The sequence below is a fragment of the Streptococcus sp. HMSC034E12 genome (genome assembly GCF_001835915.1).
Classification (GTDB): domain Bacteria; phylum Bacillota; class Bacilli; order Lactobacillales; family Streptococcaceae; genus Streptococcus; species Streptococcus vaginalis.
On the sequence record NZ_KV826449.1, the window covers coordinates 1 to 57,671 of the forward strand.

The 57,671-nt window shown below is 40.1% G+C and carries 50 protein-coding genes, 9 pseudogenes and 2 riboswitches (1 of these 61 running past the window's edge); of the genes and pseudogenes, 17 read left to right on the plus strand and 42 right to left on the minus strand.

Annotated features, from left to right (window positions below; all coding sequences use genetic code 11):
* From HMPREF2574_RS10920 to HMPREF2574_RS06560, 10 genes and pseudogenes are all read right to left on the minus strand, one after another.
* Positions 1–139, minus strand: a pseudogene (locus tag HMPREF2574_RS10920) (sigma-70 family RNA polymerase sigma factor); the annotation flags it as partial.
* Between the two features lie 216 nt (positions 140–355).
* Entirely contained in the window at positions 356–781 is a 426-nt protein-coding gene (nusB, locus tag HMPREF2574_RS06520; protein ID WP_003037723.1) for a transcription antitermination factor NusB, read from the minus strand.
* Complete coding sequence (locus tag HMPREF2574_RS06525) at positions 774–1,163, minus strand: Asp23/Gls24 family envelope stress response protein (RefSeq protein WP_003037725.1); 390 nt, start codon at positions 1,161–1,163, stop codon at positions 774–776. The genes nusB and HMPREF2574_RS06525 overlap by 8 nt, the downstream gene beginning before the upstream one ends.
* 109 nt (positions 1,164–1,272) lie before the next feature.
* Positions 1,273–1,833 (minus strand): elongation factor P, encoded by a 561-nt coding sequence (gene efp / locus HMPREF2574_RS06530; RefSeq protein WP_003026309.1) that lies wholly within the window; start codon positions 1,831–1,833, stop codon positions 1,273–1,275.
* Between the two features lie 58 nt (positions 1,834–1,891).
* Positions 1,892–2,953, minus strand: coding sequence for a M24 family metallopeptidase (locus tag HMPREF2574_RS06535; protein WP_024052417.1), 1,062 nt, complete (start codon positions 2,951–2,953; stop codon positions 1,892–1,894).
* A gap of 384 nt (positions 2,954–3,337) precedes the next feature.
* A complete protein-coding gene (gene hxlB, locus HMPREF2574_RS06540; RefSeq protein WP_070654278.1) occupies positions 3,338–3,877 on the minus strand; it encodes a 6-phospho-3-hexuloisomerase in 540 nt (179 codons plus the stop codon).
* Between the two features lie 17 nt (positions 3,878–3,894).
* On the minus strand, positions 3,895–4,347 hold the full coding sequence (locus tag HMPREF2574_RS06545; protein ID WP_070654279.1) for a PTS sugar transporter subunit IIA: 453 nt from the start codon (positions 4,345–4,347) through the stop codon (positions 3,895–3,897).
* A 9-nt stretch (positions 4,348–4,356) separates the two neighbouring features.
* Complete coding sequence (locus HMPREF2574_RS06550) at positions 4,357–4,647, minus strand: PTS sugar transporter subunit IIB (RefSeq protein WP_024052420.1); 291 nt, start codon at positions 4,645–4,647, stop codon at positions 4,357–4,359.
* A gap of 24 nt (positions 4,648–4,671) precedes the next feature.
* Positions 4,672–6,027, minus strand: a complete 1,356-nt coding sequence (locus tag HMPREF2574_RS06555; RefSeq protein ID WP_070584422.1) for a PTS galactitol transporter subunit IIC — start codon at positions 6,025–6,027, stop codon at positions 4,672–4,674.
* Positions 6,028–6,065: 38 nt separating this feature from the next.
* On the minus strand, positions 6,066–6,584 hold the full coding sequence (locus tag HMPREF2574_RS06560) for an RpiB/LacA/LacB family sugar-phosphate isomerase (RefSeq protein WP_024052422.1): 519 nt from the start codon (positions 6,582–6,584) through the stop codon (positions 6,066–6,068).
* 175 nt (positions 6,585–6,759) lie between these two features.
* Here HMPREF2574_RS06560 and HMPREF2574_RS06565 point away from each other — a divergent pair, with 175 nt between their 5' ends.
* Complete coding sequence (locus tag HMPREF2574_RS06565; protein WP_083313001.1) at positions 6,760–7,512, plus strand: DeoR/GlpR family DNA-binding transcription regulator; 753 nt, start codon at positions 6,760–6,762, stop codon at positions 7,510–7,512.
* A gap of 117 nt (positions 7,513–7,629) precedes the next feature.
* Here the strand turns inward: HMPREF2574_RS06565 and uvrA are convergent, their stop codons facing one another.
* Positions 7,630–10,455: an excinuclease ABC subunit UvrA gene (gene uvrA / locus HMPREF2574_RS06570; protein WP_070812330.1), complete on the minus strand. Its 2,826-nt coding sequence runs from the start codon at positions 10,453–10,455 to the stop codon at positions 7,630–7,632.
* A gap of 122 nt (positions 10,456–10,577) precedes the next feature.
* On the opposite strand from uvrA, the gene HMPREF2574_RS06575 reads away from it, so the two are divergent.
* Positions 10,578–11,522 (plus strand): magnesium transporter CorA family protein, encoded by a 945-nt coding sequence (locus tag HMPREF2574_RS06575; RefSeq protein ID WP_003030529.1) that lies wholly within the window; start codon positions 10,578–10,580, stop codon positions 11,520–11,522.
* Between the two features lie 15 nt (positions 11,523–11,537).
* Positions 11,538–12,215: a DUF1129 domain-containing protein gene (locus HMPREF2574_RS06580; RefSeq protein ID WP_024052425.1), complete on the plus strand. Its 678-nt coding sequence runs from the start codon at positions 11,538–11,540 to the stop codon at positions 12,213–12,215.
* A gap of 179 nt (positions 12,216–12,394) precedes the next feature.
* On the opposite strand, the gene rpsR is transcribed toward HMPREF2574_RS06580, so the two are convergent.
* From rpsR to rpsF, 3 genes are read right to left on the minus strand one after another with little or no spacing between them, the layout of a single operon-like run.
* On the minus strand, positions 12,395–12,634 hold the full coding sequence (rpsR, locus tag HMPREF2574_RS06585; RefSeq protein ID WP_000068664.1) for a 30S ribosomal protein S18: 240 nt from the start codon (positions 12,632–12,634) through the stop codon (positions 12,395–12,397).
* 36 nt (positions 12,635–12,670) lie between these two features.
* Positions 12,671–13,162, minus strand: coding sequence for a single-stranded DNA-binding protein (locus HMPREF2574_RS06590; protein ID WP_003026323.1), 492 nt, complete (start codon positions 13,160–13,162; stop codon positions 12,671–12,673).
* Between the two features lie 11 nt (positions 13,163–13,173).
* A complete protein-coding gene (gene rpsF / locus HMPREF2574_RS06595; RefSeq protein WP_003026325.1) occupies positions 13,174–13,464 on the minus strand; it encodes a 30S ribosomal protein S6 in 291 nt (96 codons plus the stop codon).
* Between the two features lie 267 nt (positions 13,465–13,731).
* Here rpsF and HMPREF2574_RS06600 point away from each other — a divergent pair.
* The 3 genes and pseudogenes from HMPREF2574_RS06600 (at position 13,732) to HMPREF2574_RS06610 (ending at position 16,070) form a co-directional block, all read left to right on the plus strand.
* A pseudogene (locus HMPREF2574_RS06600) lies at positions 13,732–14,774 on the plus strand (GtrA family protein).
* Complete coding sequence (locus HMPREF2574_RS06605) at positions 14,771–15,676, plus strand: phosphodiester glycosidase family protein (protein ID WP_024052428.1); 906 nt, start codon at positions 14,771–14,773, stop codon at positions 15,674–15,676. The pseudogene HMPREF2574_RS06600 and the gene HMPREF2574_RS06605 overlap by 4 nt, the downstream one beginning before the upstream one ends.
* A pseudogene (locus tag HMPREF2574_RS06610) lies at positions 15,651–16,070 on the plus strand (hypothetical protein). The gene HMPREF2574_RS06605 and the pseudogene HMPREF2574_RS06610 overlap by 26 nt, the downstream one beginning before the upstream one ends.
* Before the next feature lie 226 nt (positions 16,071–16,296).
* On the opposite strand, the gene HMPREF2574_RS06615 reads toward HMPREF2574_RS06610, so the two are convergent.
* The 7 genes and pseudogenes from HMPREF2574_RS06615 to metE all read right to left on the minus strand — a co-directional run.
* Entirely contained in the window at positions 16,297–16,899 is a 603-nt protein-coding gene (locus tag HMPREF2574_RS06615; protein ID WP_024052430.1) for a histidine phosphatase family protein, read from the minus strand.
* Positions 16,900–17,493: a histidine phosphatase family protein gene (locus HMPREF2574_RS06620; RefSeq protein ID WP_070812331.1), complete on the minus strand. Its 594-nt coding sequence runs from the start codon at positions 17,491–17,493 to the stop codon at positions 16,900–16,902. It abuts the gene before it with no gap.
* Between the two features lie 11 nt (positions 17,494–17,504).
* The gene (locus HMPREF2574_RS06625; RefSeq protein ID WP_070812332.1) at positions 17,505–18,347 is read right to left on the minus strand and encodes a Cof-type HAD-IIB family hydrolase; all 843 of its coding nucleotides are present in this window, start codon (positions 18,345–18,347) and stop codon (positions 17,505–17,507) included.
* A 12-nt stretch (positions 18,348–18,359) separates the two neighbouring features.
* Positions 18,360–18,536 (minus strand): family 1 glycosylhydrolase, encoded by a 177-nt coding sequence (locus HMPREF2574_RS11130; protein ID WP_117625225.1) that lies wholly within the window; start codon positions 18,534–18,536, stop codon positions 18,360–18,362.
* Positions 18,494–18,993 (minus strand): annotated as a pseudogene (locus HMPREF2574_RS06630) (family 1 glycosylhydrolase); the annotation flags it as partial. The pseudogene HMPREF2574_RS06630 and the gene HMPREF2574_RS11130, both read right to left, overlap by 43 nt.
* 307 nt (positions 18,994–19,300) lie before the next feature.
* Positions 19,301–20,167: a methylenetetrahydrofolate reductase [NAD(P)H] gene (gene metF / locus HMPREF2574_RS06635; protein ID WP_070812333.1), complete on the minus strand. Its 867-nt coding sequence runs from the start codon at positions 20,165–20,167 to the stop codon at positions 19,301–19,303.
* A gap of 228 nt (positions 20,168–20,395) precedes the next feature.
* Positions 20,396–22,492, minus strand: a pseudogene (gene metE / locus HMPREF2574_RS06640) (5-methyltetrahydropteroyltriglutamate--homocysteine S-methyltransferase); the annotation flags it as partial.
* 265 nt (positions 22,493–22,757) lie between these two features.
* Positions 22,758–22,845, plus strand: a riboswitch (TPP riboswitch).
* Positions 22,846–22,927: 82 nt separating this feature from the next.
* Between metE and HMPREF2574_RS06645 the strand changes: the two are divergent.
* From HMPREF2574_RS06645 to HMPREF2574_RS06655, 3 genes are read left to right on the plus strand one after another with little or no spacing between them, the layout of a single operon-like run.
* Positions 22,928–23,488, plus strand: coding sequence for an ECF transporter S component (locus HMPREF2574_RS06645; protein ID WP_024052436.1), 561 nt, complete (start codon positions 22,928–22,930; stop codon positions 23,486–23,488).
* A 1-nt stretch (position 23,489) separates the two neighbouring features.
* Positions 23,490–24,824: an ATP-binding cassette domain-containing protein gene (locus HMPREF2574_RS06650; RefSeq protein WP_070812334.1), complete on the plus strand. Its 1,335-nt coding sequence runs from the start codon at positions 23,490–23,492 to the stop codon at positions 24,822–24,824.
* Positions 24,821–25,474, plus strand: coding sequence for an energy-coupling factor transporter transmembrane component T (locus tag HMPREF2574_RS06655; protein WP_024052438.1), 654 nt, complete (start codon positions 24,821–24,823; stop codon positions 25,472–25,474). The genes HMPREF2574_RS06650 and HMPREF2574_RS06655 overlap by 4 nt, the downstream gene beginning before the upstream one ends.
* 68 nt (positions 25,475–25,542) lie before the next feature.
* Here the strand turns inward: HMPREF2574_RS06655 and dexB are convergent, their stop codons facing one another.
* Positions 25,543–27,150, minus strand: coding sequence for a glucan 1,6-alpha-glucosidase DexB (dexB, locus tag HMPREF2574_RS06660; RefSeq protein WP_024052439.1), 1,608 nt, complete (start codon positions 27,148–27,150; stop codon positions 25,543–25,545).
* Positions 27,151–27,372: 222 nt separating this feature from the next.
* On the opposite strand from dexB, the gene HMPREF2574_RS06665 reads away from it, so the two are divergent.
* Together HMPREF2574_RS06665 and HMPREF2574_RS06670 are read left to right on the plus strand one after the other, a co-directional pair.
* Positions 27,373–28,281 carry an ABC transporter ATP-binding protein gene (locus tag HMPREF2574_RS06665; protein WP_024052440.1) on the plus strand — a complete coding sequence of 303 codons (909 nt, stop codon included), beginning with the start codon at positions 27,373–27,375 and terminating at the stop codon, positions 28,279–28,281.
* 13 nt (positions 28,282–28,294) lie between these two features.
* Positions 28,295–29,053 (plus strand): ABC transporter permease, encoded by a 759-nt coding sequence (locus HMPREF2574_RS06670; RefSeq protein WP_024052441.1) that lies wholly within the window; start codon positions 28,295–28,297, stop codon positions 29,051–29,053.
* A gap of 50 nt (positions 29,054–29,103) precedes the next feature.
* On the opposite strand, the gene HMPREF2574_RS06675 is transcribed toward HMPREF2574_RS06670, so the two are convergent.
* The 6 genes and pseudogenes from HMPREF2574_RS06675 to HMPREF2574_RS06700 all read right to left on the minus strand — a co-directional run.
* Complete coding sequence (locus tag HMPREF2574_RS06675; protein WP_024052442.1) at positions 29,104–29,970, minus strand: sensor histidine kinase; 867 nt, start codon at positions 29,968–29,970, stop codon at positions 29,104–29,106.
* Positions 29,971–29,972: 2 nt separating this feature from the next.
* A complete protein-coding gene (locus HMPREF2574_RS06680; RefSeq protein ID WP_024052443.1) occupies positions 29,973–30,650 on the minus strand; it encodes a response regulator transcription factor in 678 nt (225 codons plus the stop codon).
* Between the two features lie 201 nt (positions 30,651–30,851).
* Positions 30,852–32,291: a 6-phospho-beta-glucosidase gene (locus HMPREF2574_RS06685; RefSeq protein ID WP_024052444.1), complete on the minus strand. Its 1,440-nt coding sequence runs from the start codon at positions 32,289–32,291 to the stop codon at positions 30,852–30,854.
* 254 nt (positions 32,292–32,545) lie between these two features.
* Positions 32,546–33,398 (minus strand): annotated as a pseudogene (locus HMPREF2574_RS06690) (alpha-hydroxy-acid oxidizing protein).
* Positions 33,399–33,653: 255 nt separating this feature from the next.
* A pseudogene (locus tag HMPREF2574_RS06695) lies at positions 33,654–34,787 on the minus strand (thiamine pyrophosphate-binding protein); the annotation flags it as partial.
* A gap of 1 nt (position 34,788) precedes the next feature.
* Positions 34,789–35,418, minus strand: a pseudogene (locus tag HMPREF2574_RS06700) (HAD-IIB family hydrolase); the annotation flags it as partial.
* A gap of 354 nt (positions 35,419–35,772) precedes the next feature.
* Here HMPREF2574_RS06700 and HMPREF2574_RS06705 point away from each other — a divergent pair.
* Complete coding sequence (locus HMPREF2574_RS06705; protein WP_024052449.1) at positions 35,773–36,918, plus strand: cobalamin-independent methionine synthase II family protein; 1,146 nt, start codon at positions 35,773–35,775, stop codon at positions 36,916–36,918.
* Positions 36,919–37,207: 289 nt separating this feature from the next.
* Here HMPREF2574_RS06705 and HMPREF2574_RS06710 read toward each other — a convergent pair.
* A pseudogene (locus tag HMPREF2574_RS06710) lies at positions 37,208–37,417 on the minus strand (VOC family protein); the annotation flags it as partial.
* Positions 37,407–38,846, minus strand: a complete 1,440-nt coding sequence (locus HMPREF2574_RS06715) for a glycoside hydrolase family 1 protein (RefSeq protein ID WP_024052450.1) — start codon at positions 38,844–38,846, stop codon at positions 37,407–37,409. The gene HMPREF2574_RS06715 and the pseudogene HMPREF2574_RS06710, both read right to left, overlap by 11 nt.
* Positions 38,847–38,957: 111 nt before the next feature.
* Between HMPREF2574_RS06715 and HMPREF2574_RS06720 the strand changes: the two genes are divergently transcribed.
* Together HMPREF2574_RS06720 and HMPREF2574_RS06725 are read left to right on the plus strand one after the other, a co-directional pair.
* The gene (locus tag HMPREF2574_RS06720; RefSeq protein ID WP_024052451.1) at positions 38,958–39,827 is read left to right on the plus strand and encodes an AraC family transcriptional regulator; all 870 of its coding nucleotides are present in this window, start codon (positions 38,958–38,960) and stop codon (positions 39,825–39,827) included.
* Positions 39,828–39,841: 14 nt separating this feature from the next.
* Positions 39,842–40,351: an HXXEE domain-containing protein gene (locus HMPREF2574_RS06725; RefSeq protein WP_070812335.1), complete on the plus strand. Its 510-nt coding sequence runs from the start codon at positions 39,842–39,844 to the stop codon at positions 40,349–40,351.
* Positions 40,352–40,430: 79 nt separating this feature from the next.
* Here the strand turns inward: HMPREF2574_RS06725 and HMPREF2574_RS06730 are convergent, their stop codons facing one another.
* The 6 genes from HMPREF2574_RS06730 to HMPREF2574_RS06755 all read right to left on the minus strand — a co-directional run bounded on the left by HMPREF2574_RS06730 (position 40,431) and on the right by HMPREF2574_RS06755 (position 46,958).
* Positions 40,431–41,690, minus strand: coding sequence for a CapA family protein (locus tag HMPREF2574_RS06730; protein ID WP_070812336.1), 1,260 nt, complete (start codon positions 41,688–41,690; stop codon positions 40,431–40,433).
* 159 nt (positions 41,691–41,849) lie between these two features.
* Complete coding sequence (locus tag HMPREF2574_RS06735; protein WP_070812337.1) at positions 41,850–43,772, minus strand: beta-glucoside-specific PTS transporter subunit IIABC; 1,923 nt, start codon at positions 43,770–43,772, stop codon at positions 41,850–41,852.
* 319 nt (positions 43,773–44,091) lie between these two features.
* The gene (locus HMPREF2574_RS06740) at positions 44,092–44,415 is read right to left on the minus strand and encodes a PTS sugar transporter subunit IIA (RefSeq protein ID WP_003070913.1); all 324 of its coding nucleotides are present in this window, start codon (positions 44,413–44,415) and stop codon (positions 44,092–44,094) included.
* 9 nt (positions 44,416–44,424) lie between these two features.
* On the minus strand, positions 44,425–44,745 hold the full coding sequence (locus HMPREF2574_RS06745; protein WP_021002125.1) for a PTS sugar transporter subunit IIB: 321 nt from the start codon (positions 44,743–44,745) through the stop codon (positions 44,425–44,427).
* 38 nt (positions 44,746–44,783) lie between these two features.
* Positions 44,784–45,680 (minus strand): DUF7916 family protein, encoded by an 897-nt coding sequence (locus HMPREF2574_RS06750; RefSeq protein ID WP_024052455.1) that lies wholly within the window; start codon positions 45,678–45,680, stop codon positions 44,784–44,786.
* 12 nt (positions 45,681–45,692) lie between these two features.
* Positions 45,693–46,958, minus strand: coding sequence for a PTS sugar transporter subunit IIC (locus tag HMPREF2574_RS06755; protein ID WP_024052456.1), 1,266 nt, complete (start codon positions 46,956–46,958; stop codon positions 45,693–45,695).
* 172 nt (positions 46,959–47,130) lie between these two features.
* On the opposite strand from HMPREF2574_RS06755, the gene HMPREF2574_RS06760 reads away from it, so the two are divergent.
* A complete protein-coding gene (locus tag HMPREF2574_RS06760) occupies positions 47,131–48,309 on the plus strand; it encodes an ROK family transcriptional regulator (protein ID WP_070812338.1) in 1,179 nt (392 codons plus the stop codon).
* A 186-nt stretch (positions 48,310–48,495) separates the two neighbouring features.
* Here HMPREF2574_RS06760 and HMPREF2574_RS06765 read toward each other — a convergent pair whose 3' ends face one another.
* From HMPREF2574_RS06765 to HMPREF2574_RS06775, 3 genes are all read right to left on the minus strand, one after another.
* Positions 48,496–49,761: a TRZ/ATZ family protein gene (locus HMPREF2574_RS06765; protein ID WP_070812339.1), complete on the minus strand. Its 1,266-nt coding sequence runs from the start codon at positions 49,759–49,761 to the stop codon at positions 48,496–48,498.
* A gap of 123 nt (positions 49,762–49,884) precedes the next feature.
* Positions 49,885–49,987, minus strand: a riboswitch (purine riboswitch).
* 227 nt (positions 49,988–50,214) lie between these two features.
* Positions 50,215–51,150, minus strand: a complete 936-nt coding sequence (msrB, locus tag HMPREF2574_RS06770) for a peptide-methionine (R)-S-oxide reductase MsrB (protein ID WP_024052459.1) — start codon at positions 51,148–51,150, stop codon at positions 50,215–50,217.
* A gap of 116 nt (positions 51,151–51,266) precedes the next feature.
* Positions 51,267–52,202, minus strand: a complete 936-nt coding sequence (locus tag HMPREF2574_RS06775; protein WP_024052460.1) for a dihydroorotate oxidase — start codon at positions 52,200–52,202, stop codon at positions 51,267–51,269.
* A 338-nt stretch (positions 52,203–52,540) separates the two neighbouring features.
* Here HMPREF2574_RS06775 and gdhA point away from each other — a divergent pair, with 338 nt between their 5' ends.
* A complete protein-coding gene (gene gdhA, locus HMPREF2574_RS06780; RefSeq protein WP_070812340.1) occupies positions 52,541–53,887 on the plus strand; it encodes an NADP-specific glutamate dehydrogenase in 1,347 nt (448 codons plus the stop codon).
* A gap of 71 nt (positions 53,888–53,958) precedes the next feature.
* Here the strand turns inward: gdhA and HMPREF2574_RS06785 are convergent, their stop codons facing one another.
* Both HMPREF2574_RS06785 and HMPREF2574_RS06790 read right to left on the minus strand, forming a co-directional pair.
* The gene (locus HMPREF2574_RS06785) at positions 53,959–54,546 is read right to left on the minus strand and encodes a DUF4352 domain-containing protein (RefSeq protein ID WP_024052462.1); all 588 of its coding nucleotides are present in this window, start codon (positions 54,544–54,546) and stop codon (positions 53,959–53,961) included.
* Positions 54,547–54,563: 17 nt separating this feature from the next.
* Entirely contained in the window at positions 54,564–55,421 is an 858-nt protein-coding gene (locus HMPREF2574_RS06790) for a mechanosensitive ion channel family protein (protein WP_024052463.1), read from the minus strand.
* Positions 55,422–55,576: 155 nt separating this feature from the next.
* Here HMPREF2574_RS06790 and sstT point away from each other — a divergent pair, with 155 nt between their 5' ends.
* Positions 55,577–56,791: a serine/threonine transporter SstT gene (sstT, locus tag HMPREF2574_RS06795; RefSeq protein WP_101749808.1), complete on the plus strand. Its 1,215-nt coding sequence runs from the start codon at positions 55,577–55,579 to the stop codon at positions 56,789–56,791.
* A gap of 782 nt (positions 56,792–57,573) precedes the next feature.
* Here sstT and trxA read toward each other — a convergent pair.
* Positions 57,574–57,671: the end of a thioredoxin gene (gene trxA, locus HMPREF2574_RS06800; protein WP_024052465.1), read on the minus strand. The gene runs 217 nt beyond the window's last position; 98 of the gene's 315 nt are visible here — the last part of the coding sequence; its start codon lies beyond the right edge, outside the window; its stop codon occupies positions 57,574–57,576.

Sequence of the window (57,671 nt, forward strand, 5' to 3'; positions counted from 1 at the left end):
GATACTGGCTTACCAACTGATAGAGCACCAACATTCCCTCTTGGTCCCAATCACTTAACTCCCACAGGTGGATATAATATTCCCTCCGACATTTCAGTACGATTCCTCTCACCTTGGCATATAACTCCTTGAACTCCATTTCCTTCTCCTTCCTTTTACTTACCTTTTAAGGATAGCATGAAGGAGAACCCTTTGGTTTTCTTCTATCTATTTTTTATCTTATTGCATCTCTTCTGGGTCTCGTGAGCAGCATCCCTGTCACTTCAGAGGTTTTCTGAAGCTGTTTAGCGGATAAAATTGAAAAAGAGAGAACGAAGTTCGTCCTCTCAATCCTGTATTCATTTCTTCTTAAAATTTATTCTATAACAAATTTACTTAAAATACCATTGATAAACTTGCTCGATTTTTCATCTGAGAATTTTTTAGATAGCTCAATTGCTTCATTGATTGCGACTAGTTGAGGTGTATCAAACTCTGTCATCTCAAACAATCCCAAGCGAAGAATATTTTTTTCTATCAATGTAAGACGTTCCAAAGTCCAACCTTCTTTTAGGTACTGGCTAAGCTTGTCATCCAACTCGTTTTTAGACTGTTCAACACCCGTGACGAGGTTCAATAAAAAGGCTGGAATTTCCACATCAGAATCGTTTGTCATATCTTTATCATAGAGATATGCAAAACGACACGCTTCTACAATATCTTTTTCATATTCCAAACTCATTAATGCTTGAAATGCACGTTCACGTAGTTCTCTTCTTGCTTCCAGTTGTACATCAGTCATTGAGGAAATCCTCATCGAACAAATCTTTTAAATCTGGTTTTGGTGTTTTTTCAGGCACAATACCCGCTACATGGATGTTCACTGCGGATAATTCAACTTCTGCCATATCAGAAACAGCACTTTTAACGGCTTTTTGAATAGCAACAGCTACTGCTGGCACCCCTACACCGTATTCTAAGTATAAATAAATGTCAACAGTTACTTCGCCATCACTGGCGGTATGAAGATAGACGCCACGTCCTAAAGAACGTTTTGCAAGACTGTCAGACATGCTTTTATTTGCGAAAGAGTAAACACCGTCCACTTTAGCCGTTGCAATGGCAATAATTTTTTCTAAGACACGCGGTGCGATAACGATTTCGCCTAATTGTTCAGTTGCCATAACTTGTCCTTTCTTAAGACACAAAGACATTCAAGGAGTCTGTTCAATATTTGTCAGGCTCTCAGTCTGAATTTGATAGTAATTAAGAACTTCTAGTTCTCAACATAAATTATGCACGAGAAACGTAAGTTCCTTCTTGCGTATTGATAATCAATTTTTGTCCAACTTCGATAAAGTCCGGTACGTTGACCACAAGACCTGTTTCAAGAGTAGCTGGCTTACCAGAACCTGTCACCGTTGCTCCTTTAATAGAAGGTTGTGTATCTGTTACGACTAATTCTACAGTCGTTGGAACTGTAACACCGATAACTTCGCTTCCGTAAAATTGAATTTTCACTTCTGAATTTTCAAGAATAAATTTCAATTCTTGCTCTACATTCGCTACTGGGATTTCATATTGCTCAAATGACTCTGTATCCATGAAATAGGCTGTATCATCCATTTGATACAAATATTGTGCTGGGCGCGTTTCAATAATTGCTTGTTCAAATTTTTCTTCAGGACGGTAAGTTGTGTCAAAAGTTGAACCTGTGCGTACATCCCGTAATTTCATACGCATAACAGTATTCCCTTTACCTGGTTTATGATGGCTTGCTTCAAGGACACGAATCAATTTTCCGTCCGTTGTTTCAAACGTCATACCAGCTTTCAGCTTACTTGCTTCAATCATTATTATTACCTCTTTTAAAATAGATTTCTCTTTATTTTATCATAAACATTGACAATTCTCAAATAACAATTAACTCTTTTGGCGCGAGCGTTAGGAGTTCGCAGCCTGTGTCTGTGATGAGAATGTCATCTTCAATCCGCACACCGTATTTCCCATCCAAATAAATACCCGGCTCATCTGTTAAGACCATACCCACTTCAATCGGCTCAGAGGATTTACCAAAATAAGGAATCTCATGAATATCAAGACCAATTCCGTGTCCAATTCCATGCGTGAAATATTGTCCGTAACCTGCATCGTTAATCACTTTGCGCGGTACTTGATCAAACTCAATACGACTCATACCAGCTTTCGCCGCTTCAATCAGAGCTTGGTTGCTCCGTAACACAATATCGTAAATCTCGCGCTCCTCATCCGTCACATGACCAACATGAATGGTTCGCGTCATATCGCTAACATAGTGATTATAATAACAACCAAAATCCATTGTCAAGGTTTCACCTGTTTGAATGACCTTCTCGCTAGCTACTCCATGCGGCATAGCAGAGCGATAACCTGATGCAATAATAAAGTCAAAAGAGGCTCCCGATGCGCCCAGTTGCCGCATGCGAGCATCTAAAAAGTTCATAACTTGTAGCTCCGTTGTTTGCCCCGGCTTGATAAAATCCAAGACATCTAGAAAGGCTTGGTCAGAAATTTGACAAGCTTTTCGAATCGTGGCAATTTCTCCTTCATCTTTGATCATGCGTAGATTTTCAATGAAAGCAGTCATTGCTGTCAGCTTATAACCTGAAAAAAGCTCTTCAAGAGTTTTGAAATAATGATAAGAAATTTCGTCATCAAATCCAATAGTTTCTATTTTATCATTTGCAATGATCTTCGCAATTTCTGACAAAGCATCACGTGTTTCGACAATATCAAAACCTTTTACCACACCTTTGGCAATCAAGGTATAGCGGGAATCTGTCAAAAAAATCCGTCGCGTTTTGCTAATGAAAACTGTCGCTTCTGTTCCGCTAAAACCCGTTAGATAGTAAATATTCTTCAGATTGGTTACTAAAACAGCATCACAATCCGTTTGCGCAAGTGCTGCTTCTAATTTATTTACTCTTGATAACATAAAAATCCCTCCGTAAAATGATTAAAATTATTATATCAAAAAAAGTTGTAAATGGTATAACCTTTATAGTTACAAAATACATTTAACTGTTGAAAATGATTTTTAAAAACAATCTTTACTGATATCTTTTATGGAGATAGCAAAATATAAAGGATTGAATTCTCTATGTATCTATCTTTTTTAAGGTTTTCTAAGTAAAAATCAGAAAAGTTTGTTAAAAAAGGAGAAACTATCCAATAACTTTTAAAATGATAATCCAAAAAACTCAGAATCAGGTTAGTAAAAATACTGATTCTGAGTTTTTACGGTTTTCTTGAGTTTTTATCTAGCTTTTGGGGACTATACAAACTTAAAAGAAGTATTTTTAGCTTAGAGAAGAGATGACTATTCTAAATTTGCATGACGTTTTGCCATAGTTTCATTAGATTCATTTAAAATCTTCATTAATTTTAAAATAAGAATATCATATAAAACCAGACTAGACTGTTCAAATACTGAACCCATAGGTTGTTTTCCAACTTGCTCACTAGCTTTATTTTGAGCAGGAATCACCAAAACTAAATTTGATAATCTCCCAATTGTAGATGATAAATTTGTTGTAATAAGAGCTGAATCTAACGATAACGTGTTAGCTTTTTTTATCAATGAAACTAAACTATCTGTTTCTCCAGAACCAGAGCCAATAATCACTAAATCATTTAGCTGTGTGTGGGGGGAATTAATGTCTCCAACAATGCTTACTGATAATCCTAAATGCATTAACCGATTAGCAAATGCACGAATCATCAAACCTGACCTTCCCATACCTGCTAAAAAAATATGATGTGAATTTACAATTTTATTCGCCAAATCATCCAATTTCTCATCGTCAATCTGATTTACCGCTTTTTCAATATCAGATAGAATAATTTGAGATTCTTCCATTTTGTCTACCTCAACTTTTAAGAATCTAGTTTTGCTTTAATGTTACTAGCTACTTCTTCAACACTATTTTTTTGGCATTTCTTAATAAACACGTCATCTTGAAAAAGAGCAATCACTTTACGTAAAACTGCAATATGCTGTTTTCCTGATGACAAAGCTAGATTAAAAACTAATGTAACACCAACTTTCTGATTCTTATCTTCCATTAATCCGAAAACAACTGGCTCTGATAAACGTACAACGCTTACGCTATCTTCAGTCACAAAATCAGAATTACCGTGTGGCATTGCTACGCCTTGTCCACTTGCCAACGATAAACCTGTAGGAAAATCAACCTCACGGTCAATACATGCTTGGATATAGTCACTTTTAATATTATTTACTTTAAGAAGAGCTTCTCCCGCAAAACGAATTGCCGATTGATAATCTTTTACAGTTTCGTCTGCATCATTCACTACAACATAAACCATAATAAACTCCTATTTAGTCATTTCACCTTTAACAGCATCAAAGATTTCATCCTCACCAATACCAGTAAGTAAACCTGCTCCAACTATAACTGGAACTGTTAAACCTTCATTTTCAAGTTTTGTAGATGAAACAACTAAATCATAGCTATTGAACTTTTCAGTTGAACAATCCATGAGAGAAGCTTTATCAACTTGAACATCAGCAATTTTTTCATCTTTTAAGAAATCTTGTAAAACTGACACCATAATTGATGATGAAGCAATACCATTTCCACAAACAACAAGAATTTTTTTAGCCATAATGATTACCTCTATTTCTATTTATTAAGCATTTTCGATTTGAGCATGTTCTTTTTTCTTAAGTAGATAGCCTACTGCAACAAGAATTGCTCCAACTAAAATATAACCAATTAATCCAATATGTGATACTGCCGCAAAGAGACCTGTAAAAGGATTAGCGGATGGGTTTAAAGAAGAATACATAACACCTTCTTTAGCACCTGCACCAAATTTTTGGAAGACCTCGTTAGTTGCTGGTGTCATCCATGATGCAATATAGAGACCACCACCAAATAGAATCACTGAAGTCAACCAAGTACGAATAATATTTCCATTAAAAACAGGAACCATACACGCAATGAAGAAGACAAACTGTGATAAATCACCTAACGGCATGACTTTATTCCCAGGTAAAATTACTGCTAGAATCACCATTACAGGAATAAGAAGTAAGGCTGGAGCGATAACTGATGGATTACCAACAATAAGTGCCGTATCCATACCAACTGTAATTTCTCGGTCTGGGAATTTTTTAACCAATTTCTTACGCGCAGCATTTGAAAGCGAAACAAGTCCTTCCATCATGATTGAAGTCATCTTAGGAAGAAGAAGCATAACAGCTGCCAAATACATACCAAGTTGTAAGCTTGAGATAATTGTTGTATAAGGGTTACTCCAATCATAACCAAATAACCCTAAAAGCACACCAAGAATAAAACCTACAACTGTTGGATCACCCAATACTCCAAAACGTTTTTGAATAGACTCTGCGGTAACATTCCAATGACGCAAACCAGGGATATGATCATAAATCCAGTTAAACGGATAGGCAAATAAAAGATAAGTATTAGCAACAGGGTGTGAAATTGAAACTCCTTTTGGTAATCCAAAAAATTCATTATTACGTTTTGCACCTAAATCAGATGCAATAAGTGCCCAGACATGGAAAAGTCCTGCTGTTAAAACACCATAAAGAAAATTACCAGAATAAACAGCAACAATTGCTCCCATTGATGCATTTTGATGAAGGTTAAAAACATCAACATTAACACAGTCCGTCAGTTTCAAAACAAGAAGAAGAATATTAATACCAACACATAGTGGAATAATAATTGCTCCCATATTTGAACCAAATCCCATAACCGCAGTCGCAGCACCACCAACATCAATAGCACTTAAAGAAGAGCCTGTCTTTTCTGCTAGCCCGGTGATGGCTGGCTCCATTTTATCTAACATAAAATTAATGACAAGAGATAAAGCAATAAAACCAATCCCAACTTTCATTGCTGATTGAATCGCTTCAGAAAGCGGTCTGCGTAAAATCAGCATGAAAACCAAGAAAATTAGTGGGATAAAAATAAAATTTCCTAAATTATTAATAAAATTTGTAATAACTTCCATTTTTCTACTAGCCAGCTTATAACTAGCCTCCTCCTTTACTATTCAGGTCTAAAGCCCATGTTCCACGCGACATAATCAGGCTTTTTCAATAGACGATTATCATCAGCTTCTGCTTCCAATAAATTTTTCTTTGAATTTTCACGAGCTGTACTAAAACAAAATGGTTCATCATACCAAGCATCTACAATCTGTTTAAGATATTCAAGACCATTGACACGGCAACCAAGACCAATAACCTGTGTATTATTACTAAGTCTTGCACGTTTTGCTGAGTAAGGATTCGTTACAGCTACCGCTCTAATTCCCCAATGCTTATTGATTTGACAAGTAAATCCAATTCCAGTACCACAGATGTAAATTCCTAATCGACATTTATCACGTTGAATAGTCTCAGCCATTTCATCCGCCAGAACTGCAAAAGTATTAACACCATCTTCTGGCACTTTTACAGGATCATAAACTATCTCAGCATTTTTTTCTTCAATAAGATAGTGTTTGAGAGCTTCTTTTGTTTCAAAGCCCAAATCATCACAGGCAATTGCGATTTTTGTTTTCATTTTCCGTCTCCTTGTAATCGTTTTCTTTTTATGCCTATATTATATCATTGGTTTTGGTTGTTGTCAATGGTTTTTTGATGGTTTTTATTATTTTTTATTGGTTTTCAAGCAAAAAAACTTGTTTTTTGTTAGTTTTGATATATAATTATATTTAGAAACAAGTGAGGTGAACATAATGTTATTGGAAAAAAGACGCCAACTCATTCTTGATGAATTAAAAAATAATGGAACTGTCTATGTCAGCAAACTGTCTGAACAGTTTGAAGTTAGCTACGAAACGATTCGCAAAGACTTATCATATCTTGAAACAAAAGGATTGCTCATAAAAAGTCACGGTGGAGCTATTTTAAAACAAAATGCTATTGAATTATCTTATAATACACGCGAAAAAGAAAATACTTCTAATAAAAAAAGAATTGCCGAAAAAGCTCTTGAACTCATTCCAGAAAATGCTTCAATAATCATTGGAACAGGTAGCACAACTGTCGAATTAGCCTATTTACTAGCTCAAAAATCTGGCTATAAGATTTTTACAGATTCTTTACCTGTCACAAATGCTTTAGTTAATTCAGATAATCAACTATTCGTTTTTGGTGGAGAATTCCGCCCTAAAAGCTCATCAGTCTTTGGAGGGTGGACTATTTCACAGATAAAACAAGTTTTCGTTGATATTTGCTTCCTCGGTTCAGATGGTTTTTCAAATATTGACGGCCCTTCAAGTCCGTCTTCTTCAGATGTGTTTATTGACCGAGAAATAATAAAACAAGCCGACAAAGCTTACATCCTATCCGACTCTAGTAAATTTGAAAGAAAAAGTCTCTATAAAATCTGTGATTGGTCAGATATCACTGCTCTGATTACAGATTCAGATGCGGATGAAGCTAAGTGTCTAAATATTGGGAAACAAACAAAAGTTATTCTTTCGTAGCCTTAAAAATCTATAAAATTATTAAACCGCACCCAAAAGTTAGATTCCTTTATCCAACTTTTGGGTGCGGTTTAATTTTTCTTTATTGCTAGATAGGTCAGCAACGTGTTAAACTTTTCAGCTCAATTTTTCTTTTAGATACTGACCTGTATAGCTTTCTGGATTTCCAGCTACTTCTTCTGGTGTGCCAGTTGCGATAATAGTACCTCCACCAATACCACCTTCTGGTCCAAGGTCAATAATGTGATCGGCCGTCTTAATAACGTCCAAATTATGCTCGATGACGAGAACCGTGTTGCCATCATCTACAAAACGTGATAGCACTTGGAGAAGTTTCGCAATATCCTCCGTGTGCAGACCTGTAGTTGGTTCATCCAGAATATAGAAAGACTTACCTGTTGAGCGCTTGTGAAGTTCGCTGGCTAGTTTCATCCGCTGAGCCTCCCCACCAGACAGAGTTGTGGCAGGTTGCCCCAAGGTCACATAGCCTAACCCAACATCTTTAATCGTCTGCAACTTCCGCTCGATTTTTGGAATATGCTTAAAAAATTCCACTGCATCATTGACCGTCATATCCAAAACTTGAGCAATGTTTTTCTCCTTGTAGTGCACTTCCAAGGTTTCACTATTGTACCGTGTTCCATGGCAAACCTCACAAGGGACATAAACATCTGGTAAAAAGTGCATCTCAATCTTGATAATTCCATCCCCAGAGCAGGCCTCGCAGCGTCCCCCCTTCACATTGAAAGAGAAACGCCCCTTTTTATACCCACGAATCTTAGCTTCGTTGGTCTTAGCAAAGAGATCGCGAATATCATCAAAGACGCCAGTATACGTCGCTGAATTGGATCTTGGTGTTCGGCCAATCGGGCTCTGGTCAATATCAATCAAACGATCAATATGCTCAATTCCTGAAATATTTTTGAATTTACCCGGTTTGTCTGAATTACGATTGAGTTTTTGAGCGATTGCTTTTTTCAAAATGGAATTAACCAAGGTGGATTTACCAGAACCAGAAACCCCCGTCACGGCTATAAATTTTCCTAACGGGAAGCGGGCCGTGATGTTTTGCAAATTGTGCTCTCGCGCACCTGTTACTTCAATAAAGCGGCCGTTTCCTACGCGGCGCTCCAATGGCACTGGAATTTCACGTTTGCCCGATAAATACTGACCTGTAATTGATTTCTTGCTTTTTGCAACTTGCTCTGGAGTGCCTGCCGCAACAATTTCACCACCAAAAACACCTGCTCCAGGTCCAACATCAATCAACCAATCAGCTTCGCGCATAGTATCTTCATCATGTTCAACCACAATGAGAGTATTGCCCAAATCACGCATTTTTTTGAGACTGGCAATCAAGCGATTATTATCGCGCTGATGAAGACCGATAGAAGGCTCATCTAAGATATAAAGAACACCGCTGAGATTAGAGCCGATTTGAGTCGCCAAGCGAATCCGCTGACTCTCACCACCAGACAGCGTGCCTGCAGAACGAGATAGAGTTAGATAATCAAGTCCGACATTATTAAGAAATGTCAAGCGATCTCGGATTTCTTTGATAATTGGTGTTGCAATGGCTACTTCATTTTCAGTCAAAGTCAGATGAGAAAGTAATTCTAAATGATCTGCAATAGATAAATCAGATACTTGCCCAATATTAAGACCACCTTCACCCCCCACTTTAACAGACAAGGCTTGTGGATTCAATCGATAACCATGGCAACTTGCACAGGTCAGCTCATTCATATAGGTTCGCATCTGGGTACGAGTGAAATCACTATTGGTCTCATGGTAGCGACGTTTTATATTGGTTACCACTCCTTCAAAAGGGATGTCGATATCTCGCACGCCACCGAATTCATTTTCATAATGAAAATGAAATTCTCGTCCTTCAGAACCAAAGAAGATTAGTTGTTGTTCATCTTCGGTCAGTTCCTCAAATGGCTTATCCATATCGATACCAAATTCCGTCATTGCCTGTTCTAGCATTTGAGGATAATAATTTGAAGAAATAGGATTCCATGGAGCTAAGGCGCCTTCCCGCAAGGTCTTACTACTGTCAGGAACCACCATATCCAAGTCCACTTCCAGCTTCACACCCAGACCGTCACAATCAGGACAAGAGCCAAATGGTGCATTAAAAGAAAAGAGACGAGGTTCCAACTCAGGTACCGTAAAGCCGCAGACTGGACAAGCATAATGCTCGGAAAAGAGTAATTCCTTGTCATCCCTCGTGTCAATCACCACATAACCGTCTGCAATTCTTAAGGCTGCTTCAATCGAATCAAATAACCGACTGCGTACACCGTCCTTAATGACAATCCGGTCTACCACTACTTCGATATCGTGCTTTTTTGTTTTAGAAAGCTCTGGAACTTCTGTGACATCATAAATATCTCCGTCCACGCGCACACGCACGTATCCGTCTTTTTGAATTTTCTCAAAAATTGTCTTGTGTTGCCCTTTTTTCTTGCGAACAATAGGCGCTAGGATTTGCAACCGCCGACGCTCTGGCAATTCCAAAACCTGATTGACAATCTGCTCCACAGAAGAAGCGGTAATAGCTCCATGCCCATTGATACAGTAAGGAGTTCCCACACGTGCATAAAGCAAACGAAGGTAATCATTGATTTCCGTAGCTGTTCCAACCGTTGACCGCGGATTCTTGCTGGTCGTTTTTTGATCAATAGAAATGGCTGGACTAAGTCCGTCAATTGAATCCACGTCTGGTTTTTCCATATTGCCCAAAAATTGGCGAGCATAAGCAGACAAACTTTCTACATAGCGACGTTGCCCCTCTGCATAGAGAGTGTCAAAAGCTAAGCTAGATTTGCCTGAACCAGACAAACCAGTCACGACAACCAGCTTGTCTCGCGGAATTGTGACATCAATATTTTTTAAATTATGAGCTCGCGCTCCATGAATGATAATTTTATCCTGCATCCTTACCACACTTTATTTTAAACTTCTTTTTATTATAACAAAATTTTCTGCAATCTTTTACCCAAAAACTCGGAATTTTGTAGTATAATAATACGGTGTGCAAATAACTGAAGGAGGAAAATATGAAACAAGTCTTTCTATCGACAACAACTGAATTTAAAGAAATTGATACACTTGAGTCGGGGACTTGGATCAATTTGGTCAACCCTTCTCAAAGCGAGTCTACTGAAATTGCCAACGCTTTTGATATTGACATTACGGACTTGAGGGCGCCGCTCGATGCAGAAGAAATGTCTCGTGTCACTATTGAAGATGAGTATACTTTGATTATCGTGGATGTTCCAATTACAGAAGAACGAAATAATCAGACTTATTATGTGACTATTCCTCTAGGGATTATTATTACCGAAGAGGCGATTATTACCACCTGTTTGGAAAAACTCCCTTTATTGGATATTTTTATCAATCGACGGCTGCGTAATTTCTATACTTTCATGCGTTCGCGCTTTATTTTCCAAATTCTTTACCGCAATGCCGAGCTTTATCTGACAGCGTTGCGCTCCATTGACCGCAAGAGTGAGCAGATTGAAAGTCAACTGCACAAGTCCACTCGCAATGAAGAATTGATTGAACTCATGGAGCTTGAAAAAACGATTGTTTATTTCAAGGCTTCCTTGAAAACCAATGAGCGCGTGATTAAAAAGCTGACCAGTGCCACCAGCAATATTAAGAAATATTTGGAAGATGAAGATTTGTTGGAAGATACACTCATCGAGACCCAGCAGGCGATTGAGATGGCAGATATTTATGGAAATATCTTGCACAGTATGACAGATACGTTTGCTTCTATCATTTCAAATAATCAAAATAACATCATGAAAGCTCTAGCTTTAGTGACGATTGTCATGTCCATTCCAACTATGATTTTCTCAGCCTATGGAATGAACTTCAAAAACAATGACTTACCACTCAATGGGGAGCCACATGCTTTTTGGATTATTATTTTCATCGCCTTTGCGATCAGTGTTTCACTGACAGTTTACCTCATTCACAAAAAATTATTTTAATTAAAAGGAGATCTTATGACACAAGTTTCTTTGGATAAACTCAGCAAAAAAAATCAAGAATTTGTCCATATCGCAACCCACCAACTCATCAAAGATGGAAAGACAGACGAAGAAATCAAAGCCCTGCTAGAGGAAATCATCCCAACGATTCTTAAAAATCAAGCAAAAGGAATTACCGCTCGCGGACTTTATGGAGCACCTACTGTTTGGGCAGCGAATTTTTCAGAAGCAAAACAAAAAGAAGCTCAAACTATCAAAGAAAATACCAATCCGTATCTCATGATTATGGATGCTTTCTTATTTGTCTTTAGTTTATTTGCTATCTTAAATAGTAGTGTTAACTTATTCTCCAAAAATCCTAGCAATTATGGTATTGTGACGATTGTACTTGGTAGCGCAGTAGGGGCACTCGTATTTTATGGTATGTATTACTTTATTTACCGTTTTTATTATGCCGACCAGGACCAAAGTCAGAAACCACCATTTTTCAAATCGCTTCTTATCATTTCAGCTGCTACGATTTTGTGGGCTGTTGTTCTTTACGGCACAACCTTCCTGTTGCCAGCAGTTTTAAATCCAAAACTGCCGAACTTATTTATCCTTGTGTTTGGTGGAGGAACTTTGGCACTTCGTTTCTATCTCAAAAAGAAATTCAATATCCGCAGTGCTTTAACCGCACCAAGACAACTTTAGTCATATTTTTATTTGAACATCCGCTTGTTTCAACAGGTGGATGTTTTAATAAGATCTAATAAGTATTTTTGACAACCGTTTCAAACAATTTTGAGCATAAGAAAAGCAATCTATTTAGTTGCTGATTGAGTTTTAAAAAATGAGCATGATTTTATGAAATTCATGCTCATTTTTATATTTTAGTCTTCGTTTACGAAAGGCATTAAAGCCATTACGCGAGCGCGTTTTATTGCTGTTGTTACTTTACGTTGGTTTTTAGCTGAAGTTCCTGTTACACGACGAGGAAGGATTTTCCCACGTTCTGAAACGAAACGGCTAAGAAGCTCAGTATCTTTGTAATCAACATATTCAATCTTGTTTGCTGCGATGTAATCAACTTTTTTACGGCGTTTAAATCCGCCACGACGTTGTTGAGCCATGTTCTTTCTCCTTTATATCATTATTCTGTTTGTCCATTAAAATGGTAGATCGTCATCTGAGATGTCCATTGGATTGGTATTACCAAATGGATTTTCATCACGAGAAAAGTTGGGTACTTGATTGGCAGAAGTTGAGTTCCCAAAGTTGGATGATGAATTTCCGAAATTATTAGAAGTGTAGCCACCAGAAGATTGACCCTCACGGCTGGCACGACTTTCTAGCAGTTGGAAATTGTCAGCTACCACTTCTGTCACATAGACACGTTGACCTTGCTGGTTTTCGTAGTTACGTGTCTGAATCCGACCAGTAATTCCGATGAGAGCTCCTTTTTTAGCCCAATTTGCAAGATTTTCTGCCTGCTGGCGCCAAATTACAACGTTAATGAAATCTGCTTCTCTCTCGCCACTTTGATTTTTAAAGTTGCGATTGACAGCAAGAGTAAAAGTTGCGACCGCTTGATTTTGCGGAGTATAGCGAAGTTCGGCATCTCGGGTCATCCGACCCACAAGTACAACGTTATTTATCATAGCAACCCTTCTTATGCGTCAAGTTTGACGATCATGTGACGAAGAATGTCAGCGTTGATTTTTGAAAGACGGTCAAATTCATTCAAAGCGACTGCGTCTTCAGCTTCAACGTTTACGATGTGGTAAAGTCCTTCACGGAAATCTTGGATTTCGTATGCAAGACGACGTTTTTCCCAGTCTTTTGATTCAACAACAGTTGCACCGTTGTCAGTCAAGATAGAGTCAAAGCGTGCTACCAAAGCGTTTTTTGCTTCTTCTTCAATGTTTGGACGAATAATATAAAGAATTTCGTATTTAGCCATTGATTTTTCCTCCTTTTGGTCTAATGACCCCCAGCCATTGCAAGGGGTAAGTGAGGTTTTCTCACGAATAACTATTATACTAAACTTTTTGGAAAATAGCAAGAAAAATTCGATTTTTGTTTTTGTAAAAAGCACAGTTTTTCCCTATACTCCATTACCCATTCCATTCCAAAACCTTAAAAAAAGCTGATATCAGTTAGTTTTAAGCTATGCTCTATATACTGTTGTGTAAATTTTCTATCACTTTTCTAAGAAAGGAGTAAACACATGAACTATTTAGTCATTCCCGCATACAGACCCGACCTTCATCTTATTCATTTGTTGCAAAAGGTGAAGGAAAAGAGTTCGCTGCAAATCATCGTGGTAAATGACGGCAGTCCAGCTAACGATGATTCCATTTTTCGAGAAACACAGAAATATGCTACTATTCTATGCCATACAACAAATCAAGGGAAAGGGCAAGCGCTGAAAACAGTTTTTTCTTATATTGATTCCTTAGGGTAATATGGGACAGTGGTCACAGCTGATGCAGATGGTCAACACAACGTATGGGATATTTTCCGAGTGAGCAAAAAGGCTCAAGAAAACCCCAATCACTTGATTATAGGAGCGCGTTCTTTTTCTGGCAACGTTCCTTTGCGTTCGGCTTTTGGAAATAAATTAACACGATTTCTGTTTAAGCAACAGACTGGTGTTTCCGTGACAGATACCCAAACAGGACTTCGCGGATTTACAACCAACATGATCCCATTTATGTTGAAGGTTGAAGGGCAGCGTTATGAATATGAAATGAATATGCTACTAGCTGCTTCCAAAGAATACCCTATCATTGAAGTTCCAATTGAGACAGTTTATATTAATGATAATCAAGCTTCTCACTTTAGACCGGTACGAGACGGGCTCATGATTTATAAAGATATGTTTAAGTTCGCTCCCTCTTCAATTAGTAGTTTTTTGATTGACTATATCGTCTATGCTCTCGCCCTCTTGGTACTTGCTGCGGTACCAACTAGTCTCAAAATTTTACTGGCAAACGGAGTGGCTCGTGTCACTAGCTCGATTTTTAATTACTCCACAAACAAAAGATTGGTCTTTAAAAATAAAGACAGTGTTGTTAAAACGGGTACTGGTTATTTCGGGCTAGCTTTGGGCTTATTTATCCTCGATACTCTTCTAATCAGACTATTTTACGCCGTTTTCGGTCTCAATTTGCTGATTATTAAAATCCTCGTCGGAGCGCTGCTCTTTTGCCTATCTTGGCTCGTTCAAAAAAAATTATTTTCAAAGAAAGGACTCACACCTTATCATGAAATTTTTAAAAAAATCCTATGCTTATGCTAGTCTCTTTGGTATTTTGCTGACAGGGTCGTTTACCTACTCAATGTTAAAAACCTTTGTCCTGTCAGAGGCTATTACAACGGTCAAAAGTTCTTCTAACTCAACGAGCACAACAACTGCTAAAACCGCAACAAATGCAACAACGACTGATACAAGCTATAAGGATAATAACATTTCTATTAACCTAACTACAAAAAACGTCAGCAACACAAAAGTGTACATTGCAGATATTACGGTCAGCTCATCTGAATATCTAAAAACCGCTCTAGCACAAAATACATATGGAAATAATGTGACAGCTAAGACTTCTGTCACAGCTGCCAATAACAATGCCATTCTTGCTATCAACGGAGACTACTACGGAGCCAACACGACTGGCTATGTCATACGTAACGGTGTCGTCCATCGAAATACCGTTCGTGAAGATGCTAGCAATGGTGATTTAGCAATCTATAAAGATGGGAGTTTCGGACTTGTTTACGAACATGATGTTTCTGCTGAAGACTTGGTTAAAAATGGTGTTGTAAACCTTCTTGCCTTTGGTCCGACTTTGGTTGAAAATGGTAAGATTGCTGTTTCAAGCAATTCGGAAGTGGGGCAATCCATGTCTTCTAATCCACGTACAGCTATTGGGATTATTGATAAAAACCACTATATTATCGTCGTATCAGACGGTCGAACTTCAGAAAGTGCGGGACTTTCTCTTTACGAACTCGCAGAAGTTATGAAGTCTTACGGTGTGAAAACAGCCTACAATCTGGATGGTGGTGGTTCGTCTACTCTTTACTTCAATGGAAAAGTCGTCAATAAACCAACGACGAACGGAACGATTTCAGAAAGGGCGGTGAGTGACATTGTCTACATCGGTTACTAAAGCAAGCAAGAAACGGCTCAAAAAGACAGCCGTTGTCTATGCCTTAATCACAGTATTTTTCTTCATTTTCAGCCGTATTTACGAGCACTTCAGCTTTGGTGAGACTTCGGTCTATATGCATTATCTCTTTGGAGTGCCACTAATTGGAGGGATGGTGCTTCTGATTTTTCAAAAAATGATTCCTAATCTTTCACGGCTCAGTCTCAATCTTTGGAATTCTGCGGTTGCAACCATTGCTACGGGTGTGCTCTTTCGTGGTATTGTCAACCTGTCTGGACGCTCCACCACAATGGATCTCCCCTACTAGTACATGGGAATTGGACTTGCTGGATTAGCCCTGCTCTCCATGATCTTCACCAGAAGCGTGTGGATGACAGAAGAACAGTTTTTATAATCTTGCAAATCTCGAAAAATTCTTCGAGATTTTTCATAAAATACTTGAGCCCAGGATAGTTTACTAATGCAATCACCTGCAGAAAAAGGAAATTTGAGAAAATTACATATAAAAAGATATAAAATGATGGTTTTGGTCATCATTTTCTTTCTTTTATTCAACTATTAAACAGCCACTCTATACTATTTTCTCTATAAGAAATCAAGCGAGAACAAGTAAGTCGCCGTTACAAGTCATAGACCGTTTTAGCCAATGGGTCAATAACTTGTCGAAGCAGAAACTGGTCGTTTTCATATTGGTAATGACAAATGGCACAGTTACTGAAATAAATATTAGGATCAGGCAAATAACCTACTTTTAGATAAAAAGCCCACATAGCGCCACCGTGGCTGACGACCAATATTGGATTTTCAACAGTAGGCGTTTTTTTCATGATTTCTGTCAGAGTGGTCAGCATGCGTTCTCCTACTTGAATCACATCTTCACCCCCATAAGGCACGTATAAATCTTCAAAAGACACCGCACCGGCTCGAAACTTTGGCTGCAATCTTTCTGGCTGAGCTTCAAAAAGTCCAAAATTCCACTCTTTCACCCCCTTGAGACGGGTGTAATCTGTTCGACCCGTCACAATTTCCAAGGTATCAGAAGCCCTCTCTTGAGTGGAAGAGTAGATACCGCCAAATTCAATGCCATTTTTCTCGAAAAAATCTCGCGCTTGCTCGGCTTGCTCTATACCTAAATCAGTCAGCGGTGAATCACACACTCCTTGCACCAAGCCTTCTTGGTTGAAAAAAGTCTGACCATGCCGCATCAAATATAAATCTTTCATTTATTTTTCCTCCCAGTTGCTAAAATCGTGATTGATGACTTCTTCCAGATAGAATTGATCATCTTCGAAAGAAAACTTCAAAATACCACAATTGGTCATGTGACCTAGACTTTCCAGACGCCAATTTTTCTTCCAAGCTCTGGCAAAATTGGCCATAGCTGCGCCATGAGAGACCATGAGCACGGACTGACCATCTGTCTCTTGCATGAGCTGAAGAATGGTCGCTGCCATACGCGCCTGCACCTGTTCCTGCGATTCACCCCCATAGGTCACAAAAAAATCTTTATAGGGCAGGGGCGGATTAAGATCATCGCTTTCCCCTTCAAAGGTCCCGAAGTTCCACTCCTTGAGACCTTTCACTCGTTGATAAGGAAGGCTGCAATTTGTGACAATTTCTAAAGTGTCACAGGCTCGTTCAGATGTTGAACTGTAGGCTGCATCAAACGTAATCCCGGCATTTTTGAAATAGTACCCAGCCACCTGAGCTTGATACATTCCTAAGTCCGTTAAAGGGGCATCACACCAACCTTGAATCCTATGCCGTTTATTGAATAAAGTTTGCCCGTGTCGCATCAAATAAAGTGTTTTTGTCATAAACCGTTCCTCTAAAGAAGTCCTAATTTTTCAAAAGCATTGTAGAGACCGTCCTCAGCCACGTCATCTGTCACCATATCCGCCATGGCTAATATTTCTGGACCACCATTTCCCATAGAAACCCCAACTTGACAATATTCCAACATCGGAATGTCAATTTTGGCATCTCCAAAAGCAATCGTATCTTCTTTTTTCTCCCCTAAATGTTCTAACAGCACATCAATCGCATGAGCTTTCGTAATATCCTTAACTCCTAAGTCGCCAAAGAGAGATTCCTCTCCACGACCACCCCATGTACCAGCCTTGAGCTCTGGAAAAGCTTCCTTAGAGTCCAAGTGATCCTGATAAGAAGTGAGAATAAAGCTGATTTTATTTAGATCATCTCGGTAAAGCTTGCCACCAAAGACCATGCCATGCATCACATCCTCAACCTCTTGATGTTCAACTTCCGCATCTGTTTTTCCTTTTTTCTTGGCATAAAGTTTCATGACCGGACGCGCTGCGTCACGAAAATACTCACTAGCAAAGAGACCGTTGTTACTTTCTAAATAAAATTCCAATCCTCTCTCATGCAACCAGTCTACAACTCTCTTTTCCACTTCTAAAGGAATCAGCTGATGCATGATAACCTGACCTTCATGCTCCACACAAGAACCATTCCCGCCAATCATACCGTCTAGACCGATAGCCCAGATTTCCTCTGGTATTTCCGCCTTACTACGCCCTGTACAAACATAGACTAAATGCCCATTTCCCCGCGCCTGACGAATAGCCTGGATAGCGGATTCTGGAATGCGATTGTCATAATCCACCAAAGTTCCGTCTACATCTAAAAAGATAATTTTTCTGCTCATCTGTTGACCTCTCTATTCTTCTAAGGCCGCTGCCCCGTTGGTTTCAATCACTTTCTGATACCAGAAGAAAGAATCCTTACGGGAGCGGTCATAGCTTCCATTTTCCTCATCGTCTGCATCTACATAGATAAATCCATAACGCTCAAAAAACCAATAACTCGGCGATTCTTCCAGCCACCGTACTCTAATGCCAAATGAATCGGTGTCTCATAGTGTGACAACGTCACTAAAGGCTCAATGCCATATTTCAAGAGTTCGTCAAAGACCGCATCGTAAAAAGCCAGCCCTTCTTCATTAGGATCTACATCGTCTCCATTAGGGAAAATTCGACTCCAAGCGACAGAGAGGCGGAAAGTTTTAAAGCCCATTTCTGCAAAAAGAGCAATATCTTCCTTGTAACGATGATAAAAGTTAGAGCCCCAGCGCTTAGGATAGAGTCCTTCCTTATCATTAAGAGCAGCTTCTACTTTTTCTCTGGTCATGGGTGCGGCAAAACCTTCCATATTTTGACGCTCCTCAGGGCGTACAGCTTTGGCTGTATCAGACGTAGCCGGACCACGCCACCTAAATCCCAGCCACCTTCATACTGATTGGCTGCAGTCGCGCCACCTCACAAAAAGCCATTCGGAAACTGTTTTTCTGTCATTTCATTCACCTCGTTCTTTCGTTACTTCTATTATACTCTTTTTTGTGACCCCTTTCTTGTAAAATAGTCATAAATACTGATACTATTCTTTCCTAGAAGAATGAGCATTTTACACAATCATGAAAAAAGCTGGGACAAAAGTCTCCAGCTTCAAAGTACACAAGGTAGTGGCTGATTGCTTAAAACACTGCTTTGAACTTACAGATAGAGCGTACGAAGCAAGACTCAATGTTGTTCGCTTTTTAAACTCGGAAGACTACCTTTGACGAAAACTTTGTTTTCTTAGTCTCCCAGACTGTCTCACGCCCTAGCTTGACACTTTATTATTAAAGAATGTATGTGTCGCCTGATAAATTTGATGAGCAGTACTGGAATTGTTCATTGTATATAGATGAACACCTGCCACATCTTGAGTGACTAAGTCAACAATTTGGTCAATCGCATAGGCTAATCCTGCTGCTCTGAGTGACTCTGGATCGTGTTCATATTTATCTAGAATAGAGCAAAATTTTCGTGGTAAATAAATGTTTTCACAGGTTTTGAGCAAACGAAGAACCTGATTACGGTTTAAAATCGGTATAATCCCCGCATGAATCGGAACTTCAATCCCAGCCAGAGTACATCTTTCTTGAAAATCATAAAAACGCTCATTATCAAAGAAGAGTTGAGTGACCAAACTCGAACAGCCTGCATCTACTTTCTTTTTGAGATTCTTGATATTTGAAACTCGGTCTGGTGAATCAGGATGACCTTCTGGATAGCAGGCCCCGATAATCTCAAAGTGAGGAGCTTCTTTCTTAATATACTCAATCAAATCTGTTGCGTAGACGAAGTCCTTTTGGGGTTCCACATCTCGAAGGATATCCCCTCTGAGCGCCAATACTTTATGAACACCTATCTTATCAAGTACTGTCAGAGTTTCTGTAACCATTTCCTTAGTCAGATAAACCGCAGGCAGGTGAGCAATGGTCGGGATGTGCAGACCATTGCAGATGAAGTCCGCCAGACGCACCGTCGTTTCTTCGATATTGAACTTATTATTACTAGCTGTGACACTGATGAAATGAGGCGCCAGGTCCTGCATTTCCTTCAGGGCCACCATAATATTTTCATTGCCTACTGCTGGATTTGGAGGAAATACTTCAAAAGAGAGAGACGGGCTTTGGATAGACATGTTTTACAATTCCTTTCGATATTTACGAGAGTATGTGACAATCCCGCAAGTTATACTCTTCGAAAATCTCTTCAAACTTTGTCAACCTTCAACAATCTAGGAGATTGTTGAAGGTTGTGGATAAAAGTCGCAAAGCGACTGTCAAAGAAATTTGATTTTCATTGAGTATCAGAACCTTTGCAAGATTGTCAGTCTCTATTTTTTATTTCAAACCTTGGCTGCCTCTACCAGGCGGACCAGGATGGCCTCGATGGTGTGGTCGATTTCCCCTTCATTCGGTACACGAGGAGAGTGGATATCGTAAACTCCAAGTCCCACTTCTGTCTGGAAGTTTTTGGCCTTGAGCTCATCCAGAATTTCCAGATTTGAGCGGCTAGCCTCAAAGGAGATGACATCCGCATCCATGTTATCAATGGCTGGGATGATATCGGTAAACTCTGAGTAGCACATGTGGGTATGGATCTGCGTATCCGGTGCAACGGTAGAGTGGACCAGACGGAAGGCCGGAATGGTCCAATCCAGATAATCCTCATACCAGTCGCTGCGGCGGAGCGGCAGCTTTTCACGCAGGGCGGCTTCATCGATTTGGATAATCTTAACGCCGGTAGCTTCCAGGTCCAGAACTTCGTCCTTGATGGGAATATCTTCCCGTGGGAAGGACCAGTTGAGGATGGTTACAGGTCCCGTCAGCATTCCCTTAACCGGCTTGTCAGTCCGACTTTGAGCATAGCTGGACCATTTAACAGTAATCGGGTTGAGGCGGGTTACATCTCCCCAGATAATCGGCGGTTTTACCCCACGCATACCGTAGGACTGCACCCAGCCGTTCTTGGAGAAGAGATAGCCGGACAGGTTTTGACCGAAGTATTCTACCATGTCATTACGCTCAAATTCCCCGTGAACCAGAACATCAAAACCAACTTCTTCCTGCCACTTGATCCATTCGTCGATCTGCTCAGCTAGGAACTTGTCATAGTCTTTCTGGGACAGTTCTCCCTTACGAAAGGCTAGGCGCTTGGTCCGAACTTCCTTGGTCTGAGGGAAGGAACCGATGGTTGTCGTCGGCAGAACCGACAGTTTGAAGGCTTCTTCCTGGATGGCCTTGCGTTCTGCGAAGGCCGGCAGGCGGGTGTAGTCGGCATCGGTCAGACCGGCCAGGCGGGCCGCCAATTCAGCATTTCTACCGACACGCTCTGTCCCAAAGAGTTCCTTGTCGGCAGCCAGAGCTTCTGCTCCGCCGCCATTGCGGATGGCATCCAGATCCCGGATCTCATCCAGCTTTTCCACCGCAAAGGCAAAGTGCTTGAGGATGGCTTCTTCAAAGTCTTCATTGGCTGTGGTGAAAGGCACATGCAGCAGGGAGCAGGAGCTGGTCAGCACAAGCTTTTCAGCCGGAATCTGCTCCAGGACAGCTAGGCTCTTTTCATAATTATTGCGCCAGATATTCTTACCGTTGACAATCCCGGCATAGAGGGTCTTGTCGCCCGGGAAGCTGGACTTGACCAACTCCAGAGTTTTCTTGCCTTCAACGAAGTCCAGACCGATGGCATCAACCGGCAGTTCGATCAAATCGGAGTAGATATCCCGAACATCGCCGAAGTAGGTTTGGATTAGGACTTCCAGTCCTTTCTTGTCCGCCAGGATTTTCCTGTAGAGATCAAGGAAGAAGACCTTCTCTTCGGCAGACAGGTCCTTGACCAGAGCAGGCTCATCCAGCTGGATACGGCCGGCACCAAGGTCGGCCAATTTGGCAAAGACTTCCTGATAGGTCTTGACCAGGGCATCCACAAACTGGGCAGGTTCTACCCCTTCTTCAAAGTCGGACAGCTGCAGGAGTGTGAAGGGACCTACCAGGACCGGACGGGTATCCAGACCTAGCTCCTTGGCTTCCGCAAATTCATCAAAGATCTTGCTGTCGGACAATTTAACCTGAGTATCCTTTTCAAACTTAGGCACAATGTAGTGGTAGTTGGTGTTGAACCATTTTTTCATCGGCAGGGCTCGAACATCCCCTTTTTCCCCTTGGTAACCGCGGGCCAGAGCAAAATAACGCTCCAGTTCAGACAGGTCCAGGCCCTGAACAGAGGACGGCACTACGTTAAAGAGGAAGGCGACATCCAAAACATTATCATAGTGAGAAAAGTCGTTGGACGGTACTTCTGTAATCCCGTGCTCTTTGACGATATTCCAGTGCTTGGCGCGCAGGTCCTTGGCAGCAGTCAGGAGCTCTTGAGTTGAAATTTCATTCCTAAAGTATTTTTTAGCAGTGAATTTTAATTCTCGGAATTCTCTCAAACGCGGGAAGCCGATAATCGTAGTTGACATAGTCATCCTCCAAAATTTTTTGTCGACACTATCTTAACAGAAAATCTAAGCTCTGTATAATTGGAATTTCTAGGAATCTCATTATAGTTTTTAACTATAATGAGATTCCAAATATATATTAAACATTGATTTCATCGCGTGTCGTTTAACATTTTATGATTTGATATAGTTTAAGGCTATGACAGCCGCATACATCAAAATTTTTGAAAATCCTTTTCTTGCTATTTTTGAAAATAGATGTTAGAATAGCAACATAATAAAAAGCAAAGAACATTTGGGGTGCTAAGGCTGAGATTATACCCATGGAACCTGATGCAGTTAATGCTGCCGCAGGGAAATGTATAAGAAAGACCAAACCGTTCTAATCATTTATGTGATTAGATTTTATTTTGTCGTGCTAAAACTCCTCATCTGCTTTGTTAGAAGGAGTTTTTTATGTTTGAAAAATGGAGTTTACGAGATGTTATCCTCTTAGCTCTTTTAGCTATTCTTTTCGGTGGGATTTTTGTCGGTTCAGGTTTTCTTTACAATATTTTGACAGCTATTTTAGCGCCAGCAGGTTTGGAGCCTTTCGCCAATGAAGTCTTGTTCGGACTTTGGTGCATGGCAGCTCCTATGTCAGCTATACTCATTCGCAAAACTGGTAGCGCCACGATTGGAGAAGTGCTTGCAGCCCTCGCAGAGGTACTATATGGTAGCCAATTTGGCATGAGCACCTTGATTTCTGGCTTCATACAAGGATTTGGTAGCGAGCTTGGGTTTGCTGCGACCAGATACAAACGCTATGATTGGTTGTCACTTACTTACAGCGCAATTGGTACGACCCTTTTGAGCTTTGCCTATGAATATTTCAAAATTGGTTACTATGCTTTCAAACCTGAGTTTGTTTTAGCATTGTTTGTTGTTCGTTTTCTTTCGGTATTCTTCTTCTGTGCTGTTCTGGTTAAAATCATTATGAATCTTTACGACAAGATTAACCAAGCTGCTGGTAAATAAGATGAAACTAACATTAGAACACATTTATTTTAGAGATGTCTTTAAAGATTTAACCTTCGCCTTTGAAACAGGCAAAATGACACTCTTAATTGGCGATACCGGTGCTGGCAAATCAACCCTTTTTCGGATTTTAACGAATTTCAATGAACTAGACTTCTCTGGAGAGGTCAAACTAGGTGATACACTACTATCTCATTTACCTATTCATAAACGAGTCACCTACCTCAGCATGATGTTTCAAAATCCAAGCCGTCAATTCACCATGCCAACTCTCTATGAGGAATTGATTTTTACCTTAGAAAATCTCCAAACACCCTCTGACCAGATTGATGAAAAAATCCAGCATGCGATTGCACTTGGCAAAGTAGAGCACCTGCTTCATCGAGACTTTCTGACCTTATCTGGTGGAGAAAAGCAACAAGTCTCTCTGGCGGTTCTGTTGGCTATGGATTCGCAGATTATTCTATTGGACGAGCCCTTCGCTTCTGTCGATCAAGAAGCACGCAAGCGCTTGATTCATTTACTATCAGATTTGACAAAAATGGGGAAAATGGTGATTCTGTGCGACCACGACCGCAGTCTCTATGCGGACTGCGTTGACCACCTTGTTGAATTAAAAAATGGGGAACTTTTTGAACGAGATGTAGCTCTTTTAAAAAAGGAACTCCCAAGCTATCAGCTGGCATGCGAAAATACCCAGCGGAATCCTCTCTTACAATTACAGCACGTTTCCTGTCAATTTGACAAAAAAATACTTTTTACAATTGAGGACTTTACTTTTCAACAAGGTATTACAACTCTCATCGGAGCTAACGGTGTCGGCAAGTCCACTCTCTTTCGTGCTATTTTGCAATTGCAAAAATACAAAGGCAATATGAGTTATCAGGGGCAAAAACTCAAGAAAAGCAAACTATTGTACCGCCATATTACTGCCGTTGTTCAAGATGCTGAAAAGCAATTCATTCAGACGATCCCCGCAGAGGAATTAAACCTGCCCTCTCTTTCCAGTGAAAACCAAGCAAAGGTACAAGAAGCCCTGGATTTATTTGGCTTAGAGGACAAAATGGATTCTAGTCTTTTTCACTTGAGTGGTGGACAGAAAAAAATCATTCAATTATTGGCTATCTTGACCTTGGAAACTCCTGTCATACTCATGGATGAGCCCTTTACTGGCTTAGATAAAAAAGCCTGTGATTTTTTTGCTAATTGGATTAAGGAAAAAGCTGCACAACAGAGCTTTATTATCATTTCTCATCGTTTGGAGCCCTTGGACGGCATTAGTGATCATTTGGTAGAGCTGACGTCTCACGGGCTGACAGAGAGGAGAGCGCTATGAAAAAAGAAGAAACAAATGTCCTAGCACTCTTGCTCCTTCTCATTGTATTGACGCTAGAAATTTCCTTTGTCCGCTCAACATGGCTCAACTGCGCTATTGTCGCAGGAACACTTATCTACCTTACTTACCTTAGCAAATGGTGGGGCATTCTTTGGATGTTCCTTCTTCCATTGCTTCCAGCGTTGGCAAATTTCTGGGCTATCCAGCTTCACGGCGACAAAAATCAAGCGATTGTTCTTTTTACGCGCTCCTTTGCTTTAGCGGCTCTGGGAATGACCTTTTTATACGGCGTCAATCTCAATCAACTCTTGCGCTATGGACATCAAAAAGGGCTTCCGAGTCATTTTACCTACGGACTGCTCGTTGTCTTAAACGCCATTCCAGTCATTCAAAAAGAAATCCAAGCTGTTCGCGAAGCTAGTCTCTTGCGAGGTAAAACCTTACATTTCTGGTCGCCAATCTTTTATATCAAAGCAATTTTTATCGCTTTCAACTGGCGAGATTCCTATGTAGAAGCTATGTACGCCCACGGATTTGATGAGACTATCAAGCGAAGCTATTACCGACATTTAGAAACACCAAAAAGCACCACCCTTGCTTGCTTCTTGATTTTCCTCCTTATCAATTTGACTCTTTTGATCCCAAGATAGAACTCGACATAAAAAATACTGTGGAATTTCTCACAGTATTTTTTATGTCTTTGTTCTTGCCAATCTTTCTACTCAATTTCCACACAAAAAGCATCCCAGCCCTGTAATTTATGGGTTTGAAGTATCTTAGTTACATCTGTGTTAGCAATCAAAACTTCCTTTACAGTATTTTCCAAGACAAAACTTTGCTCTTCATTTGAGAAGTTCATCACGATCAGATATTTCTTTGTTGTCGTTTCTCGTAAATAAGCAAACACCTTATCAGCCGTTTCAAGTAGTTTAAAATCTGCTGTCACCAACCAATCATTGTCTTTTCTCAATTGAATTAATTTTTGATAAGTATAAAAAATAGAATTTGAATCTTCCAGAGCTGCTTCTACATTGATCGTTGAATAGTTAGGATTGACAGCTAGCCAAGATTGACCGGTTGAAAAACCTGCCTGTTGATGGGCATTCCACTGCATGGGTGTGCGAGCATTGTCCCGCCCAATCGCGCGAATACTTGCCATAATATTATCCAGCGGTACCCCCTTTTCAAGGGCTTCACGAGCATAATTGAGAGATTCAATATCTTCCACTTCTTCCAAGGTCTTAAAGGGATAATTAGTCATACCAATTTCTTCTCCTTGATAAATGTAAGGAGTGCCACGCATCAGATGAAGTAAAATTGCCAAAGCCTTGGCTGACTTCTCGCGGTATTTCGTAGCATTTCCCCAGATAGAGACAACACGCGGAAGGTCGTGATTATTCCAAAAGAGCGAATTCCAACCCTCTTCTACGCCTAGTTCATTTTGCCACTTAGCAAAAATCTCTTTGAGCTTAGGAACGTCCAATTCATCTGCCACATCCCATTTGGGTTGATTCGGTTTGTATTGAAGACCAATGTGCTCAAATTGGAACACCATGGATAATTCATGATTCTTTGGATCGGAATACTGCTTTGCAATTTCAGGAGTGGCACCCCAAGTTTCGCCAACTGTCAGTAAATCCTTCTCCCCAAATGTTGCACGGTTCATCTCCTGCAAGTAAGGGTGCAACATTGGTCCGTTATTGACAATTTTCTGGCCGGGTACTTTGCCAATCATGTCAATCACGTCCATACGAAAACCACCAATTCCCTTGTCAATCCAGAAATTCATCATCTTGTAGATTTTTTGACGTAGGGCTTCATTTTCCCAGTTGAGATCAGGTTGTTTTTTGCTAAAGAAGTGCAGGTAATATTGTCCAGCTTTTTCATCATATTGCCAAGCAGAGCCACCAAAAATAGAGTCCAAGTCATTCGGCTCATCTCGCCAGATGTAATAATTGCGCTCCAGGCTATCTGGATTTTCACGCGCCTCTACAAACCAAGCATGCTCATCAGAAGTATGATTGACCACCAAGTCCATGATAATTTTAATATCGCGCTTCTGCCCTTCCGCAATCAAGTTCTCCATATCTTCCATAGATCCGAAAATATCCGCAATTGCTTCATAGTCCGCAATATCATAGCCATTATCATCCATCGGACTCTTGTAAACCGGAGAAAGCCAAATAGCAGTAATCCCAAGTTTCTTCAAGTAATCCAATTTACTTGTAATTCCTTTTAAATCACCAATTCCATCTCCATTACTATCCATAAAACTCTTTGGATAAATCTGATAAATCACGGCATCATGCCACCATTTTCTTTGCATTATGCATCTCACTTTCATCTTTTTCACCTTCCATACTATATAATCTTTCACTTCTTTGCAAGCGTTTGCGTTGAATTTTAATTTCTTTTTGGTATGTAAAAATTTTGACTCTGTCAATTTTAGAAATATTTGAGAATTGCTTGAGACTTATTTGACAAGCATTTTGTATACTAAATAGCGAAAAAAGGGGAACTCTACGATAGAAAAAATGGAGGTCACGTTATGGAAACTGTTGTAAATGTGAAACACATCAGCAAGAGATTTGGACAACAACTCGCTTTGAATGATGTCAGTCTCACCGTGAAGCAAGGAGAAATTTACGGGCTAATTGGGAAAAATGGAGCTGGTAAGACAACGCTTATCAAAGTGATTACCCAGTTGATTCAGCCCAATAGCGGTACGGTCGCTCTCTTTGGCTCTTCTAATAAATCCGAATGGACGCACGCTCTCAAACGAGTTGGTTCTGTCATTGAAGCACCCGCTGCTTACAATCACTTGACGGCTTATGAAAACTTAAACTATTGCTGCAAGATACGGCATATCCCAAATGCGGACAAGGTTATCCGAGAAACTCTCTCTTACGTCGGACTAACCAATACTGGCAAGAAAAAATTCCGAGACTTTTCTCTTGGAATGAAACAGCGCTTGGGCATTGCTATTGCTCTTCTGTCAAAACCAGATTTGATAATTTTGGATGAACCGATTAACGGGCTTGACCCTGTCGGAATCAAAGAATTCCGCCAGTTGGTGCAACGTCTCAATGAAGAATTAAATATGACCTTCATCATTTCCAGTCATATTTTAAGTGAACTATACTTGGTCGCTACAAAATTCGGCATCATTGAAAATGGTCATCTCATCAAAGAAATTACGAAAGCAGAATTTGAAGAGCAAAATGAAGATTATATCGTTTTGAAAACAAATAATCTTGCTGAAGCAAGCAAAATTCTTCACGATCAACTAGGTTACCGCCTCAAAGTTGTAAACGCAACAGACGAGCTGCATATTTTCACTCACTCACACGAAATTAACAAGATTATTCAAGAGCTAGGAAAGGCGAATATTACTATCAATGAAATCTACTATGCTCGCCAAGATTTAGAAAAATACTTTACAGATTTAGTAGAATAGAGGGAGGTTTATCATGTTTCATACTATTCAAGCAGACTTTTATCGTCTTTTCCGTTCAAAAGGTTTTTGGATTACAGAAACCCTTTTTATCACCACGCTCTTATTAGGTGTGTTCTATGGTGTCATAGGCAATGTCGGGGTCCATACAGATACAAAAGCTTTAGAAAAACTGGGCGACAACGGAGGCTGGACTGGTTTTGAGGCTATCACCAAAACTTCTGATAATTTTAGTAATACCATTATTTTTACTATTATCCTTGTTGTTTTATTGATTGGAATTGATCTCACTCAGAAATTATATAAAAATTCTATCACTAGTGGTATCTCACGGACAGAATTCTATTTGTCTAAGTTCTTTGTTCTGGCAAGTCTCATCGTACTCCAATTGATTCTAACCTATTCCTCATTTATTCCTGCTACACTCATCAATGGCATTGGAACCGCACCCAAACATTTCCTTTCTAATTTTCTCATTACGATAGGGGTTCAATTTATTTGTACGCTTGCTTGGGTTAGTCTTATTTCTTTCGTACTGTATGCTACAAATTCTATTATAGCTGCTATTTTCACCTATTTTGTCGGCGCTTCCCTGCTAGGTTTGCCAACTGCCTTTTACCCAGATATTGACTGGTTAAAATACTTGAACATGCAATTCTATTTTGACATGGTTTCTAAACAGGATATGGTCTTCAAAACCATAACCATCGCTCTTCTCATCACACTTCTTTTTGCATTTAGTGGTTTGCAAGTGTTTAAAAGAAAAGATTTATAACAAAAGAAAACAGCTAGTCAAATGATTAGCTGTTTTTCTGTATAAAATATTCACAAACGGATAAGCAATCCAAACCATTCTCCTTCAGTTTTCATGGTTAAATCACCGCCAAGAATATCTACCAGTTGTTGAGTGATATAAAGTCCTAAACCAGAGGATTCTTCCATGTTAGAGAGATTTTCAGAATAAAAGCGATTGGTTAATTTTTCCAAATGCTGAATTGGTTGACTGACAATATTTTTTACACTTAAAAGAATAGCCGCATCTTTTCGGATTAAAGATAGCTGGGCAGTTTCCTTTCCATGCTTGAGGACATTGCTCAACATATTTTGGACAATCCGCTCTAAAATTTCTGGATCTGACTTTATTACTAACCCCTCCTGCAAATTTACTTGCAATTCAATTCCTTGCTTTTGAAAGGCATCATAAAAAGGAAGCATTTGCTTTGCAATCAGCTTGGAAATATCTATTTGTCGAAATTGTGGTCGAACAGCACCTTCCATAAGACGACGGTATTCCATGAGCGCTTCTAAACGATTGGAAACAACGGACAGATTGGTCGCAATTTTCAACAGCTGTTCATTTTCTTCTTTTCCCTTTATAAGCTTTTGGGTATAGCCACTAGCAATGGTCAAGGGTGTGCGAATATCATGAGCAATATTGCTAATCGCCATATCTAAGGTTTTCTTTTCCTGACGAGCTATAAAACGTGTCTGCTCTACTTCTTGAAAGAGCTTTTCAACTTCATTTGCCAACTCAACAATCGTTTGGCTGTGGTTTTGAGGTGCCAAACGAATTTCACTGCTTGTTTTTCGTTTTTCTCGAATCTGTGCCGCCAGATTTCTCACTGCCAAATGATAACGTAACAGCAAAATTCCAAGCAGACTGATGAACATAATTAGTATAACATCAAGCATTCTCAGCCCTCCTTGAGCCGTACACCTAATCCCCAAATTGTTTCTATATATTCTTCCGAATCATCTACTTGTGCCAATTTCTTACGAAGATTGCTGAGATGAGTGTTGAGCGTGTTGTCTCCCGGCAAATATGCCTCTTCCCAAATCAACTCAAACAGTTCTTCCTTTGTGTAAATTTTCTTCGGATGATGAAGCAAGGTTTGAAGTATCTGATACTCTTTCTTGCCTAAACGAACCCGTTTCTCGCCATTGACTACTTCAAATGTTTCTGATGAAAGACGGATATTTTTTATCCCTTGAATTTCCGTCGCTTGCTTTTGTGAAAGATGATTGCGCAGCTGCACCGTCACACGCGCAAAAACCTCGTCTAGATCGAACGGTTTGACAATATAATCATTAGCGCCGTCCAACAGATACTGACTAACCAGCGATTTCTCACCCAAAGCTGTCAGCATGACCACTGGAATCTGACTGTTTTTGCGAATTTCTGCCAAGACCTGATCACCGTTTTTCCCTGGCAGCATAATGTCCAGCAATACCAAATCAATTGCTTCCTGCGCAAAAAGCAGCAACCCTTCCGTTCCAGAATAAGCCGAGAAAACTCTGTGCTCAGTTTCAAATAAATCTTTTAAAATGTCATGAATATCGTTGTTATCTTCGATGATTAAAATAGTAGCCATATTACATCCATTTCCAGTAAAATCTCTTATCCATAGTGTAACAAGGAAAAAGACGGAAGTCAACGGAAAGCAAAAAAAGAGAGTGGGATGACGAAATCAAGTTTCTACGAAGCTACTGATTTCTGCCCCACTCTCACCGAATTCTTGAAATAAGAGAGCCGATTAAAATGATTTTAAATTTTGTCTCACGCCCCAATTGCTCTATTTCACACTTGCCCCGTTAGTCGCAATGACTTCCTTATACCAATTGAACGATTTTTTCTTGGAACGTTTAAGTGTGCCCTTCCCATCGTTATCCCGGTCTACATAGATGAAGCCATAGCGTTTTTTCATCTCACCGGTTCCAGCGGAAACGAGGTCAATACAGCCCCAAGTGGTGTATCCTAGAAGTTCTACACCGTCTACATTAATCGCATCGCGCATAGCCTTGATATGGGCTGCTAGATAGTCAATACGGTAGTCATCTTCGACATAGCCATTTTCATCTGGCGTATCAACTGCTCCCAGCCCGTTTTCCACGATAAACATCGGCTTTTGATAGCGATCCCAGATGACGTTAAGGGTAATTCGCAAGCCCAGCGGATCAATCTGCCAGCCCCACTCAGAAGATTTTAGGTAAGGATTCTTAAGCGAGGCAAAGATATTTCCGGCAGTTTTTTCATTGACCTTTGGATCACCAGAAGCCACACGGCTAGAATAATAAGAGAAGGAAATAAAATCCACCGTATAGGTCTTTAGCAAGTCTAGGTCTTCTTTTGTCATTTCAACCTCAATACCCAAACGCTCCCATTTCTTCTTGGCATAGTTTGGATATTCTCCTCTGGATTGGACATCGATGAAGAAATAGCTTTCCCGATCTTCCTGCAAAGCTGCCCAGTAATCTGCCGGATTGGCTGTATTTGGATAATACTGACCAGCTGCCAGCATGCAGCCAACCTTGTTTTCAGGATCAATCTCATGAGCCAACTTGGTCGCAATAGCTGAGGCCACCAATTCATGATGAGCTGCTTGGTATTTGACCTGCTCTTCATTTTCCCCTTCTTCAAAGTAAAGTCCTGCTCCCATAAAAGGCGCATGGAGAATCATGTTGATTTCATTGAAAGTCAGCCAGTATTTGACTAGCCCCTTGTAGCGGGTAAAAAGAGTGCGGCAGAGGCGCTCGTAAAATTCCAGCATTTTGCGGCTGCGCCAGCCCCCGTATTCCTCAATCAAGTGCATAGGACAGTCAAAGTGGGTGATAGTCACCAAGGGCTCAATGCCATACTTGTGGCATTCCTTAAAGAGGTCTTCGTAAAATTTCAAGCCTGCTTCATTGGGCTCCAGCTCATCTCCTTTTGGAAAAATCCGAGACCATGCGATAGAGAGTCGATAAGTCTTAAAGCCCATTTCGCCAAAAAGCGCAATATCTTCTTTAAAATGATGATACATATCAATGGACTCTTTTGCCGGATAGAAATAGCCTTCCTCAAAGTCAAACATCTTTTTCTTACCAGCAATAATCGGGAAACGATCCGCACCAATCGGCACCACATCGACATTTGCAAGGCCTCTACCATCAACATCATAGGCCCCTTCACATTGGTTGGCAGCGGTCGCTCCGCCCCATAAAAATCCATCTGGAAAAGTCAATTTTTCTGTCATTTTTTCCTCCTTATAATATAAAACGTTTTCTACATTTTATATTATAACAAACAAATAAGAAATTTTCTTATAAAAAACTGTCAAATAGTGATACTATTCTATTTTCCAAGTGCATTAATGACTTTTGCTAACTTTTGTCATTTAGAACTGAACATTTTTATTAAAATCGGATATCTGACTTCATTTCTCTATCGCTTAGCATAACAAAACTCCCTTTGAAACGCCAAAGAGAGTTGGATGATAATTTATCCATTTTAGTACAATTTCAAATCCCGTGGGTCTATTGGGAAAGTTGGATTATAAGGATTATGACGAAGTTTGAAGTGTTTTACTTCTTCAATCGTTTGAGTACCAGATAATTGCATCACTGTTTTTAATTCATCATTGATATGCTCAAAGACTTGGCGGACACCAACACTACCACCAAGAGCTAGACCATAAATCACAGGTCGTCCAATGGCCACTAAATCTGCCCCAGAAGCGAGTGCCTTAAAGATATGCTGACCACGACGGACACCTGAATCAAAAACAATTGGTACACGTTTATCAACTGTTTCAGCCACTTCTTGCAATGAATCAAATGCTGTCGGACCGCCGTCAATTTTCCGTCCACCGTGGTTGGTCACCCAAATACCAGAAGCACCGGCATCAAGCGAGCGCTCTACATCTTCACGACATTGTGGACCCTTGACATAGACAGGAAGGTCTGAGTAAGACCCGATAAATTCCACATCACGAGGGGATAATTTTTGCTTAGCTGATTTGTAAACGAAGTCCATTGTCTTGCCTGCACCATCAGGAAGCCACTTCTCCTTGTACATTCGCCAGCTTATGATCCGCTACCGGAGCTAGAATAATTGGAGACGATAGTTTATCTCCGTCAAATTCAATCTCTGTACTTGGATTTTCCACATTGCGAAGCGTATGAGGTACGATTAGCTTATGGTTAAAGGCACGAATATTTTCCCGCAGAGTAAAAGTATCTTCGGCTCCACTTGCAATATAGCCAAATGCAGCTTTGGGAATGACCTTCTGAGCCATGGGCTCTAAATCATAAGTGTTAATGAAATCAACTGGACCTTCAGCACTACTAGTTTGGTAAGACATAATGTTTCCTCCTATCTAATGCATATCTGCAGAGAAAGTCAGATTGAACTTTCGAGAAGCAAACGCTTTCATTTTTTCGAAACAAAAAATTCAATCAGTCTATCTAACAGATCAGAATAATAAGAATTTGTATAAAATTTATACCAATTTAATAAAGTGAAACAGCTTCTACAATTTATAGTAGAGTTAGAGAGGGATGCCCTCCCGCTCTAACTACTATAGACAGTGGTAAATTAAGATAAGCTGTGGATCACGTTATGGCTTGACACCATATTCTTTGAAATAAGCTGTAATAGGTCGCAGCTCTTGCCCATCATAAGCCGCAAAGAATTCTTCTGGACTCATTTGACCATGTGTTTCTTGATAACCAGTAGAAATTTTTTCTACAAAGTCACCATCAACAATATCCAATTCCAACTCTTCCACAGGGATACCACATTTGTCTGTGATTTTAGCATCAATCAAAACAGGCTTTCCAGATTTTGAAACTTCAAGTGCGCGGTCAAATGCAGCTGGCAATTCCTCTAAAGTTTTAACTGTTATTCCCTCTACTCCCATTCCTTCTGCGACTTTCGCAAAATCTACTTCGTAGAGATCTACGCCTGAAAAGTTCATGACCAAATCTTCCTGTTCAGACTTGATAAAGTTGAGTGAATTATTAGAAGTGATAATATTGATAATTGGCAACTGGTATTTGACTTGGGTCGTCAGATCTTGCATGACCATTGAAAACGCACCATCTCCAGCAATATTGAAAACTTGACGATTTGGAAAACCAAATTGACCTGCGATAGAAGCTGGTAAGCCATACCCCATCGTAGCAAAGAGAGCTGAAATTGTCCATTTCTTCTCTGATGTAAAGTTTAAGAAGCGGAAGCTATTGATAATATTGTCCCCAACATCAATACCATAGACAGCATTGGCATCTGAAATGTGGTTGATTTCGCGATAAACTTGCTCAAACTCTAGTGGTCCGTCTGCTTTTTGCATTAAACGTTCCAGATAAGCTTTCCAATCTTTCATAGCTGCCACACTTGCTTGATAAAATGGTTGTGGAGCGACTGCTTCACTACGTTCCAAGGCTTTTTTCAGAAAACTTCCAGAATCTGATAAAATTCCTAAATCCAAGTAGTGATGACGACCAAAATTAGCAGCATCAATATCAATAGAAACAAACTTAAAATCATGAGAACGATAAACTAAGTTGGCAAATGGGAAGTTTGTCCCAAGAGCAATCACCAGATCAGCTGCCGCAAAAGCTTCATCACCAACCTTAGAGGCGGCACGATTCAATGTTCCTAAGTTGGCTTCAAAGTCATCTGGAATTTTGCCCTTAGCCAGACCCGCTACAGCAATCGGAATTTACAATTTTTGAGACAGTTCTATCAATTTTTTGCATCAATTGCTCTACCCCCCAAGCTTTATGGATTCCTTTTTGCAAAATGTCAATCGCTCCATAGCCGCTTGTGACTGCATTTAATGTGTCTGCAAAATCCTGATTGAGCTGTCGAGTAGCCTGAACTGCTACTTGCTCGTTTACCACCATACTCATTTTCAGAACTTGCGGAAAATCGTCTGGACGTAATGTTTCGACAAAGTTTATCTTTCGGTAAAATTCTTGCGCCATTTCTGCTGTCATGACTTTTTCAATCATAGGGAAAATCGTTCCCGTTTTGACAAAAGCGCCATTTTCAGCTGTGACAACGAGGTGCACATCACGTTCTCTCCCTTCAAAGTAAGACAAGACCTGTGCCACTAGGTCTTGAGACCAACATGTCCCCAGCAGTACCTCGTTTTTATCAAAAATCCGCGCACCATTTGCAACAATCAAGGTCACGCGCTCCAACAAATCACCAAATAACAAGTGCATTCGGTGAATTTCGTTGCCCGTTGCCACCACAAACCGAATCTCCCGCTTGTCCAGCTCATCCAATATATTTTTCAACCGACTTCGATCGAATTCCCCTTTTTCATCTAAGAGCGTGCCGTCCATATCGGTCACAACCATCTTAATTGTCATGTTATCACCTCTAACAATCATCCATTTCAAATTCAAATCTCGTCGTTCATTTATTTCATGATGACAACTATCCTTTTGCTATTTCTGTAATTTTGCTCGGATAATACAGTACAGGATTGGCTACATTTACATCCTATTTCAAAAGGATTATAGCACATTTAAAAAATAGTAAATAAACCTTTTTCTTCTATTTTATCAAAAAGAGGGGTGAAAAAGAAACAATTGTATTCAAGCAAGGATTGGTCGTTTTAGATATAGTTTTAAGCTATATCCCTTCCTCTAAATTAACTATTTTTCAAAAGTGCTTAGCTTGTGTACAATAAAAAGTAAGAAATTTAGAAAGAGGCTTTTGACATGACACAATCAAAATTTCAACTTGTTGGCTCTCTTCTTCGCCCAGCCAATCTCCTTGCCTACAAAAATAAAATCGAACATCGTGATGATATTCACTATCCATTTTACGACAGTTTTCCCGGCTATCTTGAAACAGAGACAGCAGCGATAAAAAAAGTGATTGCTGATGAAAAGGCAAACGATATTGATATTCTGACAGACGGCGAATACTCGAAATCAATGTGGCACTTAGACTTTGTTTGGGGTCTTAAAGGCATTGAGCGCTACATTGCTGACCATGGTTACACTTTCCAAGACCATGATGGCGGACAGTACGAGACCCGCAAAGACATTGGTATCCGTATCACTGAACCTCTTTCAGGGAAGAATCATCATTTCTTAGACATTTACAAATTGCTCAAGGAAGAAGCTGGTAATACGCAAACCAAATTAACCATTTGGGGTCCTGCTCATGCTTACACAGAACTGGCTATCTTTGATGGGCTAGCTGGCGATGATCAAGTTTACAAAACAAATGAAGAATTAAAGGCCAGTCTCATCAAGGCTTACAAAGAATTCTTGACAGAATATAAAGAAGCTGGCGGTGAAATTATCCAGTTTGACGACTGCCTCTGGGAACTTTTTGACGAATCAAATCCTGCTTCATTTTTTGCCGATGGCAATGCTGCGCTGGCTGATTTAGCTGATGAATTCATTGCAATCAATAACGAAGTGGCTGATTATGGACATCAATTAGGACTGAAAGTTTGGACACACAACTGCCGCGGAAATTATGAAAGCCGTTCGGCATCAGGCGGAACTTATGAAGCCATTGCGGAAAAATTCTTACGTGATCAACACTATGACCGCTTTTTCTTAGAATGGGACAGTGATGTATCTGGTGATTTGAAGGCTCTTGCTTCTCTTAAAGATAAAGATGCCGAAGTTGTTCTTGGACTTCTTTCTAGTAAGACAACTGATCTAGATGATGAAGAACGTGTACTTCGTTTATTAGAACAAGCCAGCACTATCCTTCCTAAGGATCGTCTCCTGCTGTCACATCAATGCGGTTTTGCTTCCTGCGATTCAGGCAATGAACTAGCTATTCCACAACAATGGGCCAAAATCAAACAAGGTCAAGAAATCGCTAAAAAGTTTTGGGATTAAGTTGTACGTGACGACATCTTATGACTGTTTAGTAAATCCTTATAAAACGCTAGACAAACTTCTTTTTGAGGTTTGTCTTTTTAACTTTCAAAAATAAATACGACTGAAAAAAAGTAAAATCAAAATGATTTCTCTATTTGGCAAATTTTTAAGGTAAAAACAACAGAGAGCGGCACTTGGACATTTTCCTCCTGATATCTATGTTACAACTTTCAGTTCATTTGTTTAACACGAAAAAGGAGGTTGGGACAAAAGTTCCCAGCCTCATGTATTTTATCGTTTAGCTTGCAAAATGCAGTGGTTGGTTGTTATCCGCTAAACCTTCCTTTCGGGTCATGATTTCCAATCTTGCTCCTTCGTCAAAGCTGAGGAAGTAAGATTGAAAACCTGTTTTCTGATTATAGTAAAGCTGGTTACTTTTTGCCTCAAAATACGTTTCAAAGAAGCGTTTAGCCCCTTCTACATCTCGAACATAAAGGGCTGTATGTTCAATCTTCATAGAGTTTTTCTCCGTTCGTTGCAATAACTTCTTTATACCAATCAAATGATTTTTTCTTGTAGCGATCCAAAGACCCTGTTCCATCGTCGTTGCGGTCAACATAGATAAATCCGTAACGCTTGCTCATCTGAGCTGTTGAAGCAGACACGAGGTCAATACAGCCCCAAGTGGTATAGCCCCAGAGCTCAACACCATCTTCAATCGCTTCGCCGACCTGTTGCAAATGTTGTTTAAGATAATCAATACGATAATCATCTTCAACAGTTGGACCATTAGGGCCATCCACCAAGACATCTTTAGCACCGAGACCATTTTCTACGATAAAGAGCGGCAATTGGTAGCGGTCATAGAAAGCATTGAGGACCAGACGCAGACCGATTGGGTCAACTTGCCACCCCCATTCTGAAGCAGTTAGATAAGGGTTTTGCAGACCACCTAGAACATTTCCACGACCAGAAGAATAACTTTCTGGATCATGAGCTTGAACCACACTCATATAATAAGAGAAGGAGATGAAGTCCACGGTATGTTCTGCCATCAATTTCTTATCACCCGGCGCAAATTGAATCTCAATTCCATTTTCCTTGAAGAAACGGTTCATATATGCTGGGTATTTTCCACGCACATGAATATCTGAAAAGAGATAGTTTTGATTTTCAAACTCACGGGCAGCCAGTACGTCCTCTGGTTTTGGCGTCATCGGATAAGCCGGCATGGCCAGTACCATACAACCAATCTTAAAGTTTGGATTGATTTCATGCCCAATCTTCGTTGCAAGAGCTGATGCCACTAGTTCGTGATGAACTGCTTGATAAAGATCTTGCTTGGACAATTCTTCTACGGGTGTTGCAATCCCTCCGCTCATAAATGGCGCATGAAGAACGGAGTTGATTTCATTAAAGGTCAACCAATATTTCACCTTGTCTTTGTAGCGAGTAAAGACAGTGCGAACATAGCGCTCATAAAAACCAATCAAATCACGATTTGCCCAACCATTGTACTTGCGTGCCAAGTGTAGCGGTGTTTCATAGTGCGACAAAGTCACTAAAGGCTCAATACCATATTTTGCCAATTCATCAAAGAGATCATCATAAAACTTTAGACCTGCTTCATTTGGCTCCGTTTCATCACCATTTGGGAAAATCCGTGACCATGCAATGGAAGTACGATAGACCTTGAAGCCCATTTCTGCAAAAAGGGCAATGTCTTCTTTGTAACGATGATAAAAGTCAATCCCTTCTAATTTAAGATTGTCTAGTGTTGGCTCATCTGTAATCAAAGGATTGAGATCACCTGCTTTAGCTGGCATGCCGCCTTTTGGTGTCACATCTTGAACTGAAAGACCTTTCCCGTCCACATTGTAAGCTCCTTCGTATTGATTGGCAGCTGTTGCACCGCCCCAAAGAAAATCTGCTGGAAATTTACTCATGACTTTTACCTCTTTTATTTTTTACTTAATTATATTATAATCTTAGACAAGAGTATTTTCTAACACAATTCTCTTATAAATTGGTATTATTCTACGAAAGAGGCAACACTTATGGATCTGAGAACATTACACAAAGATATCGTTTACAAAACTCAAGGCACTCCTTATTCTCTCACACGAACCATTACAAAAAACGGTCAGCCGGACATTCTCTTTCATTGGCATACGGATGTTGAACTGGTTTATGTTCATGAGGGAACTGCGCAGTTTCACATTGATTATGATTACTTTAATAGTGAAGCAGGTGATATTATCCTCATTCGTCCCAATGCTCTTCACTCCATTCACCCGATTGAAAATCGTCGCCACTATATGGATGCAATCAACTTTCATTTAGACTTAATGGGCTATTCTGCGATGGATCAAGCTAGTATTGAATATTTGCAGCCGCTTTATAATGGTCAGCTGGATTTTGTTCGTGTCATCAAGCCCAATCAGCCAGCCTATGCAGACATTCGGCAGTGTCTACTTGATGCCATGAAAACAGGCTATTATCGTACAGAGTATTTTGAATTTCAGCTCAAAGCCCAGCTCAACCAACTCTTTTTTCTCTTATTTGAAAATGGCTATGTGATTTCAAAAGAGCAATCCTTAGAAGGCTATCGCAAGGAAGAAAAAATCCGTACCATCATTGACTATATCGGTAGTCATTATCAAGAGGAACTAACGATTGATCAGCTTGCTCAAATTTGTGGTTACAGCGATACCCATTTCATGAATTTCTTTAAGAAACATCTTGGGGTATCTTGCATGGAATACGTGATTCAATTTCGCTTGCGAAAAGCGGCTGAACTCTTGCAACACTCTACCTTGCCCGTCCTAGAAATTGCTACACAGTCTGGCTTTAACAATCTCTCCAACTTCAATCGTCAGTTTAAAAAGTATTACCAAATAACTCCTAGTCAATATCGGAAAAAATAACAAGGAGACATTCAATGAAAGATACTATCTGGTTGTTTCCGCTGCTATTCATTTTTCATGATATAGAAGAAATCATCGGCTTCATGCCATGGATAGAGTGGAATGAAAAACTACTGGAGAAAAAAGCTGTCTTCATTTTAAATACCCACAAAAGCTTATCCACAGAAGGTTTCGCACTAGCCGTGGCAGAGGAATTTGTCGTGGTATCCCTCATTTCTTTCTTTGCTCTTTTTTACCACACCCGCCTACTTTATCTCATCTGGCTGGGAGGATTTGTGGCTTTTGCTCTTCATTTGGTGACTCATATCCTGCAAGCTATCTGGCTTAGGCGCTATATCCCAGCTCTTGCGACCTCTATCCTATGCTTACCAGTTAGCAGTATTATCATTTGGAAAACCACCACTTTACTTCATATCAACACAATTGAACTTCTTGTTTTCAGTCTCATTGGCGTTCTCATCATTATCAGCAATCTCTTTTTTGCACTCTGGTTAGGTAAACAGTTTTCCAAGTTGATGAGCTAGAACCACTTTAAAATATTCAAAAACGCTTAAACGTTGTCTACAGCAAGACTCATTTAAGCGCTTTTTATTTTAATCTCAACTATTTATCCCATTTCAAATTTACATGCTCATTCATTTCCTGATAAGCCGTATCAATTCGTTCTTTGGTAGCTTGGTCTAATTGATTACGGTATTTTCCACCTTCAATGAAATCTTCTAAAATATAGGTCTGGTAGGTGTAGAGAGGATAGCCTTCCGGTGAATACGTTCCTTTCGCCACACGACTCACCCAACTCGGATGTGCCTGTACCTCCTTGATAATCGTCCCTTTCTTTGATTTTTCAACCGTCACGTCCATGAGCACGCCGCTTTCTGTCCATTTCTTATTTTCCACACCGTCCATCGTCTCAATTCGCTGATTGGAGATGAAATTACCCATAGAATAGATAATGAATTTCTTTTGTCCATTTTGTTTGACGACTTCTGACGGCTCAACGACATGCGGATGTCCGCCGAAAATAATGTCCGCTCCCCATTTGATCATCTTATGATAAAGAGTGACTTGCTCCTGTGTCGGTTCCAATTGATATTCAACCCCCATCTGAGGCATGACAATGGTAATATCAGCCTCTTTTTCGGCTCGCTCAATTTCTTTTTTCATCTTTTCTTCATTTAAATCCGACAAATGATGATTGTAGTCTACATGAGAGATATTTTCCTCTAAGCCATTAAACCCATAGGAATAAGCTAAGAGCGCAATTTTAATCCCATTCACTTTTTTAATCACAAGTGAGGTTTTATCCCTATTTTTATGTGTATAAACCCCAATCGGTGTAATTCCTTGCTGCTCAAATGCTTTTGCCGTTGAAAAAACACCTTCCAATTGAGAATCTAAAATGTGATTGTGTGCCAAATCCACAACTTGATAACCAGCATCTTTGATAGCTGACACCACCGACTCTGGCGCATTGAACAGTGGGTAACCCGCCAAAGGATAATTTGGTCGGATAGTCCCCTCGAAATCTCCTAATACCAAGTCCGCCTTTTTCAGCCAAGGTTTGACATATTGATAATTTTCTGTGAAATCATACGTCCCATCTGACTGTAAGGCGCTCATATATAGAAGATCATGATATAGCAGATCTCCATTTGCCATGATACGAGCCGTCTGTACACCATTTGGGGTAGAAGACATTTTTTTCTTTTGTACAATACTTGTTTTTGTCGGCTTTGTCTTAACGCTATCGTTTATTTTCTCAGCTAATAAAATCCCACTTGCTACTAAAAACACTACGCAAAGCAAGCCTAAAATAAACTGCCAATTAGTTGCTGACTGTATTTTTCGTTCTGATCTTTTCATGTTCCATTCTCCTCTATCTACATTGTAGCACAAAGAAGCAAACATGACGCAGGAAATGATAAATAATAAAAAGGACAAAGCATGCTTGTAGTAGCTCTAGTTGATTTTTTCGACCAACTGTTTTGGAACTCTACAAATTTTGCTTGTCCTTTTCTTAGATTATTTACTTACTTTCAGCAAATCATCGCCTAGTTTCACATCGCCGCCAGCTAATGCTTCAACTGTCTTATAATCAGCTGTATTGGTTACAATGATTGGAGTTGTAACAGGATAACCTGCTTTTTTGATAGTATCTATATCAAAGCTTAGCAATAATTGACCTGCCTTGACCTTTGAGCCTTGAGTAACATGTGCCATAAAGCCTTCTCCTTCAAGAGCGACTGTATCCATGCCCACGTGAATCAAGATTTCAGCGCCATCATCAGTCGCTAAGCCAATCGCATGGTTGGTTGGGAAAAGCAGACGAATCACACCGTCAGCAGGAGCGACAACTTCGCCAACGCTAGGCTCAATTGCTATCCCTTGACCCATTGCACCACTTGCAAAAACAGCATCAGGCGTATCTTCGAGTGCGACCACTTTCCCGCTAAACGGAGCTGTGATGACTTGCTCAGGAGCAATCTCTTCAACTGGCAGACTGATTTCTTCAGCAGCGACTTCTTGTGCCCCATCATAAAGAGTTGGAATTTTTGTAAGTTGAGTCAATACAAATCCAAGAACAAAGCTGATTGCAATTGCTACAAGGAAGTGAATGAGTAATAGTGAGTCTTTTGGATCAATGAAAGACGGAATCGCAAAGAGTCCCATTCCTCCCATTACTTGCATTTTGGCATTAAAGAAAGCGAGATAAGCCCCTTGAACTGCACCAGCAATACAAGTCATAATAAATGGTGTTCGCATTGGCAAGGTAATCCCGTAAATAGCTGGTTCTGTTACCCCAAACAAAGCTGAGATAAAGGCTGGAATAGCCAATTGTTTGACTTTTTCTTCTTTTGTACGCAAGAAGATATTGAGCAATGCTCCTGCTTGCGCAAAGCAAATAGCAATAGAAGCTACAAGAATGACACCTGGTCCTTTTTGTAATTCCAAAATTGCAAGCGGCACCAATCCCCAGTGGAGACCGAACATAACCAGCACTTGCCACAAAGCACCCAGAATAATTCCATAAATAATTGGGCTGAAGCTATAAATACCTGTGAAAATAGCACCGACTATATCAGAAGCCCATGTCATGACTGGTCCAATGACAAGAAATGATAACGGTACAGTAATTAAAATTACAAAGAATGGAACAATAAAGACTTTGACAACATCTGGAATGATTTGTTTAAAGAATTTTTCAATTTTTGAGCCGACCCAAATTGCTAGAATGATTGGCAATACAGTTGATAGATAACTAGAAGCAGGGAAGATAATCGGCAAACCTAAGAAAGTTGCGTAGATTTTTGACTCAATAAAAGTTCCTGCAAATAGCGTATAGAGTGGTTTGGCACCTGTAAAGCTGGCTGCGATATTTGGATAGACCAAGGCAAAGCCAATCGCAAGCGCTGTGAATTTTTCCATTTTAAACCGCTTAGCAGCAGTCAAAGCCAGAATCAATGGTAAGAATTGGAAGAATCCGTCACCAGCGGCATTTAAGATGACATAAGCACCGTCTGTCGACTTAACACCACAAGCTGCCATAATGGCAACTACACCTTTGATCATACCAGCTGCAGAAAGAGCCCCCAGCATTGGTTGGAAAAGTCCTGAGATCAAGGCGATAAATCGGTCAAAGAGATTGCCTTGCGGAACATCTCCTTCATCCACATCAATACTATCCTCACCAGAAATATCTGCTTCCTTAATGACCGCCGCATACACATCTGGCACGTGGTTCCCAATCACCACTTGGTATTGTCCACCAGCTTTTACAACCGTTACAATACCGTCTCTATTTTTCAAGTATTCCGTATCTGCCTTGCTCTCATCTTTCAGAGAAAAACGCAAACGCGTCACACAGTGCACTAACTTGATGATATTTTCCTTACCACCAACGTGAGCAACAATATCCTGAGCTAAGTCAGTATAATCTTTTGCCATAATGGACCTCCTTTATTTTTTAGGTCAGCTGTGTTGTTGCACATATAAATATAGAACAACGGTAACAAAAAAACCTAAACACATACCAAATAGAAAGTAGCTTTCCTACCTTATATCTCGTATTTGTCTAGGTTTTGCCTGCATGACCAGTAACAATCCGTAAATTAAGTATAGCACAAATTTATTTTATTGCAAGCGGTTTCCAAAACTTTTTTAAATAATTATCAGGTGATAAATAAAATAATCGTCTGTTAATTATTTAAAAAAACTTTGACAAGTCGTTCAACCTATCAAAGTTCTTAAAGAGAATGTTATTAGATTATTTAACCATTTGATTTAGTCGTTCATACACTGCAACAACTTCTTTTGCTAAATCAATAAACGTTAAGCTCGTCATCAAGTGATCTTGAGCATGCACCATCAAAAGACTGAGCTCAATTTTTTCACCTTGAGCTTCTTGTGTCAGCATCACTGTCTGTGACTTGTGTGCTAAAACTAATGCCTCATCTGCTGCTTTTAACTTTTCATGTGCTTCTTCAAAGAGACCGTTCTTAGCTTTTTGAATCGCTTCAAAAGCATTGCTCTTCGCCTCGCCACCATACATAATGAGGGACATGATACTTTCTAAATTTGAATTTTCCATATCAATCTTCTAGCCTCCGATCAGTTCCTCAGCTAACGCTAGCACCTGTGGACCGTTCATCATGCCATAATCCACCATTGGGATAACTCCAACTGGGATATTCTTTTGAGCTAACTTTTCTGTGAATTGATCTAAAAGATAGCGCACCTGTGGACCTAATAACAAAACATCTACTTTCTTCTCAGAAAGGATATCATCTACTTCTGGTGCTGGAACTGCAAAAATTTCTGCATCTAATCCTTTTTCATCGGCTGCAGCTTGCATTTTTGTCACAAGCAAGCTGGTACTCATACCCGCAGCACATGCCAACATAATGGTAACTTTAGTCATAATTGTTCCTTTCTATTCATTAAAGTCAACGATCCTTTCTACCGATTAACGGATCTTGCTAAACGTGACACAGTATGTCGAATGCCACGAATAGTATTGCTCAGTGCATAAATATTATCCACTACTGCCAAACCACCATAGCCTGCATCCCCAATATGTTGAATATCAACACCACAAATTTTATTACGAAGTGCGATTTGTTTAATTGTTTCAATATCTGACGTCTCTTGGCTAGTGCCAATAGCGCTTAAGACTAAACCTCTTTTGCTATGTACTAGATCTACGACAGCTCTCATTTCTTCATCACTAAAAGCAGGAACTGTACCAACCGCTGGCACCAAAATCACATCTGCACCAGCTTCTAATAATTGTTCAGCTATCTGAATGTCTGCAACCGGCTCAGATACCCCTGCACCGTGCATTTTCCCAGCTATAATCAAACCTGAAAAATGCTGCTTAGCTAATTTTACTGCATCAATAATTTCTTTATTGCTAACTCCTGTTCCTGGATTACCTGTCAAACAAACAAAATCAAAACCTAATTTTTCAATTTGTTCAAAAGAAGCCTGACTAGCTTGCCGACCGGCAGCAATCACTTGCACTTCTTCCAACATATCCGCTTGTAGATCAATAGGCTCCAAATTCACACCGATTGGAGCGCCTACCAAACGATGCAATTCGTGAACAATTTTCTCTTTTTCACAATCCAAACCAAATATTTCTGGCTGAAAAACATCTAAACAATTCAGTAAAATCATATCTGCGCCGAAAGCTCTTGCAATTTCAGCATTGGTGATATCTCCGATAAAGGTTTCACGAATGACCACATTTTCAGATAAGACAACCCGCCCTTCACTCGCTTGAATGCTTTGCTTAAGCTCTTGGGCAGTCATGCTTAGAATTTCCGAAGGGTTTGCACTAATGAGTCGTTTCATACTCTCATCTCCCTACTGATTTTCTTCTGCTTTAAAGCGTTTTTCAATAGCAATCACAAATGGGATATAGATTAAAATATCCATCACAATAAGAACAGCTTGTAAAATAGACGCTTTAAAACTTCCCGTTGCCAGCAAGCCACTAATAATCGGAGGAGTTGTCCAACCTGGGTCAGTATATGTTAACGGTACCAGACCACTCGCCATGGATGACCACGCAACGATGAGATTCGCAATCGGTGCCAAAATGAATGGAAACAGAAGCAAGATATTTAAGACAATTGGCACACCAAACATGGTTGGCTCATTGATATTGAACAAGCCTGGAACTACCGTAATAGGTGCCAGTGCTTTGATTTGTTTGCTTGATTTTTTCTTTTTCGCTAAATAACCAAGTGCCAATACAAGTCCAATGGTAGCACCTCCGCCACCAATAAAGACAAAGTTATCCATAAAGACACTGGTAAAAATATGCGGCAATTTTTCTCCTGCTTGATAAGCAACTTTATTGGCATCGAGGTTCGAAAGCCATAATGGTTTCATAACTGCATTGACGACATTTCCTCCGTGAAGTCCAACAAACCAGAATGAACTATTTAAAGCAACTAGAATCATCAAACCAAATAAATTATTACCTAGTAGGCCTAGCGGTTTTCCTAAAACAGTTTGAGCTACCGCATGCAAATTTGGTAGTTTTAAACTGGCTAAAAGGGCATAAACCAACAACCAGCCTGTGATAATCACTGCACCTGGAATAATGGCGCTGAAACTTTTTGAAACTGCCGGTGGAACACCATCAGGCATTTTAATTTGGACATTATGATTGATGAACCATTGATAGATATAACCATTTACCAAACCAAGAATGATTGCTACAAAAAGGCCTTGTGAAGCTAAAAATGCTGTGGGAACACCATTTCCTGTTTTAGTAGCAAGAAATGGTGTCACTGTGATAAAGGCAGCAAGCGAGATAATCCCAGAAGGAATCCCATCCACTTTGTATTGACGGCTCATATAGTAGGCAATTCCAAAACTGGCTACCAAACCAATCAGACCAAAACTACTATCCACGCCTTTCCATAGATAGGCAGAAACCCCAATTTTTGTCAAATAAGCTTCCCATCCTGGAACAGGAAAACTAGCAATGACCATAAACAAAGAACCAATCAACAGTAATGGTACCGCAAGCGTAATGCCGTCTCGAATTGCTACTAAGCCTTTATTGTTCCCCAACTTAATAGCAATAGGCATTAGTTTTGCTTGTAAAAATTTGTCCATCTTTACAATCTCCTTTGATTATAATATATTATTAAATAGCAGACAAAATCAACTTTATCTCGCTTTTTAATTATATTTTAAAACAATTATCCCAAAAAGTCAAGCGCTTTCACTTATATTTGATAATTTTTTATAATCAATATATAATAGATGCAGGGAAGGATGGTAGATAATGAATCAAACGAAAAAACAAGCTGAATTACGAACAATTATTTTAGATAAAATTTACGCCAAGGGGCCAATTTCTCGCATTGATATTTCAAAAGAGACGGGCATTACTCCTGCTACAGTTAGTGCGATTACAGGAAGTTTGATCCAAGAAAAACTGCTGTATGAGCTGGGGGAAGATGAAGAACACACAAAAGTCGGGCGAAAGAAAATCCTCTTGGGTATAAAAAAACAGCACTCTTATTTCATCGGTTGTGAACTGTCTGAAAAATACTTTTCTTTTGTGTTGAGTGATAATACAGGAAATGTGATTGATAAAGATAAAGCAACCGTCACCTCGGAAAAAATTCTAGCAGAAGACGCTGATTTATTTTGTCATTTACTTGAACAATTTATTTTTCGGAACAATTCCTATACAATTCAAGCCGTGGGAGTAGCTATCCCTGGACGCTATTTGCACAATGATTTGATTACAACAAACAATCAAACATGGAAACAATTTGATCTAGCGAAGATTAAAAACGAGTTTTCTTTTCCAATTTACTTTTCTAATAATGTCAATTGCATGGCACTAGCAAAACGCCTTTTTTCTGCTTACCAACTGGATGAGAATTTTATCTATTTTCATTTTGCACGGGGTATGCACTGCTCTTATATGTACAATGGCAAAATCTACGGCAAAAGCAATATTGTCATCGGCGAAATTGGTCATACCGTCGTTTGTCCTGACGGAGAAGTCTGTGGTTGTGGACGCAGAGGCTGTTTGCAGACTTATGCTAGTGAAAGCTGGCTGATAAAAAAAGCAAAAATCATCTTTGAAACTGCGGAGTTGACACATTTAAAATCACTTGTCACAGATAAAGAAGAGATCACGATTCAAACTATCCTCACAGCATATAACTTAGGAGACCAAGCTATTCTCAATCTCCTTCATTTGGCATTTAAGTATTTGACACAATCCCTGCTAAACCTTAGCATGATGATTGATGCAAAGAAAATTTATCTGCACAGTCCCATCTTGACTGATGACAAAGTCATTGCAGCTTTCTATCAAGAAATCTCACAACAACCAAAACTACTCTTCAAAGACTTGCCTGAACTCATTATCGAGCCTTACAATGACTTCACTGGTGCAACAGCTGGTGTTGCGCTTTGTCTGCAAAAGGAGTTTTTATCCATTTAGCTTCATTATGGCTCATAAGCTTGTTATACTTATTACAAAAATTAGAGGTTAGAACAATTGTTACGAACCTCTAATTTTTACTATACAATACAAGATGGACTTACTAATTTGTCTGAAATATTTATAAAGAAAGAACCTCTATTGTGTCAAAGAGGTTCTTCAAAGATTCCTTTAGAACTTTCATTTTTACATAACTACATCCATCGTCAGGACTTGTCCGCCTTTTACAACTTGCTCACCTGCTATATAGACATCTTTAACATCATTTCCCTTGACAGCATAGATGAGATGGGAAAGCATCTTTTCTTCTGGATACAAGTGTACTTTACCTTTTGGCTGAATGATTAAAAAATCTGCTTGTTTGCCAACTTCTAGACTGCCGATTTGATCATCCATGCCGAGCGCTTTGGCACCTTCAATTGTCATTGTTTTCAAAGCCTGCTCAATGGTAAATTGAGTGGCGCCACCTGTGCGCATTTTTTGTAAAAGAGCAGCAGTACGACTTTCTTCAAACATATCCAAATTATTATTGGAAGCGACCGAGTCCGTTGCAAGTCCGACTGTCACGCCAGCTTGAATCAAGTCTGTTACGGGAGCGATGCCAGATGCTAATTTGAGATTGCTGATGGGATTGTGGGCGATATGAATCTTAGAGGCTGTTAGTTCTTCAATTTCTCGCTCATTTAATTCCACACCGTGGGCAAAAATCCCCTCATGTTCCAGATAGCCTAATTCTTTCAAGAAAGCAAGTGGGCGGTTTCCATAGCGCTCTAAAATTATGCCATTTTCTGCTTGTGTTTCTGCCACGTGGATATGCAATTTCAGTTGTAATTCACGCGCCAGCTCCAAGCTTCCTTTTAGCAAATCCTTACTGCAACTATATGGCGCATGTGGTGCTACCATTACTTTAAAGCGATCATCGTTGTAGGACAGAATTTCCTCAATAATAGTCCGAGTACGCGCTAAGGTTTCTTCCGTCGTCTCCATATCGGAGCTAAACAAAGTCGGTGAAAAATAACAACGCATTTTAGAGCGTTCCACCACTTCATGAATCTGCCCAATTTCAACACCGTTGGGATTGTACATATCATTAAAGGTCGTCGTCCCAGTCTGAAGCATTTCTGTAAGCGCCAGCTTGACAGCTTTTGTTGTGACCTCTGGTGTAAACTCGCTTTCTGCCGGCCAGATATAATCTTCTAGCCATTCATGGAGATTGCTGTCATCTCGAATGCCACGAAGGGTGGTCATAGCAGAGTGGGTATGGCAATTGACTAGACCAAGCATAAGCCAGGCTCCCTCACAATCTACTGTCTCATCTACCCGCGCTTCCCAAGTGGCGTCCTCATTCCCACAATAAACAATCTTGTCCTCGTTTACCACTAGCAGCCCATTTCGATAGACATGAAAATCTGCGTCACATGTCACCAAATTCACCTGTTTAAATGCTTTCATCGCTTCTTCTTTAAATAAGAGTCACAAGGCATTCAATTACTGCGCATTCGTCAGCGTAGCAATCGCAAAAACAAAAGTCGTGTGGGACAATCATTTCACATTACCCTATGCTCTATTTGTATCTGACAACATAACTAAGGACAAAGCCACGCTTATTTACGGTAAGACGGTAGAAACTCTCCAACCTTATTATGGAGATTATATGTTTTCATTGAATTTTTTAGTTATTGTAGCAAAATCTGCCCTAAATAGCAAGCTTTAAAAAATAGGAAAAACATTGAAATTTACTCCGCAAATCCTATCTGCAATACTTTGAGCAATCAATCACTACAACGTTTGTTTCGTACATAATCAGTTTTCAAACTGGCGATTATTGTCCAGCCCTGCGCTTATAGAGGTGATTGCGAAGCAACTAGGATTGTCTAACTTCGTTTCTTGTTTATTCTACCGACTTTACTTCATATAGGAAAGTAAATAGCCATATCCTGCAGCTTCCATGTCTTCTTTTTTAATAAAGCGCAATGCCGCAGAATTGATACAGTAGCGAAGTCCACCTTGATCCTGTGGACCATCTGTGAAAACATGACCTAAGTGTGCATTTCCTGAACGCGACCGCACCTCAATCCGCTCCATACCGTGACTTTTATCTTGATAATACTTGATCACATCTTTGGCAATCGGTCTTGTAAAACTCGGCCAGCCACAACCAGCATCAAACTTATCACTGGCAAAGAAAAGCGGTTCTCCCGTCGTCACATCCACATAAATGCCTTCTTCAAACGTTGCAAAATATTCGTTATGAAATGGTCGTTCGGTTGCGGCATGTTGAGTGACCTGATAGGCTTCCTCGGACAAGTTTTCCTTTAAAGCATTTTCACTCGGTTTCTCATACTGTCCCGGATCCACTAAAGGCTGATAGGCGTCATTAACATTGATATGGCAATAACCACCAGGATTTTTCTTGAGGTAATCTTGATGATAATCCTCTGCCAATACATAATGGCGCAGCGGTTCTACTTCCACCGCAATCTTCTGACCGAATTGACGCTTTTGCTCTTTCACGACTTCGTTAATGACTGATACATCAATATCTTTTGTATAATAAATCCCTGTGCGGTACTGACGTCCGACATCATTTCCTTGCTTATTGATGGACAGCGGATTAATCACCCGAAAATAATAGAGCAGAATTTCTCGCAAGCTAACCAAATTTTCATCATAAGTCACATGAACGGTTTCAGCATGGTCGGTCTGATGAATCAACTGGTAATTGGTAGATTCCACCTGCCCATTGGCATAGCCGACAGTCGTATCAGTCACACCTGTAATACGGGAAAAATATTCTTCCAAACCCCAAAAGCAGCCACCTGCTAGATAAATTTCAGCCATAAAAATACCTCATTTCTTTGTTCTTATTTTCTCACAAATTCCTAAAATGTTATAAGGATTTGATTAGAACTTTCTTGAGAATGATGTGGCAATGAACTGCCAAATACCACTTGTGGTTAGTCCAGATAGTGCAATTCCCCACGAAAATCTTCTATGCTTTCATAGCCTTTTTCTTCCATAATCGCTTTCAGCTCATTTGTAATGCGCTCAAAAGCCCCTACACCTTCTTTATGCAGCATTGTTCCAACTTGCACCATACTGGCTCCACAAAGAATGTGCTCAAAAGCGTCCCGCCCTGTCAATACACCGCCCGTACCGATGATTTGAATCGAAGGATTAAGTCGTTGATAAAAAGCATGAACATTAGCAAGTGCAGTTGGTTTGATGTATTCACCACCAATACCACCAAAGCCTTTTTTCGGACGAATGACAACTGTTTCATCGTTAATATACAGCCCGTTACCAATTGAATTGACACAGTTGACAAAAGAAAGAGGAAATTTGTTAAAAATAGCTGTCGCTTGATCAAAATGTGCCATATCAAAATATGGTGGCAATTTAATGCCTAGTGGCTTGGTGAAATAGTCAAACACTTCACTCAAGATCTTTTCCGTCGTCTCAAAATCATAAGCGATTTGTGGTTTGCCGGGAACATTGGGACAAGATAGATTGAGCTCGGTTAAGCCTTTAAAATCACTAGCTTGCACCTTTTTCAAAAGAGCATGGGTTTCTTCTAGCGACAGACCTACCAGCGACAAAAAGAAGGTTCGGTTTGGTTCTGTCTGTTGTAATTCTAACAAGTAATTCAAATAATAGTCCAGTCCATGATTGGGCAGCCCCATTGAATTGATCGAGCCAAGCGGCACATCTTGGTAGCGCGGTTCGGGATTTCCTGCTCGCGCTTGCAAAGTAGCTGTTTTGGTGACAAAGGTTCCCGCAGCTGAGTCTTTAACTTCTTCTAACTCTTCAATCGTCATGCAGGCCACTCCAGCCGCATTCATCAGGCAGTTGTCAAAAGAAAAACCAGCGATTTGTGTTTGAGTTGATGACATGAAATACTCCTTTCATTTTTCTATTGTACCATTAAAAGCAAAAATCTGACTCTTTTAACGGAATAGAAGGAAAAAATGTTCGGGATAAGCAAATGAATTTTTGCTGAGCAGGATTTTGTTGTAAATTTTATGTCAGAATTTTCAGAAAATTCAACTTTTTTCTTTACAACACAAAAATTTTCTGCTATAATGACACACGTAACAAAATATAACATACACTGAACTCGGACGAAAGTCTAGCAAAAAAGATAGGCTCCCTTGTGTTCATCGAACACGGCGTCAGCCTCCTATTTTGTACGATTTTTACTCGTCCTCGTATCTTATTTAAGGAGAAGTCTATGATAACTGCTAAAGAATATATCCAAAACACTTTTGAATTGGTGAAAGCTCGCAATGCTCACGAAGCAGAATTTCTGCAAGCGGTGGAAGAATTTTTAAACACGCTTGAACCCGTTTTTGAAAAACATCCTGAATACATTGAAGAAAACATTCTGGCACGCATTACCGAGCCAGAACGTGTGATTAGTTTCCGTGTTCCTTGGGTTGATCGCGACGGCAAAGTTCAAGTCAATCGCGGTTACCGCGTGCAATTTAATTCCGCAGTTGGACCATATAAGGGCGGTCTTCGTTTCCACCCAACGGTTAATCAAGGGATTTTGAAATTTCTCGGATTTGAACAAATCTTTAAAAATGTTTTGACTGGACTGCCAATCGGTGGTGGTAAAGGTGGGTCTGACTTTGATCCGAAAGGCAAGACAGATGCTGAAGTGATGCGTTTCTGCCAAAGCTTCATGACAGAATTGCAAAAATACATCGGTCCTTCTCTTGACGTTCCTGCTGGTGATATCGGGGTTGGCGGACGCGAGATTGGCTATCTTTACGGTCAGTATAAACGCCTACGCCAATTTGATGCTGGTGTCTTGACTGGTAAACCACTTGGATTTGGAGGTTCTCTAATCCGTCCAGAAGCAACTGGTTACGGTCTTGTTTACTATACGCAAGAAATGCTCAAAGCAAACGGTGAAAGTTTTGACGGAAAGACCGTTGTCGTATCCGGTGCTGGAAATGTAGCTCAATATGCTGTGCAAAAAGCAACTACCCTCGGTGCCAAAGTCATTTCTGTGTCTGATTCAAATGGCTATATCATTGACAAGGACGGAATTGACTTTGATCTTCTGGTAGATGTGAAAGTAAAACGTCGTGCTCGTCTGACAGAATACGCTGCTGAAAGAGCAAGTGCTACTTATCACGAAGGCTCTGTCTGGACTTACGACGGTACATTCGACATTGCCCTGCCATGTGCCACTCAAAATGAAATCGATGGTGAAGCAGCGAAACGCTTGGTAGCGCAAGGCGTATTCTGTGTATCAGAAGGTGCTAACATGCCAAGTAATCTTGACGCCATTGCTGTTTACAAAGAACATAATCTCCTTTATGGTCCTGCTAAAGCCGCCAATGCTGGTGGAGTTGCTGTATCTGCACTCGAAATGAGCCAAAATAGTCTCCGTCTCTCATGGATGCGTGAAGAAGTAGACACTCGTCTGAAAGACATTATGACCAACATCTTCAACACTGCTAAAACAACTGCTGAAAACTACAATCTTGGCAAAGACTATCTAGCAGGAGCAAACATCGCTGCTTTTGAAAATGTCGCCAATGCTATGATTGCTCAAGGGATTGTTTAAACGAACATGCATGATAAAAGGCTGTGGACAGATTCGTCCACAGTCTTTTACTGTTCTTCTGCTGAAAATTTCTAAAACTTCACGCTTTTGGCTTCTCCCCACCTGACATTGTCATAAGCGAGAGTATAGGGCTGCTGCGATCCGTCCTCACCGTCATACATCAGCTTCCATTCCACCTTTTCGCCCACCGCAAGCTCCTCTTTTATGTTGGCAGTGTCAAAAGTAGCGTCATCCAAGACATAGGATTCTCCCATTTCGTCTTGTAAATCAAAGTCATAGACATTGAGAGGGAGAGATTCGCTAGAGGTATTTTCGATAATGACTTTGGCGGTAATCGTTGCTCCTGTTGCTTGCCCTTTCATCCGCTCTTTGGAGTCCACATGAATGTATTGAACAGTGATTTTTATTCCATTTTCAAAACGCACGCTGTCTCCCAGACGGTGATGTTTATAACTATCTTGATAAACTGCAGTTCGAGCACCATGCCCTAGAACGGCAAAGTTAAAAATACTTAAACCAGCCACCACGAGGGTCATGAATACAAGCATGACACAGCTAATGATGGTCGTCCAAAACAAAGGCTGCTTATACAGGGGCTGTTTCAAGCGATAGACGTGACCGGCAGGGGTTTTTATTTCATGCGGTACTTGTTCTTCCATAATAATCTCCTTTCTGCTTACGCTGGTGCATAAATCGTTGGCAAATCAATTCCTTCCTTTAATAAAGCGTCATGATACAGCCTGTAAAATTGATGGTAAACGATGCTTTGGCTACCACTTTGGACGGTGATACTAATACGAAAATAAAATTGACCATTTTCGCTAACTTGCGGACCTAAAATCGTCGGTTCCTGCAAAATTTCTACTTGATTGCCCGCATATTCTTGATTGACCTGCTGGATAATCCGAGTGACCTTCTCCAAATCCGTCTGAGCGTATAATGGAATATCAATGAGCGCTCGCATATTACCGCGTGAGAAATTGCTGACGACGGTAATGTTGCGATTAGGAACGTAATGCAAAGCGCCATCTGCATCGCGCACTTGTGTCGTCCGAATTCCGACACTCACAACTGTTCCTGCAATTTTAATCGAGCCATTAGTCAGACGAACGCTGTCTCCGACATCCAACTGCCGCTCCAACAAAATAAAGAAACCATTGACTAAATCAGACAAGAAGCCTTGCGCTCCCATCCCGATTGCCACCCCAGCAATCCCAGCTCCTGCTAGTAAACTAGACACCGGCAAACCTAAAATCGCTAATATCCAATAAATCAAGAGAAAGTAAAGGGTGTAATTCAGCAAATTTTCAATCAAACGAGTGAGGGTCTTTTGCCGCCCTTCGTCTTGACTGGAGAGTTTCAAAGAGGGTGAGATAATCTTTCTTACGAGTACATGTACCAGCTTTTTAGCGAGGTAAAAGAGAGCTAGCAAGAGCAAAAGTGAAACGAGCTTGCTAAAGACATCATCTACCAAATGAGACCAGTTGAGTTTTTCAAAATAACGAGAGAATACATTCTTGTTCGCAAATAGCATAGCTACCTCCTACTTATTTCTATTATACCATATCTGAGCCTAATTGAATCAGGGGAATGCGAACTCCCCCAGTGTATTCTATCTAAAACAGATTGATTTTTCAGAATATTTATACTATAATGGGAGACATTATGATCATGAAGGGATTATATGATATGAAAAGAATAGTTTTGGCTTGGAAAAAATCTAGTTTGATTAAGCGTATTGCTATCGGGATTGCATTAGGGGCTGTCCTCGGCTTGACCTGTCCTAAGCTGTCAGCAATTGGCTTATTGGGAGATATATTTGTTGGTGGCTTAAAGGGCATTGCTCCACTGTTGGTTTTTGCTTTGGTGACCAATGCTCTATCACAACATCGAAAAGGACAAGAAACCAACATGAAAACTATCATTATCTTGTATCTTTTGGGAACATTCTCAGCAGCTTTAGTCGCAGTGCTAGCTAACTACCTTTTTCCTTTACACATCACACTCACAGCGTCAAAGACCAAGATTACACCACCAGATGGGATTGGGCGAGTCCTCAGTAATTTATTGCTCAAAGTAGTGGACAATCCAGTCAATGCTCTCATCACCGCAAACTATATTGGAATATTATCTTGGGCGGTGGTATTTGGACTTGCCATGCGTGAAGCCAGCAAAAGCAGTAAAGAGCTTTTGCAAACTATGGCAAGTGTAACCTCTAAGGTCGTTGAATGGATTATCAATCTGGCTCCTTTTGGGATTCTTGGTTTGGTCTTTAAGACGATTTCTGACAAAGGGTTGGCGGTGTTGGCTAACTATGGCAGCTTATTAGCAGTTTTAATCGCTATCATGCTTTTTGTAGCTCTGGTCGTCAACCCTTTCATTGCCTTTGTTCTGATGAGAAAAAATCCCTACCCACTTGTTTTGCGGTGTTTAAAAGTCAGTGGTGTGACAGCTTTCTTCACACGTAGTTCAGCTGCTAATATTCCTGTCAACATGAAACTTTGTGAAGAACTAGGACTCAACAAAGATACTTATTCCGTTTCTATCCCTCTTGGTGCCACTATTAACATGGCTGGAGCAGCTATTACCATCAATGTGCTCACCCTTGCTGCAGTCAATACATTAAGCATTTCGATCGACTTTGCGACAGCATTAATCCTCAGTATTGTCGCCGCTATCTCTGCTTGTGGCGCTTCCGGGGTGGCAGGTGGCTCTCTTTTGCTCATTCCTGTTGCTTGTAGTCTCTTCGGTATTTCAAATGATGTTGCCATGCAAGTCGTTGGGGTAGGATTCATCATTGGAGTTATCCAAGATTCCTGTGAAACGGCGCTCAATTCCTCAACGGATGCCCTCTTTACTGCAGTTGCAGAAAAAAGTATTTGGGGAAAAAGGAAAAAAGCGTAATACAATGAGGTTGGAAAAGTCCCAACCTCATTTTTTAATTAACCCAATTCTGCTTTAGGCTCTTTGCCCTTGCGACGGGCAAGGATATCCGCATAGTGCTTGCGGCTGTTATTGAACACGGAAAGGAAGGTTACTAATTTTAAATCCAATGAGCTTTTCTTGCTTCATAAATTCCTTCTTTCCTTTTTTACTTGTCACTTAAAGCGACTGTTTCAATGACTTCTCCTTTTTCCGTCAGCGCGGCGGATGACCTCAACTACTTTTTGTTTGCTTCGTCTGCCGGGCGGACGGAGTGAACGACAATCAGTTTGCCTTATCAACCGCGCGGACGAAATGAAATTGTCTCGTTTGTAATTATTTCCTACTTAACTTCTAACTTTATTTTTTGAAGATAACTTTGAAAAGAAGATAGATACAAATGAGTAAGAGTACAACAATGGCGAATACAGCTACTATTCCAAATGTTCCCATTATTTAATCGCCCTTTCTGATTGAAACAATCTTTCTTCATTCTCATTATAGCACCGATTAGTGTATTGATCTATTAGCAAAAAGGTAGTGACTGATGAAAACGAATTTTCGTCAAAAGTACTCTTCTAATCTTGAAAAGAGAAAGAGTTTGGGACAAAAAGACTTCAATTTTTAAAAATCTTAATTATTAACCCCTTCAAATTTAAAATTAAATACGAAAAGCGAACAAAGCAGAATTCTGATTACCAGAAAACTAGTTTTGTTCGCTTTTTATATTTGAAGTTGGACTTTTGTCCCAGCCTCGTTCTCTTTTAGCTCAATTCGGCTATAATAGCTTTTAATTGTTCTTTGGTATGAACACCGACAACTTGCTTCACCACTTGCCCATATTTTTTGAAGATGAGGGTCG

Excerpts from the sequence above, each read along its gene's own strand:
- HMPREF2574_RS06665 (WP_024052440.1), top strand. The coding sequence starts at position 27,373 with ATGGAAACTGTTGTAAATGTGAAACACATCAGCAAGAGATTTGGACAA.
- HMPREF2574_RS06565 (WP_083313001.1), top strand. The coding sequence starts at position 6,760 with ATGTTATTGGAAAAAAGACGCCAACTCATTCTTGATGAATTAAAAAAT.
- HMPREF2574_RS06685 (WP_024052444.1), bottom strand. The coding sequence starts at position 32,291 with ATGACAGAAAAATTGACTTTTCCAGATGGATTTTTATGGGGCGGAGCG.
- HMPREF2574_RS06645 (WP_024052436.1), top strand. The coding sequence starts at position 22,928 with ATGTTTGAAAAATGGAGTTTACGAGATGTTATCCTCTTAGCTCTTTTA.
- HMPREF2574_RS06535 (WP_024052417.1), bottom strand. The coding sequence starts at position 2,953 with ATGTTATCAAGAGTAAATAAATTAGAAGCAGCACTTGCGCAAACGGAT.
- HMPREF2574_RS06550 (WP_024052420.1), bottom strand. The coding sequence starts at position 4,647 with ATGGCTAAAAAAATTCTTGTTGTTTGTGGAAATGGTATTGCTTCATCA.
- sstT (WP_101749808.1), top strand. The coding sequence starts at position 55,577 with ATGAAAAGAATAGTTTTGGCTTGGAAAAAATCTAGTTTGATTAAGCGT.
- metF (WP_070812333.1), bottom strand. The coding sequence starts at position 20,167 with ATGTCTATCCAAAGCCCGTCTCTCTCTTTTGAAGTATTTCCTCCAAAT.
- rpsR (WP_000068664.1), bottom strand. The coding sequence starts at position 12,634 with ATGGCTCAACAACGTCGTGGCGGATTTAAACGCCGTAAAAAAGTTGAT.
- HMPREF2574_RS06775 (WP_024052460.1), bottom strand. The coding sequence starts at position 52,202 with ATGTCATCAACTCAAACACAAATCGCTGGTTTTTCTTTTGACAACTGC.
- HMPREF2574_RS06705 (WP_024052449.1), top strand. The coding sequence starts at position 35,773 with ATGACACAATCAAAATTTCAACTTGTTGGCTCTCTTCTTCGCCCAGCC.
- HMPREF2574_RS06715 (WP_024052450.1), bottom strand. The coding sequence starts at position 38,846 with ATGAGTAAATTTCCAGCAGATTTTCTTTGGGGCGGTGCAACAGCTGCC.
- HMPREF2574_RS06755 (WP_024052456.1), bottom strand. The coding sequence starts at position 46,958 with ATGGACAAATTTTTACAAGCAAAACTAATGCCTATTGCTATTAAGTTG.
- rpsF (WP_003026325.1), bottom strand. The coding sequence starts at position 13,464 with ATGGCTAAATACGAAATTCTTTATATTATTCGTCCAAACATTGAAGAA.
- HMPREF2574_RS06625 (WP_070812332.1), bottom strand. The coding sequence starts at position 18,347 with ATGAGCAGAAAAATTATCTTTTTAGATGTAGACGGAACTTTGGTGGAT.
- HMPREF2574_RS06605 (WP_024052428.1), top strand. The coding sequence starts at position 14,771 with ATGAAATTTTTAAAAAAATCCTATGCTTATGCTAGTCTCTTTGGTATT.
- HMPREF2574_RS06620 (WP_070812331.1), bottom strand. The coding sequence starts at position 17,493 with ATGACAAAAACACTTTATTTGATGCGACACGGGCAAACTTTATTCAAT.
- gdhA (WP_070812340.1), top strand. The coding sequence starts at position 52,541 with ATGATAACTGCTAAAGAATATATCCAAAACACTTTTGAATTGGTGAAA.
- HMPREF2574_RS06675 (WP_024052442.1), bottom strand. The coding sequence starts at position 29,970 with ATGCTTGATGTTATACTAATTATGTTCATCAGTCTGCTTGGAATTTTG.
- HMPREF2574_RS06575 (WP_003030529.1), top strand. The coding sequence starts at position 10,578 with ATGAAACAAGTCTTTCTATCGACAACAACTGAATTTAAAGAAATTGAT.
- HMPREF2574_RS06750 (WP_024052455.1), bottom strand. The coding sequence starts at position 45,680 with ATGAAACGACTCATTAGTGCAAACCCTTCGGAAATTCTAAGCATGACT.
- HMPREF2574_RS06740 (WP_003070913.1), bottom strand. The coding sequence starts at position 44,415 with ATGGAAAATTCAAATTTAGAAAGTATCATGTCCCTCATTATGTATGGT.
- HMPREF2574_RS06735 (WP_070812337.1), bottom strand. The coding sequence starts at position 43,772 with ATGGCAAAAGATTATACTGACTTAGCTCAGGATATTGTTGCTCACGTT.
- HMPREF2574_RS06720 (WP_024052451.1), top strand. The coding sequence starts at position 38,958 with ATGGATCTGAGAACATTACACAAAGATATCGTTTACAAAACTCAAGGC.
- hxlB (WP_070654278.1), bottom strand. The coding sequence starts at position 3,877 with ATGGAAGAATCTCAAATTATTCTATCTGATATTGAAAAAGCGGTAAAT.
- HMPREF2574_RS06730 (WP_070812336.1), bottom strand. The coding sequence starts at position 41,690 with ATGAAAAGATCAGAACGAAAAATACAGTCAGCAACTAATTGGCAGTTT.
- HMPREF2574_RS06655 (WP_024052438.1), top strand. The coding sequence starts at position 24,821 with ATGAAAAAAGAAGAAACAAATGTCCTAGCACTCTTGCTCCTTCTCATT.
- HMPREF2574_RS06615 (WP_024052430.1), bottom strand. The coding sequence starts at position 16,899 with ATGAAAGATTTATATTTGATGCGGCATGGTCAGACTTTTTTCAACCAA.
- efp (WP_003026309.1), bottom strand. The coding sequence starts at position 1,833 with ATGATTGAAGCAAGTAAGCTGAAAGCTGGTATGACGTTTGAAACAACG.
- HMPREF2574_RS06560 (WP_024052422.1), bottom strand. The coding sequence starts at position 6,584 with ATGAAAACAAAAATCGCAATTGCCTGTGATGATTTGGGCTTTGAAACA.
- HMPREF2574_RS06545 (WP_070654279.1), bottom strand. The coding sequence starts at position 4,347 with ATGGTTTATGTTGTAGTGAATGATGCAGACGAAACTGTAAAAGATTAT.
- HMPREF2574_RS06555 (WP_070584422.1), bottom strand. The coding sequence starts at position 6,027 with ATGGAAGTTATTACAAATTTTATTAATAATTTAGGAAATTTTATTTTT.
- HMPREF2574_RS06525 (WP_003037725.1), bottom strand. The coding sequence starts at position 1,163 with ATGGCAACTGAACAATTAGGCGAAATCGTTATCGCACCGCGTGTCTTA.
- dexB (WP_024052439.1), bottom strand. The coding sequence starts at position 27,150 with ATGCAAAGAAAATGGTGGCATGATGCCGTGATTTATCAGATTTATCCA.
- HMPREF2574_RS06785 (WP_024052462.1), bottom strand. The coding sequence starts at position 54,546 with ATGGAAGAACAAGTACCGCATGAAATAAAAACCCCTGCCGGTCACGTC.
- HMPREF2574_RS06765 (WP_070812339.1), bottom strand. The coding sequence starts at position 49,761 with ATGAAAGCATTTAAACAGGTGAATTTGGTGACATGTGACGCAGATTTT.
- HMPREF2574_RS06590 (WP_003026323.1), bottom strand. The coding sequence starts at position 13,162 with ATGATAAATAACGTTGTACTTGTGGGTCGGATGACCCGAGATGCCGAA.
- uvrA (WP_070812330.1), bottom strand. The coding sequence starts at position 10,455 with ATGCAGGATAAAATTATCATTCATGGAGCGCGAGCTCATAATTTAAAA.
- HMPREF2574_RS06650 (WP_070812334.1), top strand. The coding sequence starts at position 23,490 with ATGAAACTAACATTAGAACACATTTATTTTAGAGATGTCTTTAAAGAT.
- HMPREF2574_RS06745 (WP_021002125.1), bottom strand. The coding sequence starts at position 44,745 with ATGACTAAAGTTACCATTATGTTGGCATGTGCTGCGGGTATGAGTACC.
- HMPREF2574_RS06725 (WP_070812335.1), top strand. The coding sequence starts at position 39,842 with ATGAAAGATACTATCTGGTTGTTTCCGCTGCTATTCATTTTTCATGAT.
- nusB (WP_003037723.1), bottom strand. The coding sequence starts at position 781 with ATGACTGATGTACAACTGGAAGCAAGAAGAGAACTACGTGAACGTGCA.
- msrB (WP_024052459.1), bottom strand. The coding sequence starts at position 51,150 with ATGGCTGAAATTTATCTAGCAGGTGGCTGCTTTTGGGGTTTGGAAGAA.
- HMPREF2574_RS06670 (WP_024052441.1), top strand. The coding sequence starts at position 28,295 with ATGTTTCATACTATTCAAGCAGACTTTTATCGTCTTTTCCGTTCAAAA.
- HMPREF2574_RS06790 (WP_024052463.1), bottom strand. The coding sequence starts at position 55,421 with ATGCTATTTGCGAACAAGAATGTATTCTCTCGTTATTTTGAAAAACTC.
- HMPREF2574_RS06580 (WP_024052425.1), top strand. The coding sequence starts at position 11,538 with ATGACACAAGTTTCTTTGGATAAACTCAGCAAAAAAAATCAAGAATTT.
- HMPREF2574_RS06760 (WP_070812338.1), top strand. The coding sequence starts at position 47,131 with ATGAATCAAACGAAAAAACAAGCTGAATTACGAACAATTATTTTAGAT.
- HMPREF2574_RS06680 (WP_024052443.1), bottom strand. The coding sequence starts at position 30,650 with ATGGCTACTATTTTAATCATCGAAGATAACAACGATATTCATGACATT.